Annotated in this window: 57 protein-coding genes, 1 tRNA gene and 1 other RNA gene (1 of these 59 cut by a window edge); 16 read left to right on the forward strand and 43 right to left on the reverse strand. The window is 67.6% G+C overall.

Annotated elements, in window-relative coordinates:
- The 5 genes from L978_RS00450 to L978_RS00470 all read right to left on the reverse strand — a co-directional run.
- The coding region (locus L978_RS00450; RefSeq protein WP_047519220.1) for a M81 family metallopeptidase at positions 1–1,305 on the reverse strand (1,305 nt) is incomplete at its 3' end.
- Between the two features lie 34 nt (positions 1,306–1,339).
- A complete protein-coding gene (locus L978_RS00455) occupies positions 1,340–2,287 on the reverse strand; it encodes an ROK family protein (RefSeq protein WP_052193235.1) in 948 nt (315 codons plus the stop codon).
- Positions 2,288–2,316: 29 nt separating this feature from the next.
- The gene (locus tag L978_RS00460; RefSeq protein WP_047519222.1) at positions 2,317–3,225 is read right to left on the reverse strand and encodes a carbohydrate ABC transporter permease; all 909 of its coding nucleotides are present in this window, start codon (positions 3,223–3,225) and stop codon (positions 2,317–2,319) included.
- Complete coding sequence (locus L978_RS00465; RefSeq protein WP_047519224.1) at positions 3,215–4,120, reverse strand: carbohydrate ABC transporter permease; 906 nt, start codon at positions 4,118–4,120, stop codon at positions 3,215–3,217. The genes L978_RS00460 and L978_RS00465 overlap by 11 nt, the downstream gene beginning before the upstream one ends.
- A 42-nt stretch (positions 4,121–4,162) precedes the next feature.
- Entirely contained in the window at positions 4,163–5,422 is a 1,260-nt protein-coding gene (locus L978_RS00470) for an ABC transporter substrate-binding protein (protein WP_047519229.1), read from the reverse strand.
- Positions 5,423–5,624: 202 nt separating this feature from the next.
- On the opposite strand from L978_RS00470, the gene L978_RS00475 reads away from it, so the two are divergent.
- The gene (locus tag L978_RS00475; protein WP_047519231.1) at positions 5,625–6,776 is read left to right on the forward strand and encodes an ROK family transcriptional regulator; all 1,152 of its coding nucleotides are present in this window, start codon (positions 5,625–5,627) and stop codon (positions 6,774–6,776) included.
- Between the two features lie 19 nt (positions 6,777–6,795).
- Here the strand turns inward: L978_RS00475 and L978_RS00480 are convergent, their stop codons facing one another.
- From L978_RS00480 to L978_RS00515, 8 genes are all read right to left on the reverse strand, one after another.
- Entirely contained in the window at positions 6,796–8,070 is a 1,275-nt protein-coding gene (locus tag L978_RS00480; RefSeq protein WP_442921776.1) for an alpha-L-fucosidase, read from the reverse strand.
- 94 nt (positions 8,071–8,164) lie between these two features.
- The gene (gene ilvC / locus L978_RS00485; RefSeq protein ID WP_047519233.1) at positions 8,165–9,193 is read right to left on the reverse strand and encodes a ketol-acid reductoisomerase; all 1,029 of its coding nucleotides are present in this window, start codon (positions 9,191–9,193) and stop codon (positions 8,165–8,167) included.
- 85 nt (positions 9,194–9,278) lie between these two features.
- On the reverse strand, positions 9,279–9,788 hold the full coding sequence (gene ilvN / locus L978_RS00490) for an acetolactate synthase small subunit (RefSeq protein ID WP_017830816.1): 510 nt from the start codon (positions 9,786–9,788) through the stop codon (positions 9,279–9,281).
- A 3-nt stretch (positions 9,789–9,791) separates the two neighbouring features.
- Positions 9,792–11,594, reverse strand: a complete 1,803-nt coding sequence (locus tag L978_RS18850; protein ID WP_047519234.1) for an acetolactate synthase large subunit — start codon at positions 11,592–11,594, stop codon at positions 9,792–9,794.
- Between the two features lie 51 nt (positions 11,595–11,645).
- Positions 11,646–13,364, reverse strand: a complete 1,719-nt coding sequence (gene ilvD / locus L978_RS18855) for a dihydroxy-acid dehydratase (protein ID WP_047519236.1) — start codon at positions 13,362–13,364, stop codon at positions 11,646–11,648.
- A 9-nt stretch (positions 13,365–13,373) separates the two neighbouring features.
- Positions 13,374–14,171 carry a trehalose-phosphatase gene (gene otsB / locus L978_RS00505; RefSeq protein ID WP_052193229.1) on the reverse strand — a complete coding sequence of 266 codons (798 nt, stop codon included), beginning with the start codon at positions 14,169–14,171 and terminating at the stop codon, positions 13,374–13,376.
- Positions 14,172–14,220: 49 nt separating this feature from the next.
- Positions 14,221–15,627 (reverse strand): alpha,alpha-trehalose-phosphate synthase (UDP-forming), encoded by a 1,407-nt coding sequence (locus L978_RS00510; protein ID WP_047519238.1) that lies wholly within the window; start codon positions 15,625–15,627, stop codon positions 14,221–14,223.
- A gap of 66 nt (positions 15,628–15,693) precedes the next feature.
- Positions 15,694–16,953 (reverse strand): MFS transporter, encoded by a 1,260-nt coding sequence (locus L978_RS00515; protein ID WP_047519240.1) that lies wholly within the window; start codon positions 16,951–16,953, stop codon positions 15,694–15,696.
- 213 nt (positions 16,954–17,166) lie between these two features.
- Between L978_RS00515 and L978_RS00520 the strand changes: the two genes are divergently transcribed.
- Together L978_RS00520 and L978_RS00525 are read left to right on the forward strand one after the other, a co-directional pair.
- The gene (locus tag L978_RS00520) at positions 17,167–18,372 is read left to right on the forward strand and encodes an aminotransferase-like domain-containing protein (RefSeq protein ID WP_231554943.1); all 1,206 of its coding nucleotides are present in this window, start codon (positions 17,167–17,169) and stop codon (positions 18,370–18,372) included.
- Between the two features lie 9 nt (positions 18,373–18,381).
- Entirely contained in the window at positions 18,382–18,681 is a 300-nt protein-coding gene (locus L978_RS00525) for a hypothetical protein (protein ID WP_047519243.1), read from the forward strand.
- Positions 18,682–18,705: 24 nt separating this feature from the next.
- Here L978_RS00525 and L978_RS00530 read toward each other — a convergent pair whose 3' ends face one another.
- Genes L978_RS00530 through L978_RS00540 form a run of 3 tightly spaced genes read right to left on the reverse strand, consistent with a single transcriptional unit; the run spans position 18,706 to position 21,333 of the window.
- On the reverse strand, positions 18,706–19,896 hold the full coding sequence (locus tag L978_RS00530) for an acetyl-CoA C-acetyltransferase (RefSeq protein ID WP_047519245.1): 1,191 nt from the start codon (positions 19,894–19,896) through the stop codon (positions 18,706–18,708).
- Entirely contained in the window at positions 19,893–20,558 is a 666-nt protein-coding gene (locus L978_RS00535; RefSeq protein ID WP_197055598.1) for a CoA transferase subunit B, read from the reverse strand. The genes L978_RS00530 and L978_RS00535 overlap by 4 nt, the downstream gene beginning before the upstream one ends.
- A gap of 1 nt (position 20,559) precedes the next feature.
- Complete coding sequence (locus L978_RS00540; protein ID WP_047519246.1) at positions 20,560–21,333, reverse strand: CoA transferase subunit A; 774 nt, start codon at positions 21,331–21,333, stop codon at positions 20,560–20,562.
- 105 nt (positions 21,334–21,438) lie between these two features.
- Between L978_RS00540 and L978_RS00545 the strand changes: the two genes are divergently transcribed.
- Genes L978_RS00545 through L978_RS00560 form a run of 4 tightly spaced genes read left to right on the forward strand, consistent with a single transcriptional unit; the run spans position 21,439 to position 24,453 of the window.
- Positions 21,439–22,227, forward strand: coding sequence for an IclR family transcriptional regulator (locus tag L978_RS00545; protein ID WP_047519248.1), 789 nt, complete (start codon positions 21,439–21,441; stop codon positions 22,225–22,227).
- A 36-nt stretch (positions 22,228–22,263) separates the two neighbouring features.
- Positions 22,264–22,701: a MarR family winged helix-turn-helix transcriptional regulator gene (locus L978_RS00550; protein ID WP_047519251.1), complete on the forward strand. Its 438-nt coding sequence runs from the start codon at positions 22,264–22,266 to the stop codon at positions 22,699–22,701.
- Complete coding sequence (locus L978_RS00555) at positions 22,692–23,927, forward strand: MFS transporter (RefSeq protein WP_156118197.1); 1,236 nt, start codon at positions 22,692–22,694, stop codon at positions 23,925–23,927. The genes L978_RS00550 and L978_RS00555 overlap by 10 nt, the downstream gene beginning before the upstream one ends.
- A 43-nt stretch (positions 23,928–23,970) precedes the next feature.
- Complete coding sequence (locus L978_RS00560) at positions 23,971–24,453, forward strand: YbaK/EbsC family protein (RefSeq protein WP_047519255.1); 483 nt, start codon at positions 23,971–23,973, stop codon at positions 24,451–24,453.
- On the opposite strand, the gene L978_RS00565 is transcribed toward L978_RS00560, so the two are convergent.
- Positions 24,437–26,008, reverse strand: a complete 1,572-nt coding sequence (locus L978_RS00565; RefSeq protein ID WP_047519257.1) for an Ig-like domain-containing protein — start codon at positions 26,006–26,008, stop codon at positions 24,437–24,439. The genes L978_RS00560 and L978_RS00565 overlap by 17 nt on opposite strands.
- 237 nt (positions 26,009–26,245) lie before the next feature.
- Between L978_RS00565 and L978_RS00570 the strand changes: the two genes are divergently transcribed.
- A complete protein-coding gene (locus L978_RS00570) occupies positions 26,246–26,902 on the forward strand; it encodes a YoaK family protein (RefSeq protein WP_047519259.1) in 657 nt (218 codons plus the stop codon).
- A 110-nt stretch (positions 26,903–27,012) separates the two neighbouring features.
- Here the strand turns inward: L978_RS00570 and L978_RS00575 are convergent.
- A tRNA-Lys gene (locus tag L978_RS00575) sits at positions 27,013–27,085 on the reverse strand.
- A 153-nt stretch (positions 27,086–27,238) separates the two neighbouring features.
- Here L978_RS00575 and L978_RS00580 point away from each other — a divergent pair.
- Positions 27,239–28,036: an inositol monophosphatase family protein gene (locus L978_RS00580; RefSeq protein ID WP_047519261.1), complete on the forward strand. Its 798-nt coding sequence runs from the start codon at positions 27,239–27,241 to the stop codon at positions 28,034–28,036.
- 21 nt (positions 28,037–28,057) lie between these two features.
- Positions 28,058–28,627 carry a hypothetical protein gene (locus tag L978_RS00585; protein WP_047519262.1) on the forward strand — a complete coding sequence of 190 codons (570 nt, stop codon included), beginning with the start codon at positions 28,058–28,060 and terminating at the stop codon, positions 28,625–28,627.
- An 8-nt stretch (positions 28,628–28,635) separates the two neighbouring features.
- On the opposite strand, the gene L978_RS00590 is transcribed toward L978_RS00585, so the two are convergent.
- Positions 28,636–31,506: an HAD-IC family P-type ATPase gene (locus L978_RS00590; protein ID WP_047519264.1), complete on the reverse strand. Its 2,871-nt coding sequence runs from the start codon at positions 31,504–31,506 to the stop codon at positions 28,636–28,638.
- 135 nt (positions 31,507–31,641) lie between these two features.
- On the opposite strand from L978_RS00590, the gene L978_RS00595 reads away from it, so the two are divergent.
- A complete protein-coding gene (locus L978_RS00595) occupies positions 31,642–32,238 on the forward strand; it encodes a hypothetical protein (protein ID WP_047519266.1) in 597 nt (198 codons plus the stop codon).
- Between the two features lie 124 nt (positions 32,239–32,362).
- On the opposite strand, the gene ssrA is transcribed toward L978_RS00595, so the two are convergent.
- Positions 32,363–32,732, reverse strand: a transfer-messenger RNA (tmRNA) gene (gene ssrA / locus L978_RS18490).
- Positions 32,733–32,872: 140 nt separating this feature from the next.
- On the opposite strand from ssrA, the gene L978_RS00600 reads away from it, so the two are divergent.
- Positions 32,873–33,538 (forward strand): SIMPL domain-containing protein, encoded by a 666-nt coding sequence (locus tag L978_RS00600; RefSeq protein ID WP_047519268.1) that lies wholly within the window; start codon positions 32,873–32,875, stop codon positions 33,536–33,538.
- 6 nt (positions 33,539–33,544) lie between these two features.
- On the opposite strand, the gene hflX is transcribed toward L978_RS00600, so the two are convergent.
- Positions 33,545–35,056 (reverse strand): GTPase HflX, encoded by a 1,512-nt coding sequence (hflX, locus tag L978_RS00605; RefSeq protein ID WP_047519270.1) that lies wholly within the window; start codon positions 35,054–35,056, stop codon positions 33,545–33,547.
- A 68-nt stretch (positions 35,057–35,124) separates the two neighbouring features.
- On the opposite strand from hflX, the gene L978_RS00610 reads away from it, so the two are divergent.
- The gene (locus L978_RS00610) at positions 35,125–35,772 is read left to right on the forward strand and encodes a class I SAM-dependent methyltransferase (RefSeq protein ID WP_047519272.1); all 648 of its coding nucleotides are present in this window, start codon (positions 35,125–35,127) and stop codon (positions 35,770–35,772) included.
- A 25-nt stretch (positions 35,773–35,797) separates the two neighbouring features.
- On the opposite strand, the gene dapF is transcribed toward L978_RS00610, so the two are convergent.
- The 18 genes from dapF to L978_RS00700 all read right to left on the reverse strand — a co-directional run bounded on the left by dapF (position 35,798) and on the right by L978_RS00700 (position 52,419).
- Positions 35,798–36,670, reverse strand: a complete 873-nt coding sequence (gene dapF, locus L978_RS00615; protein ID WP_047519274.1) for a diaminopimelate epimerase — start codon at positions 36,668–36,670, stop codon at positions 35,798–35,800.
- Between the two features lie 22 nt (positions 36,671–36,692).
- Entirely contained in the window at positions 36,693–37,157 is a 465-nt protein-coding gene (locus L978_RS00620) for a GNAT family acetyltransferase (protein WP_231554944.1), read from the reverse strand.
- On the reverse strand, positions 37,154–37,681 hold the full coding sequence (locus L978_RS00625; protein ID WP_047519276.1) for a dihydrofolate reductase family protein: 528 nt from the start codon (positions 37,679–37,681) through the stop codon (positions 37,154–37,156). Before L978_RS00625 ends, L978_RS00620 begins: the two co-directional genes overlap by 4 nt.
- A 42-nt stretch (positions 37,682–37,723) precedes the next feature.
- Complete coding sequence (gene miaA / locus L978_RS00630; protein WP_047519278.1) at positions 37,724–38,650, reverse strand: tRNA (adenosine(37)-N6)-dimethylallyltransferase MiaA; 927 nt, start codon at positions 38,648–38,650, stop codon at positions 37,724–37,726.
- Positions 38,647–40,194 carry a tRNA (N6-isopentenyl adenosine(37)-C2)-methylthiotransferase MiaB gene (gene miaB / locus L978_RS00635; RefSeq protein ID WP_047519280.1) on the reverse strand — a complete coding sequence of 516 codons (1,548 nt, stop codon included), beginning with the start codon at positions 40,192–40,194 and terminating at the stop codon, positions 38,647–38,649. The genes miaA and miaB overlap by 4 nt, the downstream gene beginning before the upstream one ends.
- Positions 40,195–40,243: 49 nt before the next feature.
- A complete protein-coding gene (locus L978_RS19080) occupies positions 40,244–40,669 on the reverse strand; it encodes a regulatory protein RecX (protein WP_227991607.1) in 426 nt (141 codons plus the stop codon).
- Positions 40,670–41,106: 437 nt separating this feature from the next.
- Positions 41,107–42,156 (reverse strand): recombinase RecA, encoded by a 1,050-nt coding sequence (gene recA / locus L978_RS00645; protein WP_047519284.1) that lies wholly within the window; start codon positions 42,154–42,156, stop codon positions 41,107–41,109.
- Positions 42,157–42,424: 268 nt separating this feature from the next.
- Positions 42,425–42,649: a DUF3046 domain-containing protein gene (locus L978_RS00650; protein WP_047519286.1), complete on the reverse strand. Its 225-nt coding sequence runs from the start codon at positions 42,647–42,649 to the stop codon at positions 42,425–42,427.
- A gap of 20 nt (positions 42,650–42,669) precedes the next feature.
- Entirely contained in the window at positions 42,670–42,978 is a 309-nt protein-coding gene (locus tag L978_RS00655; RefSeq protein ID WP_026049981.1) for a helix-turn-helix domain-containing protein, read from the reverse strand.
- A gap of 141 nt (positions 42,979–43,119) precedes the next feature.
- Positions 43,120–43,608 carry a CinA family protein gene (locus L978_RS00660; RefSeq protein WP_047519287.1) on the reverse strand — a complete coding sequence of 163 codons (489 nt, stop codon included), beginning with the start codon at positions 43,606–43,608 and terminating at the stop codon, positions 43,120–43,122.
- On the reverse strand, positions 43,605–44,183 hold the full coding sequence (gene pgsA, locus L978_RS00665; protein WP_047519289.1) for a CDP-diacylglycerol--glycerol-3-phosphate 3-phosphatidyltransferase: 579 nt from the start codon (positions 44,181–44,183) through the stop codon (positions 43,605–43,607). Before pgsA ends, L978_RS00660 begins: the two co-directional genes overlap by 4 nt.
- Positions 44,183–46,897: a DNA translocase FtsK gene (locus L978_RS00670; RefSeq protein ID WP_047519290.1), complete on the reverse strand. Its 2,715-nt coding sequence runs from the start codon at positions 46,895–46,897 to the stop codon at positions 44,183–44,185. Before L978_RS00670 ends, pgsA begins: the two co-directional genes overlap by 1 nt.
- Before the next feature lie 74 nt (positions 46,898–46,971).
- Entirely contained in the window at positions 46,972–47,466 is a 495-nt protein-coding gene (locus L978_RS00675) for a GNAT family N-acetyltransferase (protein ID WP_047519291.1), read from the reverse strand.
- Between the two features lie 73 nt (positions 47,467–47,539).
- Positions 47,540–49,216, reverse strand: a complete 1,677-nt coding sequence (locus tag L978_RS00680) for a ribonuclease J (RefSeq protein ID WP_047519292.1) — start codon at positions 49,214–49,216, stop codon at positions 47,540–47,542.
- Positions 49,217–49,269: 53 nt separating this feature from the next.
- On the reverse strand, positions 49,270–50,247 hold the full coding sequence (dapA, locus tag L978_RS00685; protein WP_047519295.1) for a 4-hydroxy-tetrahydrodipicolinate synthase: 978 nt from the start codon (positions 50,245–50,247) through the stop codon (positions 49,270–49,272).
- Between the two features lie 128 nt (positions 50,248–50,375).
- Complete coding sequence (locus tag L978_RS00690) at positions 50,376–51,137, reverse strand: SDR family NAD(P)-dependent oxidoreductase (protein ID WP_047519297.1); 762 nt, start codon at positions 51,135–51,137, stop codon at positions 50,376–50,378.
- Positions 51,137–51,613, reverse strand: coding sequence for a dihydrofolate reductase (locus L978_RS00695; RefSeq protein WP_047519299.1), 477 nt, complete (start codon positions 51,611–51,613; stop codon positions 51,137–51,139). Before L978_RS00695 ends, L978_RS00690 begins: the two co-directional genes overlap by 1 nt.
- Positions 51,610–52,419 carry a thymidylate synthase gene (locus L978_RS00700; protein ID WP_047519381.1) on the reverse strand — a complete coding sequence of 270 codons (810 nt, stop codon included), beginning with the start codon at positions 52,417–52,419 and terminating at the stop codon, positions 51,610–51,612. Before L978_RS00700 ends, L978_RS00695 begins: the two co-directional genes overlap by 4 nt.
- A 119-nt stretch (positions 52,420–52,538) precedes the next feature.
- Between L978_RS00700 and L978_RS00705 the strand changes: the two genes are divergently transcribed.
- The 3 genes from L978_RS00705 (at position 52,539) to L978_RS00715 (ending at position 54,062) form a co-directional block, all read left to right on the forward strand.
- Positions 52,539–52,952 (forward strand): thioredoxin family protein, encoded by a 414-nt coding sequence (locus L978_RS00705; RefSeq protein WP_047519301.1) that lies wholly within the window; start codon positions 52,539–52,541, stop codon positions 52,950–52,952.
- A 21-nt stretch (positions 52,953–52,973) separates the two neighbouring features.
- Positions 52,974–53,552, forward strand: coding sequence for a DUF4395 domain-containing protein (locus tag L978_RS00710; protein WP_047519303.1), 579 nt, complete (start codon positions 52,974–52,976; stop codon positions 53,550–53,552).
- Positions 53,553–53,636: 84 nt separating this feature from the next.
- Entirely contained in the window at positions 53,637–54,062 is a 426-nt protein-coding gene (locus L978_RS00715; protein WP_047519305.1) for an OsmC family peroxiredoxin, read from the forward strand.
- 15 nt (positions 54,063–54,077) lie between these two features.
- Here L978_RS00715 and L978_RS00720 read toward each other — a convergent pair whose 3' ends face one another.
- The 4 genes from L978_RS00720 to L978_RS00735 form a co-directional block, all read right to left on the reverse strand.
- On the reverse strand, positions 54,078–54,515 hold the full coding sequence (locus L978_RS00720; RefSeq protein ID WP_052193232.1) for a hypothetical protein: 438 nt from the start codon (positions 54,513–54,515) through the stop codon (positions 54,078–54,080).
- Positions 54,515–55,255, reverse strand: coding sequence for a 4-hydroxy-tetrahydrodipicolinate reductase (dapB, locus tag L978_RS00725; RefSeq protein ID WP_047519309.1), 741 nt, complete (start codon positions 55,253–55,255; stop codon positions 54,515–54,517). Before dapB ends, L978_RS00720 begins: the two co-directional genes overlap by 1 nt.
- An 82-nt stretch (positions 55,256–55,337) precedes the next feature.
- The gene (locus L978_RS00730; RefSeq protein ID WP_047519311.1) at positions 55,338–55,940 is read right to left on the reverse strand and encodes a histidine phosphatase family protein; all 603 of its coding nucleotides are present in this window, start codon (positions 55,938–55,940) and stop codon (positions 55,338–55,340) included.
- A 68-nt stretch (positions 55,941–56,008) separates the two neighbouring features.
- A protein-coding gene (locus L978_RS00735; protein ID WP_047519313.1) for an aldo/keto reductase crosses the window boundary here: on the reverse strand, positions 56,009–56,605 show its 3' portion. The gene runs 432 nt beyond the window's last position; only the last 597 of its 1,029 coding nucleotides appear in the window; its start codon lies beyond the right edge, outside the window; it ends in the stop codon at positions 56,009–56,011.

Here is a 56,605-nt window from a genome sequence, read left to right on the forward strand (position 1 = left end):
CTTGCGACGCTCCGTGATGATGGCGTGGAGTCCACCCGCCGCGATCACGACCTGCGTGCCTGCGTCCGGATCTCCGTCGGTGATCGAGAAGACGGTCCCGGTGATCGTCACGGGGCCGTGCGGGCCATCGTCGACCCGGGCACCCGCCACGATCGTGATCGTCGCCCCGACGCCCGCTTCGACCGCCTGCGCGACCGCCTCGGGATCGAAGATCGACGCCACCAGGGTCGTGCGGTCGGATCCGGTGAGTTCGGAATGCGCGAGCAGGTGTGCAAGGGTCCACGTCACATCGCCCGCCCCGCCCGCCGTCGGATTGTCACCCGAGTCCGAGATCAGGTAAGGGTGGGGCGCTCCCGGCGCGAGCGCCTTCTCGAGCGCCTCATCGAGCGTGCCCGTCTCAGCGACGAACACGAAGTCCTCGCGAGCCTCCCAGAACATGCGGGCCACCCGCTCAGCCTCACGCGCGATCAGCTCCCGATCGTCGCCGGTGACCACGACGTACGCCTGGCAACGGGGTTCGTCGGCCCAGGCGTAGCCGATCCAGACCGAGGCATCGACGACGCCCGGAAGCGCCTCGATCTCGGGCAGCTCGGCGTAGATGCTGCGTGCGGGCTCGAGTCGGGTGCTGGTCTTCTCGCCGGGGAGCAGGACCGGGACCGGCACCCACGCCACGAACGGCCGACGGCCCAGCGGGTCGGCGCCGTGCGGCCCCCGCAGCCGGGCGAGGAGGTTCCACACCGCCCGTTCCTTGGTGTTCATCCAGTCCTCGTGCGGCGCCATCCGGTAGCACGTGAGCAGGTCGACCGCGTCGCGCAGCACCTCGGAGACGTTGCCGTGCAGATCCATCGATGTCGAGACCAGCGTGTCCGGACCCAGTGCCGCCCGCACCGCGAGCGCGAGGTCGCCTTCGGCGTCGTCGAGCCCGACGACGCTCATCGCTCCGTGGATGTCGAAGAAGAAGCCATCGAAGGGGCCCTGCTCGCGGATGCCCTCGACGATGGCGTCCTTCATCCGACGGTAGGTCTCGGGCGCGACGGCACCACCGGGCAGCGAGCGACCATGAGTGAGGGGCACCCACTCGGCGGCCGCAGCGAGCTCGCGCCCGTCTTCGAGGAACGGGTAGTAGCTGCGCAGAGCGTCACCGGTGCGAACCGTGAAGGCTTCGTCGCCGGAGATGTGCGGGGAGAATGTGCTCGACTCGATGGAGATCCCGGCGATACCGATCCGGGGCTGCGCGAGCCCCCCGTCGGCGACGGTCGGAAGTGGCCCCATCCAGATCTCGTGGGCTTCGGGACGTACGGTCACGTGATGTGCTCCTTGTCGGTGCGGGAGGTCGGGCTCAGTGTGCTCCCGCCGGGACCAGAGCCCGGCGGGCGGTCTCGATGGCGCCGAGAGCGACGGCATCGGAACCGAGGACGGCGGGGACGATGCGCAGTGGGATCCCGGACACCGGGGAATCCGTGTGCAGAGTACGCGTGATCGCGGGCTCCAGAAGATCCCAGGCCGACGTCACGCCTCCTCCGACGATGGCGCACGGCAGGTCGAGGATCGTCGCTGCGCTGGCGCAGGCGAGGGCGAGTGCGCGGCCGGCGGCGTCGAACACCGCGATCGCCTGCACATCACCCGCTCGTGCACGATCCGCGACGACTCTCGCGTCGCGGACGATGTCGCCGGTGCGCTCCTGGTACCGCATCGCGATCGACGTACCGGACGCCAATGTCTCGAGGTGCCCGACCTGCCCGCAGGTGCAGACCAGCTCGCTGTAGCCGGGTGTGTGCCCGATCTCTCCCGCGGCACCGTGCGGTCCGTGGTGGAGCTCACCGTCGATGAGGAGCGCGCCTCCGACCCCGGTGCCGAGCATCACGCCCAGCACGTCGCGGTCCTCGCGGCCGGCGGCGGCGGCTTCGCCCAGGAGGAACGCGTTGACGTCGTTCTCCACACGCACCGGCACCCCCAGTCGCGCTTCCAGCTCCTCGGCGAGCGGGAAGCCCGCCCACCCGACGAAGGTCGCCGAGGCTGCGCGGATCGTGCCGGTCTCGTGGTCGATGACACCGGCAGCGCCGACACCGGCCGCCGCGAGCGGGACACCGGCCTCGGCAGCGAGAGAGGCGGCGAGACCCGCGGCTGCATCGGCCATCGCCGCACCGCCCTGCGCTGCGGGGGCGCCGACGCTCCCCCGTGCCAGCACCGTCCCCTCGCTGCTCACGAGGAGCGCAGCGATCTTGGTGCCTCCGATGTCGATACCGACGACTCCCGATCCGGATGGGCTCGAACGCGTGACGGGCATGGTGGTCCCCTGTTCCTGGCCGATCATGCTCAGCGGCCGCCCAGTCCTGCCATCGCGATGCCCTTGACCAGGTGCTTCTGCAGCACGATCACGAGAATCGTCGTCGGCACCATCGAGATGATCGCCGCAGCCATCTGCAGGTCCCAGCGCGTCCCGGTGAGTCCGGCGAAGCTCGCGAGACCCACGGGGAGGGTGCCGTGCGCGTTGTAGTCGACCGTCACGATGAGCGGCCACAGGTAGCTGTTCCAGAAGGACAGGAAGGTGAACACGGCGAGCACCGCAACCGCCGACTTCGACAGCGGCAGGATGATCTGCAGGAACGAGCGCACGGGCCCGGCGCCGTCGACGCGCGCGGCCTCCTCCAGCTCATACGGGATACCGCGGAAGAACTGCCGCATCAGGAACGTGCCGAACGCACCGAACGCGAACGGGAGGACGAGCGCCTGATAGGTGTCGACCCAGTTGAACCACTGCATCACCTGGAACATCGGGATCACGAGCACCTCGGCGGGCACCATGAGCGTCGCGAGGAACAGTACGAAGACAGCGTCCCGTCCCTTCCAGCGCAATCTCCCGAAGGCGTACCCGGCCGTGGTCGACACGATCAGCACGACGAGGGTGCCGAGGATCGCCACGATGAACGAGTTCATGATGTAGGTGAGGAACGGGCCGTACGCGAAGACGTCGACGAAGTTGCTCCACCGAAGCTCCGACCCGACCAGGGTCGGCGGCATGGAGAACATCTCCGAGTTCGGCTTGAGCGCCGAGAAGAACGCGTAGATGAGCGGGGAGATGAAGATCAGCGCGGCGACGTAGATCGCGACGTGCGCGAGGATCAGCCGCACACGCGACGCAGGCGTGGTGGCGGCACCACGTGCACGCTCGCGGTCCGAGCGGCCGGCACGGCCTGTGGGGCGGACGAGGGTCTCAGTGCTCATAGTGCACCCACTTCTTCTGCGCGGCGAACTGGAGACCTGTGATCGCGATGATGATCGCGAAGAGGATCCAGGCTGCCGCGGCGGCGAGGCCGAGGTCGCCGAAGGTGAATCCCTGCTCCCAGATGTACATGACGAGCGGCTTGGTGGCGTTGCCCGGGCCGCCGCCGGTGAGCATCTGCGGCTGTACGAACACCTGCAGGGACGTGATCATCGTCATGATGGTGGCGAAGAAGATCGAGGGCGAGATCATCGGGATGATGATGCTCCACACCCGTCGGAGTCCTCGGGCGCCGTCGATGCTCGCCGCCTCCAGCACGCTCTCGGGGAGCTGCTCGAGTGCGGCCGAGAAGATCAGCATGTTGTAGCCGAGCCCCTGCCAGACGCTCATCACGACGACCATGATCATCGCCCACGACGGGTCGGCCAGGAAGTTCGGCAGCTCGATGCCGAACCACGTCTGCGAGAGGCCGTTGAAGAGCCCCTGTGGCTGCAGCATCATCTTCCACACCAGCACGTTCGCGACCATCGGGGTCACGACCGGGATGAAGAAGAGGACGCGCAGGGCACCTCGCCCGCGGATCCGCGACCCGAGGCCGAGAGCGAGCACGAGCGAGAGAGCGACACTCAACGGCACGTACAGCAGCGTGTACACCGCCGAGTTGCGCAGCGCAGGCCAGAAGTCCGGGCTGCTGGTGAACAGCTTGACGTAGTTGTCCACCCCGTTGAAGTTCCGCTCGCCGAAGGTCGGCCAGTCGAAGACGCTCATCACGATCGAAAGGCCCACGGGCACGATCGTGAACAGGGCGAGCCCGATCAGGGCGGGGCTTGCGAACCCCAGCGCCTGACCGGCCTCGACCTTGGCGAGCGATCGTCGACGTCTCGTCGTGATCGTCATCTCATATTTCTTTCTTTGTCACCACTGACGGCCGAAGCCGGATCACTCGCCGAACTGGGCCTGGGCGTTCGACAGCAGCTCGTCCATCGTCATCTGGCCGTTGTAGACGCTGACGAGGTTGGGCTGGATGTAGCTGTCGAGCTTCTGCCAGTTCTTGGTCATGTACAGCGGGACGGTGTCACCGAAGGCCGCCTCGAAGACCGACTGCACCTGCTCGCGGTACTCCTCATCGATGGACTCGAAGTACAGCGGCTGCGACGACGTGCGTGCCGGGTACGAGCGGCCGGACGATGCGATGTAGTCCTGAGCGTCCTCGCCGAGCAGCGAGCCCATGACCTTGAGCGCCGCCTCCGGGTTCTCGCAGTTCGCCGAGATGCCGTAGCCGGAGCCGAGGATCGGGCCGGGGTTGCCGTCGACACCAGCGGGCAGCGGGACCATACCGGCCGCGAAGCCGGACTCGTTGTTCAGGTAGCTGACGGCGTTCCACGTGCCGTCGACCGCCATGGCGGCGTTGCCACCCGTGTACTGGTTCTCGCCCCAGCCTGTGTCGGAGGCAGATGCCACGGGGGCGGCGACCTTCTTCTCCGTCACGAGCTCGGCGTACCACGTGGACGCGTCGACGAACGCCTTGTCGTCGATGTGCAGGGTGCCGTCTTCGGAGGCCGGCTGCGTCGCGGAGTACGCGATCGGCATCGACATCCACTGGTATCCGCCCATGCCCATGCCGAAGCCGTACTTGCCGTCCTTCGTCGCGTCGGCGGCGATGGCGTCGAAGTCGTCGAACGTCCACCCGATCTCCGGCGTCGCTGCGCCGGCAGCGGTGAGCATGTCCTGGTTGTAGTAGACGAGCATCGTGGCAACGTCGAACGGCACGCCGTAGACCTTGCCTTCGAAGCTGAGGATGCCGTCGGCGCTCGGGTTGAAGTCCGCCCAATCGATGCCGGCCGTCTTGAGGTCCGCGTCGCTCAGCTCACGGAAAGCACCGGTGTAGCCACCGAGCTGCGCGCCGCTCATACCGGTGACGCAGGCCATGTTGCCGCTGGCCATGTTCGTGGTCAGCTTCGTGAAGAAGTCGCTCCACGGCGAGGTCTGCAGCTTGATCTTGATGTCGGGGTTCTGCTCCTGGGCGAATGCGACCTGCGCCTCGAGGGCATCCACGTCGGACTCGCTGCCTGCCCACATGTCGACGACGATCGTGTCGCCGTCGGCGGAACCACCGTTGCCGCTGCTGCTCGCGCAGCCGGTCATCGCGACTGCGACGCCGGTGACGGCGACGACAGCCCCTACACGCAACTTCTTCATTGAATGCCTCCTGGAAGGGAACTAGTTGCTTCGCGGGTCGAAACAACCTAGTAGGATTTCGTATGAAGTTACCGTTTCACACTTCGCAAGAGGCCGCAAGCTGAACATCCGATGTTTATCGGAGCTTGATAATTCGTAACTCCCGGGAAACATGACCATCCCCTACTACGCTGACGAATGCTCCGACCAGGAAAGTGCTCCCATGCCAAACCCCGCTGACACCGCCGTCGACGACCCGCACACCCGCCGCATCCTCGACCTCGTCGCCCGCGGCGAGGCCCGCTCCCGCACCGAGCTCGCCGCCGCACTCGGCGTGGCCGCCTCGACCGTGGGCCTCCGCGTGCAGTCCCTGCTCGACGCCGGCGTGCTGCGCGAGGCCGGCGACGGCACGTCACGAGGTGGACGCCGCCCGCGGGTGCTGCAGATCTCCGCGGACGGTGTCGTGCTCACCGCCGACCTCGGCGGCGGCCACGCGCGTATCGGCAGGCACTCCCTCAGCGGTGCTCTCCTGGACAGTCGCTCGATCACAGTCGATGTGACCGAGGGGCCGGAAGCCACGCTCGACCGCATCGGCGAGGTCTTCGACCGACTCGCCTCCGAGTCGCGGGTCCACGCGATGGGCATCAGCCTGCCCGGTCCCGTCGACATCGCCACCGGCACGGTCGACCAGCCGTCGCGCATGCCGGGATGGCCGGGCTTCCGTGTCGGCACCCATCTCGCGACGCGCTACGGCGTGCCGGTCGCGGTCGACAACGACGCCAACCTCGCGGCGCTCGGCGAGCATCGCGAGCGCTTCGGGCACACCGGGCACAGCATCACGGTGAAGGCCGGCACGGCCATCGGAAGCGGCATCATCGTCGATGGACACGTCCACCGTGGGGCGACGGCCGCGGCAGGAGACATCACCCACACGCGGATCGACGGCAGCGGCGACATCCCATGCTCCTGCGGCAACACCGGCTGCCTCGAGACGGTGGCCAGTGGGGCGAGCCTCGTGCGCCAGATGCGCGAGCGCGGCAACGAGGTGGTCCGCACCACGACCGACGTGCTGAGCCTGGCGCGCGACGCCGATCCCCTCGCGACCACCCTGGTCCGCACGGCGGGAACCCATCTCGGCCAGGCGCTGTCAGGCGTGGTGAACTTCTTCAACCCGCACGCGGTGTTCCTGACCGGCAGCATGAGCGCCTCGGAACCGTTCATCGCCGCCGTCCGCAGCCGCGTCTACGAGGCATGCCACCCCCTCGCGACCCAGCGACTGCGCATCGAGGCGGCGACGACCGGCGCCGACGCGATCCTCCACGGCGCCGCACGCCTTGCGCTCGAAGGCATGGAGATACCGGTGACGACGGCCTGAGCCGTCGCCACCGTGTGGATCATTCGTCGATGAGCGTCAGCTCGACCACCGGCACCAACACCTCGGGACGCCGCACCGGCAGATGCACGGTGAGCGTCCCCTCCGCCTCCCCCGCGGGCGTCATCAGATCAGCCTGACGGTCCGGGTCGGACACACTGGTCTGCAGCCAGGATCCGTCGTTCAGCAGCCGCGCGTAGGAGACCTTTCCGGCGAGCTCCGGAAGGTGCACGAAGCCCATCGGCCAGCTGAACAGGCTCAGGTAGAGCTTGTTCCCGCGCCGGGTGTAGACGCCCTCGCGCGGCGGGGTGAGCGGCGCATGCCCGGCCCCGATCACGGCATCATGGTGCAGACGCATCCACTCGCCGATCTCCGCCAGGGTGCGGGCATCCCGGGGCGCGATCGCACCACGACCGTCAGGGCCGATGTTGAGCAGCATGTTCCCGCCCATCGACACCGAGTCGACGAGCATCTGCACGAGCAGCGTGGCGGACTTCTGGTCCATGTTGTCCCGGTGATAACCCCAGGAGCCGTTGAGCGTCTGGCATGCCTCCCAGGTCAGCGGTACGCCGTCGCGCACGATCGGTGCGGTGGGCTGATACTGCTCCGGCGTGACGAAGTCGGCGGGGATCCCGAGCCGATCGTTGACCAGCATGTCGGGCTGGAGCTCCCGGCACAGCGCGAGCAGGGTGGTCGCATCCCAGTCCTCGGGCCCCTTGCCCGCCCACCCCTCCTTGCTCTCGGGATAGGTGAAGTCGAAGAAGAGGTAGTCGATTTCCCCGTACTCCGTCAGGAGCTCCCGCACCTGACCGTGGAGATAGGCGCGGTATCGGGCCATGTCGCGTCCGACGTTGAGCTCGTGGGCGTTCTCGTCATCGCGGCGCGGGTGGTTCCAGTCGACGGTGAAGTCGGGGTGATGCCAGTCGATGACCGAGTGGTACAGGCCGACCTTGATCCCTTCCGCGCGCAATGCCTCGACGTACTCACGCACGAGGTCGCGTCCGACGTTCGCCACGGAAGTGAAGTCGGTGAGCTTCGAATCCCACAGGCAGAAGCCGTCATGGTGTTTCGTCGTGAGGACGACATAGCCCATGCCCGTCTCCTTCGCGGTGCGTGCGAGGGCTGCGGCGTCGAAGAGATCCGGATCGAAGTGCTCGAAGTACGGACGGTAGTCCTCATCCGTCAGACGCTCGTAGTTCTGCACCCATTCATGACGGGCAGCCCCGCTGTAGAGGCCGAAGTGGACGAACATCCCGAACCGGGCCCGGTCAAACCATTCCTGTCGCATGGCTCCCATCCTGACACAGACATCCGATGTCTGGCGTGATTTGGCGCAGACCACACGAAGAACGGGCGCCCCCGGAGGGACGCCCGTTCTTTCGTGAATCGAATCAGCGTGCCGCGCTGCCGTCGACGTAGTCCTCGTCCTGCTGCTTCCAGGCGAAGAGCGAACGCAGTTCCTTGCCGGTGACCTCGATCGGGTGCTGCTCCTCCTTGGCACGCAGTGCCAGGAACTCCTCCGCCCCGTTGTCCTGGTCATCGATGAAGCGCTTCGCGAAGGCGCCGGACTGGATGTCCGCGAGGACGCCCTTCATGCTCTCCTTGACGCGCTCGTCGATCACACGCGGGCCCGAGACGTAGTCGCCGAACTCAGCGGTGTCGGAGATCGACCAGCGCTGCTTGGCGATGCCGCCCTCCCACATCAGGTCCACGATGAGCTTGAGCTCGTGCAGCACCTCGAAGTACGCGATCTGCGGCTGGTAGCCCGCCTCGGTGAGCGTTTCGAAGCCCGCCTGCACGAGGTGGCTCACGCCACCGCAGAGCACGGCCTGCTCGCCGAACAGGTCGGTCTCGGTCTCTTCGGTGAAGGTCGTCTTGATGACGCCGGCGCGGGTGCCGCCGATGGCCTTCGCGTAGGAGAGGGCGAGGTCCCAGGCGTGACCCGATGCGTCGCGCTCGACCGCGATGATGTCCGGGATGCCCCGGCCGGCGACGAACTCGCGACGAACCGTGTGGCCCGGAGCCTTCGGCGCCACGAGGATCACGTCGACGCCCTCGGGCGCGTCGATGTAGCCGAAGCGGATGTTGAAGCCGTGGGCGAAGGCGAGCGTCTTGCCGGCGGTGAGGTTCGGCGCGATCGACTCGCTGTAGATGATGCGCTGGTGCTGGTCCGGCGCGAGGATCATGATGACGTCGGCCCACTCGGTGGCCTCCGCGACGGTCTTGACGGGGAAGCCCGCCTCTTCGGCCTTCGCAGCGGACTTGGAGCCCTCCTTGAGAGCGATGGCGACCTCGACGCCCGAGTCGCGCAGGTTCTGCGCATGCGCGTGGCCCTGCGAGCCATAGCCGACGATGGCGACCTTCTTGCCCTGGATCAGGGACAGGTCGGCGTCGGCGTCGTAGAAGATCTCGGTGCTCACTTTGTGTTTCTCCTTGTTCGTGACAGTGGTGCACGCCCTGCACGTCCGAGGACGGCGGGGCAGGTAGGTGTGATGGTCTGGAAGGTCAGCCGCGCAGGACGCGTTCGGTGATGCTCTTGCCGCCTCGTCCGATGGCGAGAAGACCGGACTGGGCGATCTCCTTGATCCCGAAGGGCTCGAGCGCGCGAAGCATCGCGTCGACCTTGCCCTTGTCGCCGGTGACCTCGATCACGAGGGCATCGGAAGCGTAGTCGACGACGGACGCACGGAAGAGGTTCACGACCTCGATCACGTTCGACCGGGTGGCGTTGTCGGTGCGCACCTTCACGAGCATGTGCTCGCGCTGCACGGACGTGGCGAAGTCGAGCTCGACGATCTTGATCACGTTGATCAGCTTGTTGAGCTGCTTCGTGACCTGTTCGAGCGGGAGCTCATCGACGTCGACGACCACCGTGATGCGCGAGATCCCGGGGACCTCGGTCACGCCGACGGCGAGGGAGTCGATGTTGAAGCCGCGGCGGGCGAAGAGCCCCGCGACACGGGTGAGAAGACCGGGGGTGTTCTCCACCAGCAGGCTCAGCACGTGGGTCGACATGGCTCAGTCCTCCTCGTCGAATGCGGGCGCGTGCTCGCGGGCGTACTGGACATAGCTGTTGCTGACTCCCTGGGGGACCATCGGCCACACCATCGAGTCGGCGCTCACGACGAAGTCGATCACCACGGGGCGGTCGTTCGTCTCGAGTGCGAGCTGGATGGCGGCGTCCACCTCTTCTTCCTTCTCCACGCGGATCGCGAGGCAGCCGTAGGCCTCGGCGAGCTTCACGAAGTCGGGGATGCGGATCGTGCCGTGCCCGGTGTTGAGGTCGGTGTTGGAGTGGCGACCGTCGTAGAACAGCGTCTGCCACTGGCGGACCATGCCCAGCGAGGAGTTGTTGATGATCGCGACCTTGATCGGGATGTTGTTGATCGCGCAGGTCGCGAGTTCCTGGTTGGTCATCTGGAAGCAGCCGTCACCGTCGATCGCCCAGACGGCGCGGTCGGGTTCGGCGACCTTCGCGCCCATCGCCGCGGGGACCGAGTAGCCCATCGTCCCGGCACCGCCGGAATTCAGCCAGGCGTTCGGGCGCTCGTACTTGATGAACTGCGCGGCCCACATCTGGTGCTGTCCGACGCCAGACGCGTAGATGCCCTCGGGTCCCGTGAGCTCACCGATCCGCTGGATGATGTGCTGCGGGGCCAGGAGCCCGTCGGTCGTCGGAGCGTAGCCGAGCGGGAACTCGGTGCGCAGGCCGTCGAGGTATGACCACCACTCCGCGATGTCGGGCTTCACGCCCGCGGTCGCTCCGCGGAAAGCCGTGTCGAGATCGGTGAGCACATCGCGCACATCACCGACGATCGGCACGTCGGCGGTTCGGATCTTGGAGATCTCCGCGGGATCGATGTCGACGTGCACGACCTTGGCGTTGGGGGCGAAGAGCGCAGCCTTGCCCGTCACGCGATCGTCGAACCGTGCACCGAGGGACACCAGGAGATCGGCCTCCTGCAGCGCCAGCACAGCGGGAACCGTGCCGTGCATGCCCGGCATCCCGAGGTGCTGCGGGTGCGAGTCGGGGAATGCACCGCGCGCCATCAGCGTGGTGACGACCGGAGCGCCCGTGGACTCCGCGAGTTCGAGCAGCTCGGCTGCCGCCCGGCCGCGGATCACGCCGCCGCCGACGTACAGGACGGGCTTCTTGGCCTCGGCGAGGAGGCTCGCAGCCGCTTGGATCTGCTTGCCGTGCGCCTTGGTGACCGGGCGGTAGCCGGGGAGGTCGATCTTGGGCGGCCACACGAACGGTGCCGTGGCCTGCTGCGCATCCTTCGTGATGTCGACGAGGACGGGTCCGGGACGACCGGTGCCCGCGATCTCGTAGGCCGCGGCGATCGCACCCGGGATGTCGGCGGCGTCCTTCACCAGGAAGGAGTGCTTCGTGATCGGCATCGTGATGCCCACGATGTCGGCCTCCTGGAACGCGTCGGTTCCCATCAACGTCGAGAACACCTGACCGGTGATGGCCAGCAGCGGCACCGAGTCCATGTAGGCGTCGGCGATCGCCGTGACCAGGTTCGTCGCTCCGGGACCGGACGTCGCGATGCACACGCCCACCTTCCCGGAGGCCGAGGCATAGCCCTCGGCGGCGTGACCGGCGCCCTGCTCGTGCCGCACCAGGATGTGGCGGAGCTCGGAGGCGTCCATGAGCGGGTCGTACACCGGCAGGATCGCTCCTCCCGGAAGCCCGAACACGTCGGTGACACCGAGCAGCTCGAGCGAGCGCACCACGGCCTCGGCGCCGGTGATCTCCGGCGCAGACGTTGGACGAGCGGGCGGCCTCGGCACGGCCGGGGCGGAATCAGCAGTCATGAGTTTCCTTCTGATGATCTCTGGAGGACGCCGGATGCCGGAGCGTCCGGGTCAGCCGGTGGTCGCTCCCTCGGCGGCGGACCGCACGAGGCGCGAGTACTTGGCAAGAACGCCTCGGGTGTAGCGCGGGGGAAGCGGCTCCCAGCCGGAACGGCGGGAGGCGAGCTCTGCGTCATCGACGAGTAGATCGAGAGTGCGAGCTGCGATATCGACCCGTATCAGATCACCATCGCGCACGAAGGCGATAGGACCTGCGTCCACCGCTTCGGGTGCTATGTGGCCGATGCACAGGCCGGTTGTGCCGCCTGAGAATCGTCCGTCCGTCAAGAGTAGTACATCTTTTCCGAGCCCCGCGCCCTTGATGGCCGCGGTGATGGCGAGCATCTCCCGCATACCCGGTCCACCCTTGGGGCCTTCGTAGCGGATGACGATGACGGTGCCGGGCTCGATCTCCCCGTCGGCGACCGCATCCATGGCGGCGCGCTCGCGCTCGAACACGCGGGCGGGCCCCTCGAACACCGCGGCGTCGAAGCCCGCGGTCTTCACGACAGCGCCCTCCGGTGCGAGTGAGCCGTGCAGGATCGTCAGGCCGCCGGTCGCGTGGATCGGGTTGTCGAACGTGTGGATGACCTCGCCGTCGATCGGCATGGGGTCGAGGTCCGCGAGGTTCTCGGCCAGCGTCTTGCCGGTGACGGTGAGAGCGTCGCCGTGCAGCAGCCCCTCATCGAGCATCGCCTTCATGATCACCGGAATGCCGCCGTGACGGTCGACGTCGTTCATGACGTACTTGCCGAACGGCTTCATGTCGGCGACGTGCGGGACCTTGTCCCCGATGCGGTTGAAGTCGTGCAGGCTCAGCTCGACGTCGGCCTCGCGGGCGATCGCGAGCAGGTGCAGCACGACGTTGGTGGAGCCGCCGAGAGCCATCGCCAGCGCGATCGCGTTCTCGAACGACTCCTTGGTCAGGATGTCGCGGGTCGTGATGCCCTGGCGGAGCAGGTTGACGACGGCCTCGCCCGAGCGGTGCGCGAAGTAGTCGCGACGACGGTCCGCGGCGGGCGGCGCGGCGGATCCGGGAAGGCTGAGACCGAGGGCTTCGGCGACCGAGGCCATCGTGTTCGCGGTGTACATGCCACCGCAGGCTCCTTCACCGGGAGCGATCGCGCACTCGATGCGCTTGAGGTCCTCTTCGCTCATGAGACCGGCACGGCACGCCCCGACCGCTTCGAACGAGTCGATGATCGTGACGTCCTTCTCGGTGCCGTCCGAGAGCTTGACCCACCCCGGGGCGATCGAACCGGCATAGAGGAAGACACTGGAGAGGTCGAGGCGTGCACTGGCCATGAGCATGCCCGGGATCGACTTGTCGCAGCCGGCGAGCAGGACGGAGCCGTCCAGACGCTCGGCCATCATGACCGTCTCGACCGAGTCGGCGATGACCTCGCGGGACACGAGCGAGAAGTGCATGCCCTCGTGGCCCATCGAGATGCCGTCCGAGACGGAGATCGTGCCGAACTGCAGCGGGTACCCGCCGCCGGAGTGCACGCCTTCCTTCGCTCCCTGAGCGAGCCTGTCGAGGCTCAGGTTGCAGGGCGTGATCTCGTTCCAGCTCGAGGCGATGCCGATCTGCGGCTTGTCCCAGTCCGCGTCCCCCATGCCGACGGCACGGAGCATACCGCGGGAGGTCGTGGCCTCGATGCCGTCGGTGACGACGCGGCTGCGGGGCTTGATGTCGATGGGCGCGCTGCTGGCAGGATCATGCGAGGACATGACGGAAGTCTATTGCCGCGCGGCGGTGCGTTCGTCCGCCAACGCCTCCAGAAGCTCGGCGATCTGTTGTGGAGTGTCCACACGCAGGGTCGCAGCGCTCTCCCCCGGGCCCACCCGCACACCGAGATCGTCCGGTCCCAGCACGCGCATCGCGTCCTCATCGGTCACGTCGTCGCCCGCGAACAGGATGCCGGTGGCGTCGAAGCGCTCCCGCAAAGCGGTCATCGCGGCGTCCTTGCCCTCCGTGCGCGAGGAGAACTCCAGCACACGGTGCCCTGCCCGACGACGCCAGTGCGGGAAGCGCTCGGCGACCAGCGCATCGATCTCGGCGAAGACGCGCTCCTCCGTCTCGCGATTGGCGCGCCGGGTGTGCACACCCATACCGAACGTCTTCGGCTCGAACTCGGCACCCTCGTAGCGCGCGATGATCGGCTTCGCGGCGGCCCAGAGCTCTTCCCGGGTGCCGTCCTCGTCGAAGCCGTCATGGACGGCGTCGGGGTCATCGCCGGGGAACCAGTACTGGGCACCGTGCGAGCCCGCCAGTGCGATCGCGGAGTCATCCGTGTGCTCGGTGATCACGCGCAGATCGTGCATGCTGCGTCCGGAGACGTAGGCGACGACCGTGTCGGGCAGCGCCGCGAGTCGCTCGACCTGGACGGCGACTTCGGGGAGCGCACGCGCGGCCATCGGGTCGGGCACCAGGGGTGATGCGGTGCCGTCGAAGTCGAGGGCGACGACCAGCCGAGGCGTCGCCGCCAGCGCGCTCAGGTCTTCGTCCGCGGTTCCGGGGGTCCAGGGGCGCGTCACAGCTTCTCCAATCCGCGGGGCGTACCCCGTGTCTCCATTGCGAGGTCGATCAGCGCGCACGCACTTCGGCGAGCGCGGCCAGGAACGAGGAGGACCAGGCGTTGACGTCGTTGTCCAGCACACGCCTGCGAAGTGATCTCATGCGTCGTCCCTGGTCGGCAGGAGACATCTCCACCGCGGTCATGATCGCGTCCTTGAGGCCCTCGATGTCGTGCGGATTGACCCGCACGGCCTGTCGGAGCTCGTCCGCGGCACCGGTGAACTCGCTCAGCACCAGCACACCGCGGTCGTCCACACGGGTCGCGACGTACTCCTTCGCGACGAGGTTCATGCCGTCACGGAGAGCGGTGACCAGCATCACGTCCGCGGCGAGGTAAAGCGCGACCATCTCTTCGCGCGGGTACCCCTGGTGCAGATAGCGGATGGCGGAATGCCCGACCGTGTCGGTGTCGCCGTTGATGCGGCTGACCGCGAGCTCGATCTCGTCTCGCAGGTGCACGTATGCGTCCACGCGCTCCCTGCTGGGGCTCGCGACCTGGACCAGCGTCACGTCCTCGATCTTGAGACGCCCTTCCGCGAGCAGCTCCCCGTAGGCCTTGATGCGATGGCGGATGCCCTTGGTGTAATCGAGGCGGTCGACGCCGAGCAGGATGCGCTTCGGGTTGCCGAGGCTGGCGCGGATCTCCGCTGCACGGGCACGGATGTCCGCGCGTCCCGCGAGTTCGAGGTAGGGCGCGGTGTCGATCGAGATCGGGAAGGCCTTGGCCAGAGCCGGCCTCACGCCGTCGCCTTCGGGGACGGAGACGTTGGGCCCCTTCACCTCGTAGCGGAGCCGGCGGCGGACGGCCGTCAGGAAGTAGGTGGCGTCCTGAGCGCGTTGGAACCCGATCACGTCGGCACCGAGCAGCCCACGGAGCACCTGGTCACGCCACGGCAGCTGCGCGTACAGCCCGTGAGCGGGGAAGGGAATGTGGTGGAAGTACCCGATCGTCACGTCGGGCCGGATCTCGCGCACCATCTGCGGGACGAGCTGCAGCTGGTAGTCGTGCACCCAGACCGTGCCGCCCTCGGCCACCGCGGACGCCGCCGCCTGCGCGAATCGACGGTTGACGGTGACGTAGGCCTCCCACCATTCACGGTGATACTGCGGGGGCGCGATCACGTCATGGTAGAGCGGCCAGATCGTGTCGTTCGCGAAGCCCTCGTAGTACTCCGCGACCTCCTGCGCGCTCAGCGGGACCGGGACCAGTTCGATGCCACCGGCTTCGAACGGGGCCAACTCGACATCGGCCTGACCGGCCCAGCCGACCCAGGCACCGTGCACGTTGCGCATCATCGGCTCGAGAGCGGCAACGAGTCCTCCCGGCGACGTCCGCCAGACCTCCTCGCCGTCAGGCCCCTCCACCCGATCGACGGGCAGCCGGTTGGCGACGACGACGAAATCTGCAGCTGCCAAGGGGGCTCCTCACACCAGGGGGTTGAGTCCAACTTACCCAGGTTGGCGTGACTCTGCCGCGCGGTGTCAGACCGTCACGGACAGACGACGCCGCTCACCGCTGAGAACCCAGTTGGCGGCCCCGGCCGCGAACGTGATGAAAGCGGCGACCATCGGCAGGAGGAGAGCGGCGGAGGTGCCGATGCTCTCGGCGATCTCTCCGGTGACGGCTGCGCCGATGGACTGCCCCACGACGACGCCGGAGCCCAGCATCGTCATGACGGTCGCGGAGCGACCGAGCGGGCTGCGGGCGGCACCGAAGCTGTACTGGGTCACGAGAGTCGGGCCGATGCCGATGCCCATGATCGCGAGAGCCAGGACCATCGCGCCCGGCGAATCGACGACGCTCAGCAGGAGCGTGCCGACGAACAGGATTCCGGAGAAGACCAGCCAGCGCGCGCGCAGCGAGAACGCGGGCGGCAGCCAGGCCACGCCCAGGGCGAGCAGGGCGGAGCCGACCCCCATCACGCCGTAGAGAAGGCCGGCCTGCTCCGGAGCACCCCGATCCGCCATGAACGAGGTGAGCGAGGTGAGCATGGCTCCGAAGAACATCCCGACGCCGAGGATACCGACGACGACGATCAGCAGCCGCGGGCGGAACAGCTCCGAAACGGCCGAGGGCGCTCTCCCGTCGGCGTCACGGTCCTGCGAGACATGGCGGCCGCTTGGGTGGAGGGCGAACGCCCCGACGAACACGACGGTGAGAACGGCGGCACCGACCAGCGGCGCCCACGGCGAGATCGCCGACGCCAGGATGCCGACCAGGAACGGGCCGAACACGAAGACGGTCTCGTCGGCGGCGGACTCGTACGCCATCGTGCCGGACACCGTGCGATCACGTCGGGCCTCCGGCATCCGGTCCCGGATGATCGTGACCAGTCGTGAGCGCGAGAGCGGAGCGACCTGCGGCGCCGTCGCACCGATGCCGACCGCGGCGAGCAGTACGAAGCCGTCCGCGGCCGTGCCGTAGACCACGAACGTGAAGAGCAGGAGCATCGCGCCGTTCGCCAGCGCGAGGATGACGAGCACCGCACGCTGGCCGAATCGGTCGGCGGCAGCGCCGAGCAGAGGCCCGAAGCACGCTGTGCCCAATCCGACGGCAGCCGACGTCAGGCCTCCGAGCGAGAGGGATCCGCGCGCGGAGACGACGACCGTCAGCACGCCGACGACCATCATCGCGAAGGGCAGACGTGCGATGAAGGCGATGAGGAAGTACGGGAGGCCCGCGATGCGGAGGAGGCTCGGGCTCTGCGGGGCGGAGTTCGGTGATGCGGGTGCGTGTGTCATGGCTCTCGCGCGTCGATGACGCGATGTCGGGTGCCGCCGCTGTCCGCCGGATTGCCGGCGGCCGGTAGATACACGGTGTGTGCGGCCGCGGGCGAGCCGCGACGCACCCAGGATAGCGGATGTGGACGAGGAAAGCCCGGGAATCCGCCAGTGCAGGGAGGGTCTATCCTGGGCGGCACCCGTCTCACGCTGCCGCTCCCGAGGAGGATGCCGTTGCCCACCACCGCCCCTGTCGCCGCGGCGACCGTCCCGCTTCCCTCACGCTCGCAGCGGGCCGGAACGGCCAAGACTTCCCCGGTGCGTGACCTGCTCGCACTCACCGAGCGGCCGGAGGTCATCTCGTTCGCCGGGGGTCTCCCCGCCCCCGAGCTCTTCGACATGGACGGCATCCGTGCTGCGTTCGACGCCGTCCTGGCCTCTCCCGGTGTGCTGCAGTACTCCACGTCGGAAGGCGACCCGCGGTTGCGGGAAGAGGTCGCGCGGCGCTATTCGATCGACGGACTGCCCACCGCCGCATCCGATCTGATCATCACAACGGGTTCGCAGCAGGGACTCGGACTGCTCGCGACGACACTGCTCGACCCCGGAGACACGATCCTCGTGGAGGAGCCCTGCTATCTCGCCGCCCTGCAGACGTTCGCGCTGGCGGGGGCGCACGTGGTGGGCGTTCCCGCGAACGGTGATGACCTGGATCTCGAGGCGCTGGACCGACTGGCGTCGACGCACGGCCCGAAGTTCTTCTACACCGTGCCCACGTTCCAGAATCCGACGGGCCGAACACACGGGGTCGAGGCCCGCAGACGCATCGCGGAGATCGCGAGGAACCGAGGATTCCGCATCATCGAAGACGAGCCGTACCGCCAACTGAGGTATTCGGGTGAGCCCCTCCCCTCGCTGGCCGAGCTCGCACCCGAGCACGTCGTCAGCCTCGGCAGCTTCTCGAAGGTGATCGCTCCCGGCCTGCGAATCGGGTGGATCCGCACGACGGCCGACATCCGCTCGACCGTGACGATCGCCAAGCAGGCAGCCGATCTGCACACCTCGACCATCGATCAAGCGGCGGCCGCCCACTACCTCGTCTCCGGTCGCAGTGAGCCCGCGCTCGACCGGATCCGCGACGCGTACGCCGCCCGCCGCGACGCGATGCTCGAGGCGCTGCCGACCGCGCTGCCCGAGGGCAGCACGTGGACTCGACCGGACGGCGGCATGTTCGTCTGGGTCCGCCTTCCGGAGGGCTCCGACGCCACGGCAGCGCTCAGGAGAGCGCTGGCTCGGGACGTCGCGTTCGTCCCCGGCATGTCGTTCTCCTCCGGCACCCCGGATCCACGGACGTTGCGCCTGTCCTTCACGACCTACTCCCCTGCCAGGATCCGGGAGGGCTTGTCAAGGCTCGGTGCGACATGGGGTGCGGACGGGTAGCGTAAAGGGATGCGCTACCTCTTCAGCACCGGACTCGTCGCTGCGATCTCCGCGGGTGTCTCCCTGCTGCGCGGCACCCGCGAACAGCCCATCACCTGGCGCGCCCTTCTGTCGTGGCTGAGCTGGGGCATCACGATGGCTCTGGCGATCGGAGCCGTCGTCGACATGAACCGTGAACGTCGCGGTGTGCTCGTCGATGCCGACTCGCCGCAGTCGGTCAAGAAGGCGAAGAAGGCCCAGCGGCTCCAGTTCCGTTCGCAGAAGGCTCTCGCCGACACGCAGGACCACGCCCAGGACGCACGGCGCTGAGTCCGAGCGCCCTGGACGGACACATCAGCGTGTGAGGATCAGCGCTTCGCCCTGACCGCCTCCCCCGCAGAGTCCGACGGCAGCAGTTCCTCCGCCTCGACGTACGAGTTCGTGCACCGCATGGACCACGAGACGGTTACCGGAGGCCCCGATCGGGTGGCCGATCGCGATGCCCCCTCCGTGGATGTTCACGATGCCCTCATCCAGTCCGAGCTCGGTCTGCGAGCGTGCCACGACAGCGCCGAAGGCCTCATTGATCTCCACGACATCGAGATCCGCGGGCGTGATGCCCTGCTTCTGACAGGCGCGCTCGATCGCGCGCGCCGGCTGCGCCTGCAGCGAGTTGTCCGGTCCGGCGGTCTGACCGCTCGCCCCCACCCGGGCCAGGACGGGCCAGCCCTTCGCCTCCGCCGTGCGCCGCGTGGTGACGATCACGGCCGATGCGCCGTCGGAGATCTGGGACGAGTTCCCCGCGGTGATCGAACCGCCCTCGGCGAAGGCGGCACGCAGTCCGGCCAGGGTGTCGACCGTGGTGTCGGGACGGACCCCCTCGTCTTTCGTGACCCGCAGCGGCTCTCCCCGGCGCTGCGGCACCTCCACCGTCACGATCTCCGCATCGAAGACTTCCGCTTCCTGCGCGGCGGCCGCGCGCTGGTGCGACAGCGCGGCGACGCGATCCTGCGCCTCCCGGGTGAGCTCGAAACGGGCGTTGTGGCGTTCCGTGGACGCGCCCATGCTCTCGCGGTCGTACGCATCGGTGAGACCGTCGTAGGCCATGTGGTCGAGGACCTCGACGCTCCCGTACGTCCAGCCGTCGCGCGAGCCCATGAGCATGTGCGGCGCCCGCGTCATCGATTCCATCCCCGCTGCCACGACCACGTCCGCGTCGCCCGTGGCGATCATCCGCGCCGCGTCGATGATGGCCGTCAATCCGGACAGACACACCTTGTTGACCGAGTGGGCCGGCACATCCCAGCCGATGCCCGCGCCGATCGCCGCCTGGCGCGCCGCGTTCTGCCCCGAGCCCGCAGCCAGCACCTGCCCCACGATCACCGCGTCGATGTCGGCCGGATCGACCGAAGCCTGCGCGAGCGCGCCACGGATCGCGAAGGATCCGAGCTGCGGCGCCGTGAAGGCGGCCAGTTGTCCCTTCAGCCGCCCCTGCGGCGTACGGGCCGCGGAGACGATGACGATGTCGTTCTCGGTGTCGTTCATGGTGCAGGGGTCCTTCCCTCGAGGAGATCCGGGTGGATGGTGAGCGGGGGCTGTGTCGCGTCGACGACCTCGTCGACGGTGACGCCGGGCGCCGTCTCGACGAGGACGAGCCCCTCCTCCGTGACGTCGATCACGGCCAGGTCGGTGATGATCCGATCGACCACCGCACGACCGGTCAACGGGAGCGTGCATTCGTCGACGATCTTGGCCGAGCCGTCCTTCGCGACGTGCTCCATGAGCACGATGACGCGCGCTGCGCCGTGAACGAGATCCATGGCGCCACCCGGCCCCTTGACCATCTTGCCCGGGATCATCCAGTTCGCGAGATCACCGGCGGCAGACACCTGCATGGCGCCGAGGACGGCGGCGTCGATCTTCCCGCCGCGGATCATGCCGAAGCTCGTGGCCGAGTCGAAGAAGGCGGCGCCCGGGAGGGTCGTGACGGTCTCCTTGCCGGCGTTGATCAGGTCGGGGTCGACGGCCTCTTCCCGGGGGTAGGGCCCGACGCCGAGGATGCCGTTCTCCGACTGCAGCACGACCGTGGTCCCGGCAGGCACATGGTTGGGCACGAGCGTGGGCAGACCGATCCCGAGGTTCACGTAGGCACCGTCCGGGAGTTCGGCTGCGGCTCGGGCAGCCATCTGGTCTCGCGACAGTGCCATCTCAGGCTCCTTCCACGGCGACGGTCCGCCGTTCGATGCGCTTGGGGATATCGGTGCCGACCTCGACGATGCGATGCACGAAGACTCCGGGGAGGTGGATGCTGTCGGGGTCGAGCTCGCCCGGCTCCACGAGTCGTTCGACCTGCGCGATGCAGATCCGGCCCGCCATCGCGGCGAGGGGATTGAAGTTGCGTGCCGCCTTGTTGAAAACGAGGTTGCCGTGGCGATCGCCTTGCGCCGCGTGCACGAGCGCGAAGTCGGTGACGATGGCCTCTTCCAGGACGAACTCCTGGGGCACGCCGTCCACGTCGAACGCGCGGACGTCCTTGGCGGGAGAGGCGACGGCGATCGAGCCATCCGAGTTGTATCGACGAGGCAGACCACCCTCCGCGACCTGGGTGCCCACACCGGTCTGCGTGTAGAAGGCCGCGATGCCCGAGCCGCCTGCCCGCAGCTTCTCGGCCAGGGTCCCTTGAGGCGTGAGCTCGAGTTCGAGCTCGCCGCTCAAGAACTGGCGCTCGAACTCCTTGTTCTCCCCCACATAGGACGACGTCATCTTCCGGATGCGCTGCGCGGCCAGCAGGACCCCGAGCCCCCAGTCGTCGACGCCGCAGTTGTTGCTCACGACGCTGAGGTCCTTCGTCCCCTGTGCCAGCAGTGCCTCGATCAAGGCGATCGGATTGCCGGACAGGCCGAAGCCGCCGACGGCCAGCGAGGCGCCGTCCGGGATGTCGGCGACGGCTTCGGCCGGTGACGCCCATTGTTTGTCGATCACGTCTGCTCCTTCGAAAGCGTGCGTGTCTCCAGCTTCCCCCTCTCCCGGCGCCCGGGGGCAGTCCGTTCTTGTGATGTGGTCACATCCGGAGGTAGCGTCCACAATATGGAATCCCCCGACCGTTCCGTCCCCGGCGCACAGGCGATCGCCCGAGCGGCACGCCTCCTCCGCCTCGTGACGTCTTCCGGCGTGGACGGCGCGAGCCTGCACGACCTCGCCCGCGCCGCCGACCTGTCCCGCTCGACCGCGCACCGCCTCCTGAGCGCACTGAGGGCCGAGGGGCTCGTCGATCGAGACGAGGACAGCACGCTCTGGATGCCCGGCCCTGAGCTGTTCCTCATGGGGTCCGTGGCGGCGGCGCGCTACGACGTGACCGCGCTCGCACGGGACATCGTGCGCTCACTGGCCGTCAAGACCGAGGAGAGCGCGTTCTTCTCGGTGCGCCGTGCGGACGAGACGGTGTGCCTGCTGCGCGAGGAAGGCTCGTTCCCGATCCGCTCCTTCGTCCTGAGCGAAGGAGTCCGGTTCCCCCTCGGTGTGGCGAGTGCAGGGCTCGCGATCCTGGCTTTCCTTCCTGACCACGATGTGGACGCGTACCTCGGCCGGCACCCCGAGCTCGAGAGCGGGTGGGGGCGGGCACACGGCCCCTCCGCTCTGCGCACCCGCCTGACCGAGACGAAGGAGCGCGGATACTCGGTGAACCCCGGCCTGATCGTCGAGGGCAGCTGGGGCATCGGCGCGGCCGTCTTCGATCGCAGCGGGCGACCGGAGTGGGCATTGAGCCTGACGGGCGTGGAGTTCCGATTCGGCCCCGATCGTCTGGCCGAGCTCGGGCGAACCCTTCTCGCGCACGCCCACCAGCTCTCCGCCCGGATCGCCGGCGCCCGACGCTAGATCCAGTTACATACCATCGGGTATATACTCGCTGGTATGAATCGCTCGGATGTCATCCCCTCACTGGTGCTCTCGGGATATGCCCTCGGACGCATCGCCGCTCAGGATGCCGGCAACGAGGCACCCGCTGCACAGTGGCGAGTGCTGAGCCTTCTGGAGCAGTCAGGATCGCGACGTGTGGGAGAGCTCGCCGCTGCCGCCCGCACGACCCAGCCCGGGATGACCCGGCTCATCGGGGGCCTGGAACGCGAGGGACTCGTCCTCCGCTCCCCCGACGCCGACGATTCCCGCGCGACCGTCGTCGACATCACGCCGCAGGGCGCCGCCGCCATCGATGCGTGGCGTGCGGAGTTCCGGGAGACGCTGGCGCCCCGATTCGCTGCGTTGAGCGAGGAGGACTGGTCGGCTCTCACTCGTGCGGCGGAGATCCTCGCCGCACACACCGCCACAGAACGAACAGGAGAATCTCGGTGAACACCCCCACCACCTCATCGGTGTGGAAGCAGCCCGCGCAGGTCTGGGCGGTCGCGTTCGCGTGCGTGGTCGCTTTCATGGGCATCGGCCTCGTCGATCCCATCCTTCCCGCGATCGCCGATTCGCTCCAGGCGTCTCCGGTCGAGACGGAACTGCTGTTCACCAGCTACCTCCTCGTCACCGGGCTCGCGATGCTCGTCACCAGCTGGATCTCCAGCCGGATCGGCGCCAAAGCGACCCTGCTGATCGGCCTCGCACTGATCGTGGTCTTCGCGCTCCTCTGCGCCGTGAGCGGCAGCGTCGACGCGGTCATCGGCTTCCGTGCCGGATGGGGGCTCGGAAACGCGCTGTTCATCTCGACGGCGCTCGCGACCATCGTGGGCGCGGCGTCCGGCGGGAGCAGCGCGGCGATCATCCTGTACGAAGCGGCGCTCGGCCTCGGCATCGCCGTGGGCCCTCTGCTCGGCGGCATCCTCGGCGAGCAGAGCTGGAGGGGACCGTTCTTCGGCGTCGTCGTGCTGATGGCGATCGCCTTCGTGGCCGTGCTCGTGTTGCTCCGCGGTCCGGGTGAGAAGAGGGTGCCGGTGCCGTTCTCCGCTCCGTTCACCGCACTGCGTCGCCCGGCACTCGCGACCCTCGCGATCGCTGCGCTGTTCTACAACATCGGCTTCTTCGTGCTGCTGGCCTTCTCGCCGTTCCCCCTCGGCTTCGGCGCGCTCGGCATCGGTCTCACTTTCTTCGGATGGGGAGTCGCCCTCGCCGTCACGAGTGTTTGGGTGGCCCCCGTGCTGATGCGTCGGATACCGCGCACCCGCATCATCCTTCTCGTCCTCCCCTTGCTCGCGGCCGATCTGGTCGTCGCCGGGCTCGTGGTCGGGAGCGCACCGGCCCTGGTGGCGTGCATCGTCATCGGCGGCCTGCTGCTCGGTGTGATGAACACCGTGCTCACCGAGGCTGTGATGGAGGCCACCGATCTCCCGCGCTCGGTCGCGTCCTCTGCGTACTCGGCCGTGCGCTTCCTCGGAGGTGCGATGGCGCCTCCGATCGCCGCCCTGCTGTGGCACGCGTTCAACGCGACGGTGCCGTACCTCTTCGCGGCGGTGTCCGTGTTGCTCGCCGCGCTGACCGTGTTCCTCGGTCGACGCGTTCTCGCACACATCGACGACGAGCCGCAGGACACCGCCACCGAGGATGCGGCCGCGATCCTCGTCGGCGACGCCGGCTGACCAGGAGGACAGGCGGCGGAGCAGCATTGGATATCGTGGGGCGATGAGCGAAGGCACCCTCCTCCCGGAACGCAGCAGGCTCGTGCAGCAGCACCTGGCGGATGCGGGCGTCGACACCACGATCCGCGTCCTTCCCGACTCGGCGCGCACGGCGGCCGAAGCGGCGGCCGCGATCGGATGTGACGTCGCGGCGATCGCGAACAGCCTGGTGTTCCTCGCCGACGGCGAACCCGTCCTCGTCATGACCAGCGGCGGACACCGCGCGGACTTCGCCGTCCTGACCGAGAGCATCGGGGCGGTAGAGGTCTCGATGGCACCGGCGTCCATGGTCCGCGCCGCTACCGGCCAGGCGATCGGCGGCGTGGCGCCCGTCGGACACCCCGCGCCGCTGCGCACCTTCCTCGACGAGGCGCTCCAGGATCACGATGAGCTCTGGGCTGCGGCCGGCCACCCGCACACCGTGATGCCCCTCACCTTCGAGCAGCTTCAGGTGATCACGAACGGGGCTGTCATCCCCGTCGCGTAGCACGGGTCGACCGAGCTGCGTCTCGCTCCTGGCGTCGGCGGGCCCGTGCCCCAGCGAACACCGTCAGAGCGATGCCGAGCAGGAGCGCTGCTCCACCGCCCCAGAGGTATCCCGCCGGCACGTCTCCACCGGTTGTGGCCAGTGATCCCTGCCCCGTCAGCGGAAGCTCGTTCGGCGGGGTGACCGCGTCGGGCGGGGTGCCCGTGTCGGGCGTGGTCGGCGGAACCACCGGCGGCGTCACTGTGGCGGTGTTCGTGAGCGTGATCGCGATGGCCGCACCCCCGCCGATCGTGAACTGGGCTGACCCATCAGCCCGCCCGCTGACGCCGCTGCCGGAGAACACAGGCGTACCCCACTCGACCCCCTCGACGGCCGGAGGCGTGAGCTCCACGAGGGTGACGACGGTACCCGCAGGCAACGGAATTCGAGACGTCGCCTCTCCTGCAGCCACCGTGAGCGTCCGCTCCACCGCCGGTTCGCCGTAGCTGTAGCGGACCGTGTAGACCGCGTCGGCCGGAACCTCCGACGAGCCCGATCCTTCGAGAACCTTGGTCAGCGTGAAGTCACCCGACGCGCTGCCGTCGCCTGTGCCCCCGCCCGTGACGCGCCAGGCCAGGTCATTCCGCAGCGTGAGACCGTTCACGTCGGCCACGTTCCCGTAGGTAGCGCCGGCGGCCTGCGAACTCGGCACGGTGAAGTACTTGACGAAGTAGGTGCGCGTCGGGTCGATCGGCCCGGGGATCACGAGATCGAACCCCGTTCCCTCCGCGTTCCAGCCGCCGGTCCAGTTCGACACGTCCTTGGCGTCCTGGTCGAGTCCGTCCGTGCTCCAGACGACGAGCGCCCCATCTTCGTTGTGATGCTCCGCGAACTGGTCGTCAGCCGTGGTCAGCATGTCGTGGATGACGAGGGAATCGACGTTCTGGAACTGTGCGCCGGGAAGGACCAGCTGCCACGCGATCCTGCCGTCGGCCGTCTGCCATGACCACTTCTGCGGTTCCGTGGGCAAGGGCGACGCCGGACCGATCCCGCCACCGGGGACCTCGACGGGCGTGATCTTGCCGTCGACGACGAACTCCACCGTGCTCTCGGTCGTCTGTTCGTCAGCGCTGGCTGCGAACCACAGCGATCCGTTGACCCCCGTGCGTCCGTTCACGAAGTCTGTGAGCGTGCAGGTGACGACGGGAGCGGCGTCGGCGCTCACTGTGCATTCGGCGACGGTCTGACTCGGATCCTCGACGGACGGCACCGAGAATGTCATTCCGGCGCGTCCGAGCTGGCTCGGGAGCGTGAATCCGAACGTCTGCCCGCCGACGGCGCCGTCCGGCACCGCCCACTCGGCATCGACACGGATCTGCTGGTACTGCGTGACCGATGATCCACCGTTCGTCGTCGTGACGGTGATCGATGCCGCGTCGATGGCCGCGAGATAGTCGTACTCCGCGGCTGTCGCCGCTCCTGCGCCCACGAAAGTCATGACAGCGGTGAGCGCTGTCGCGGCGATGGCCGTGATGGTCGTTCGGCGTGCGCGCGTACGTCCAGGATGTGTGTTCACGTTGCTCCCCAGTTCTCTTGATGTGCCACACCCCGGATCCTGCTGTCACACAGCAGCGCATCCCTACGAGGTGCGGCTTATCCCCCACGGGGAGAGACGACGTCCTGTCGATTCCGTTACGCGAGTTCCCGGAAATCCGTCTCGACGTCTTCGCGAGCGACGAAAGCTCCGGAACCGCTCGCGGGCCTAGGATCGAAACGACCACCACGGGAAGGGCACGCCCATGAGGCATCGACCATGAGAGATGTGACGCGGCGTGGATTGGCTCTGTCACTTCTCCTCAGCGGCGTCGCAGGGTACGTCGACGCCATCGGATTCATTGAAACCGGCGGGCTGTTCGTCTCGTTCATGAGCGGCAACTCGACTCAGGCCGGTGTCGATGTCGTCGAGCGGGGTCTGGCCGCTTCGTTCCTTCCGCTCACGCTGGTCGCCGCGTTCGTCATAGGCGTCGCCGCAGGGGCGCTGATCGGCGGGCAAGGGCGCCGGCGCGCATGGGCCATCACTGCGTCCGGGACCGCGGTCGCACTGAGCTCCTGCCTCGCAGCCCTTGCGCCGACGGGACCGGCCCGCTTCTGGCTGCTCTCCTTCGCTATGGGCGCGCTCAACACCCTGTACCTGTCCGAGGGGCGTGCTCGCGTCCCGATCACCTATGCAACCGGGACCTTGGTCAGCTTGGGACTGTCGGTCGCGGCGCTGCTCACCGGACGGTCGCGCACCGCTTGGCAGCGACCTCTCCTATTATGGGGTTCGCTGGCAGGAGGAGCCGTTGTCGGTGCCACGGCGCACAGGCTCGGAAGCGGGCTCGCTCTCCTCTTTGCTGCGATCGTGCTGGGCATCGCTGCGGCCGGACTCGCCATGCATCGCGGCGGTAGACGGCAACACGCGAGCGACTGATCTGGCGTGGCCTCCGCCCGCTCGATCACGGCAGGAGCGTCGCGCATCGGCCGCATGCTCAAGGAGCAGAAAAGCCCCGGTAGATGGCGAGATCTACAGGGGCTGATCCGTGCACCCCCTGGGACTTGAACCCAGAACCCACTGATTAAGAGTCAGTTGCTCTGCCGATTGAGCTAGAGGTGCGTGGCCCGGGAGAACCCCGACCGAGGAATTACATTACCAGCCGACGGACCCCATGTGAAATCGGGGTCGCCTCGGGCGCGCCGCCGCCGACTCACGCGGAAACCTGGCCGTTCGACACTCTGGCCACGCCGTCGTGACGACTATTCTGAGACCGTGACCGACTCCCCCCTCACTGACTCCCTTCGCAGCGATCTCGAACTCGCACTCCGCCTCGCCGATGCCGCCGACGCCCAGTCGCTCCCCCGCTTCGACGCCGCCGATCTGGAGATCTCGACCAAGGCTGACAACTCCCACGTGACGGATGCCGACCTCGCCACCGAGCGCGCCATCCGCCGCGTCCTGGAAGCCGAGCGCCCCGAAGACGGCATCTTCGGTGAGGAGTTCGGCGCACAGGGAAGCACCCACCGCCAGTGGATCATCGATCCGATCGACGGCACAGCGAATTTCCTCCGTGGCGTCCCGCTGTGGGGCACGATGATCGCGCTCGCGATCGACGGAGTGCCGCAGGTCGGCGTCGTGAGTATGCCCGCTCTCGGTCGCCGCTGGTGGGCGGCCACGGGTGGCGGAGCCTGGACTGCCACCGAAGGCGAGCCCCGACGGCTGCAGACCTCGGCGGTGGACTCCCTCGACGACGCCAGCGTCAGTTTCCAGAGCATCGCGCAGTGGGCGGATGCCGGTCGTCTCGACACCCTGCTGAGCATCGGCGCACGGGTCTGGCGTGACCGCGCCTACGGTGACGTCTACGCGTACATGCTCCTCGCCGAGGGCCGCATCGACATGGTCGCGGAGTTCGGCGTCAAGGAGTACGACATCGCCGCCGCCGTGCCGATCGTCCGAGAAGCGGGTGGCCGGATGACCGCCGTCGACGGAGACGAGACGATCTCGGCGCGCTCGACACTCGCAACCAACGGCCGTCTCCACGAAGACTTCCTGACACTCATCAACGACTGATCCGGACGAAAGGGGCCCGCGATGAAGACGCGCATCATGTCCGCCACCGCGGGCGTCGTGCTGCTCATCGCTGCCCTGACCGCGTGCGCGGCACCGGAGGCGTCGCCGGCCACGCCTCCTCCGGATGAAGTGACCCCGAGTCCCGTGGCGACTCCCGAGCCGGCAGCATCGACGGCGCCCGAGCCTCCTGCCGAGGAGCTCACGTGCGAGTCCATGATCTCGGCGGGGACGGTCACCGCTCTCACGGACGCCGGATGGACCGCACAGTCCAAGGAGTTCGTCGTGGGCGGCGTCGAACTCACCGAAGGCCTGCTGTGCTTCTGGGCCGACTACAGCGTCGGTTCCGATCACGGTCAGCTCTACGGCTGGTCGCCGACGACATCGGAAGAAGCCGCCGACGCGCAGGCCGGTCTCCTCGCCGAAGGGTGGAAGCGTCAGGACGACGCCGCGGGCGTCTACTTCACCGAGGACCCTCAGTACTCGATGGGAACCGATGCGGACGGGTACGGGATGACCTACCTGTTCGGCGACGGATGGGTGAAGTTCGCCGACACCAGGCAGGGCCTGATCCTCGTCGAGTGGACGGGCTGAAGACGTCGCTACGGCCGCGCGGCGCCCATCGAGCTCTCTCTGATGCGTCCGAATCCCCGCGCGACCGGGGGTGACCACATCAGCGTGATGAGGGTCGCCGCCACCAGCACCGTCACCGCCGCACCCCAGTCCCACCGGTCGCCGAAGACGATGACGACGGCGTTGAGCGCGACGGCGACCCCGAGGAAGATCGTGAGCATGAGCCGCGAGAGTCCACTGCCACGACGTATTCCGGCAGCGACCGCGAGCACCAGGAGGCCGAACAAGGCGATCGCCGCACCGGCGAGGGAGAACGCCGACGTGCTCACATCCGGGTCGTAGCGACCGAGGAAGACGAGGATGCCGAAGCCCGTCGCGAGGACACCGAACGCATACGCGAGCACCACGACCACCGTCGTGATGATGCCCGCAACGACGCCAGCCGGAGGGGTCGTCGCCGTCGACGCCCGGGCGATGACCCGCGTGGTCGCGGCCGTCTTCGGGCTCAGGACGAGGCGGCGATGAAGCAGACGCACCACCTCTATCGCGGCGACCATCACGATCGCGATCCCCGTGAGCGCGATGGCGAGGTCTTCACCCGGGTCGACCAGTACGAAGAACTCTCGGGCGAGCGGGATGGTGAAGACCGCGATCAGCAGGACGAACATCGCCCCCACGACGATCACCTTGAACCGGTTGAGCGGACGTGCGAGCACCGCCAAGATCCAGATCCCGACCACAGCGAGGATCACGGTGGCCCCCGTCCGCAGCTGTTCCTCCTGGACTCCGAGGCCTCGCGCGACGAACGTGTACCAGGTCAGGCCCAGGGCGACCACGACTCCCGAAGGGATCGCGAAGCTCAGCGAACGTCGCAGGAACCCCGGCACGTACCGGGCCGCGTTGGGCATGAGCGCGAGGAAGAAGGCGGGAATGCCGATCGTCAGGCCATCGGTGATCGACAGTTGGCGCGGCAGGAAGGGGAACTCGAGCACGAGCACCCCGAACATGATCGCGAGCAGTGTCGCGTACACGGTCTTGTTCAGGAAGAGCATCGACACGCGTTCGATGTTCGCGATCACCTGACGCCCTTCCGCGACGACATCGGGCAGGTGCGAGAACTGTCCGTCGAGGAGGACGAGCCTGGCGACCGCCTTGGTGGCGGGCGATCCGGAGTTCATGGCGATGCCGATGTCCGCAGCTTTGATCGCCAGGGCGTCGTTGACGCCGTCGCCCGTCATCGCGACCGTGTGCCCGTGGCTCTGCAACGCCGTGACCATGCGCTTCTTCTGCTCGGGGGTGACGCGCCCGAAGACCGAGTGCCGATCGAGGACGTCGGCGAGTTCGGCGTCGCCTTCCGGCAGCCGCCGTGCGTCGTAGCCCTCCGCGACGTCGAGGCCGACTTCCCGGGCGATCGCAGCCACCGTGCGCGGGTTGTCACCGGAGATGATCCGGATGCCGACCTCCTGCCGTGTGAAGTACTCGAGGGTCTGCGCCGCGTCGGGCCTGACCTGCTCGCGGAAAGTGAGGACGAGGACGGCCGTCAGCTCACTCGGAAGCTGCTCGGACTCGATGTCCGCCTCGGACAGCGGCGTCTCAGAACGACCGAGGACCAGAGTGCGCCGACCGGTCTCAGCGAGGGTGGTGACCATGCGTCCGAGCTCGGTCGCGTCCGACGTCGCCGCGTCTCCGAAGACCATCTCGGGTGCCCCCATCACCCAGGCCCCGGGGATCTCCGAGAACGTCACCGCGCTCCACTTGCGCGCCGAGGAGAACGGAACGTATCCGCGCACGACGAGGGGGTGCGTGACCGGATACGCCGTGCCCATCGATCGCGCCGTCGCGTTCGCATCCGGCGAGGCGGCGAACCAGGACAGCACCGCCGCGGCGGTGCCGGAGAGCTCCGTCGTGCTTCCGGCGAGGGGATGCGCCGCATCGAAGCCGATCTCCCCGACCGTCAGGGTGCCGGTCTTGTCGAGGCACACGACATCGACGCGCGCGAGGCCCTCGACGGCGGGGAGCTCATTGACCAGCACCTGTCGACGCGCGAGTCTCGATGCCCCGACGGCGAAGGCGATGCTCGTCATCAGCACCAGGCCGAGCGGGATCATCGCGGTCAGCGCCGCGATCGTGTTCACGACCGCCTGCACCCATGCGCCGCTCGAGAACACCGTGGCGTATCCGCCACCCACGATGATCTGAGCGTTCAGCACCAGCAGCCCGACCGGGCCGATCACCCAGCTCACCCATTTCAGAACGCGGTCGACCGAAGCGCGGAGCTCGCTCGAGACGAGGGAGAAGCGCTTGGCCTCGCCGGCGAAGCGGTTCGCGTACGAGTCCGCCCCCACTCGGGTCGCCTGAGCAGTCCCTTCGCCGCCGACGACGACAGCACCCGAGAGAGCATCGTCGCTCGGTTGCTTCTCCACCGGATCCGACTCGCCCGTGAGCATCGACTCGTCGATCTGGAGTCCATGCGACGTGAGGATGCGGGCATCAGCCGGCACCTGTTCGCCGGCGCGCAGGATGAGCACATCGTCCAGGACCACTTCGCCGGGTGCGACCTCGGCTTGCACGCCCTCTCGGAGCACCAACGCTCGTGGCGCATTCATCAGCGCGAGGCGGTCGAGCGCGGACTTCGCGCGGAACTCCTGCACGCATCCGATGATCGCGTTCGCGAAGGCAGCGAGTCCGAACAGCGCATCCTGCCAGCGCCCCACGAGGAACAGCACGAGGAAACAGGCGAAGACGATGCCGTTGAAGAGCGTGAACACATTCGCCCGCACGATGCTCCACGCGCTTCGGCTCGTGTCCGCCGAGAACGCGTTCGTCTTCCCGGACGCGACACGCTCTGCGACCTCCGTGCGCGTCAGACCGTTCGTGTCAGTTTCGGTCGTCGACTCCACAGAACTCAATATAGGTCCCTGCCCCGCCATCCACAGCGGCCGGGTCTCGCTGACCGGCTACTCGTCTCTGCTATCGTCTTCCAGGCGCCGAGGCCTCAGCTGTCGGGCCGCTCCACCCGTACCGAAGGATGCCCCGTGCCCGAACAGAGCCCCGTCCCCGCGCGCTCAGCGCTTTCTCGCCGCACCGTGATCGGCGCCGCGGCCTGGGCTGTGCCCGTCGTCGCGGTGGCTGTCGCCGCCCCCGCGCACGCGGCGAGCGGAGGAGCCCTCGACGCGAGCGGCGTCGTCCTCACGTTCACCGGGCCGCAGTGGAGCTCGGAGTTCACGCTCACCGGGCAGCTCGCTCTCTCCCCGGCCGCACCGGCTCCGACCGACGTGACCATGACGATCACGTGGCAGGGCACGGGCGCCAACGCCGGCGCGCAGGGCCTCTACATCTACGGCGGCGGCACGCCGCCCATCGAGGCCGGAGTCACGGGTTGGACCTACTTGCAGGGGGCACCGGACAACCAGCTTCACACGACCGTCATCCTCAGCGCCTCCGCCCCAGCTGGTACGACTTCGATCCCGACCGTCTCCATCTACGACGGCGACACGTCGCTGCCGATCATGTACGGCGCGGAGACGCCCAACGGCGGGAGTTCCTTCTGGGACGGCATCATCACAATCCGCTTCGCCGCACCCGGCTACATCGACGCGGTCATGACAGTGCCCTACACCCAAGTGGTGTGAGGCAATCGTCTCGGGTCTGCACGACAACCGGACCACGCTGGCTGATGAGAAGCCGGACACACAGCGAAGCCCGCCTCCCTCGCGGCTACGAGGGAGGCGGGCCTCAATTCCTGTGACAACGACGTGGTGGAGCTGGGGGGAATCGAACCCCCGTCCAACGCTGAGTCTCCACGCCTTCTCCGGGCGCAGTCTGTGAAGACGTTCTGCTCGGCTCCGACCTTTGTCACAGACACCTAAGTCGACGAGCCCAGCCTGGGAAGAGTCCCACGTGACGTCCAGACGCCATCACGCAGCAAGATTCCTAGATGACGCCAGGATCCGTATCGGAATCACATACGGCCTGACGGACTATCGGGCTCGCTTATGCAGCGAGGGCGAAGTCGTTGCGCTTGGTTTCGGCAACTATTTTTTTGCAGAGAGCGTTTACGAGATAACTCTGCATCCTCGGCCCGCTTCTCGTGGATTCACAGGCGCTGTCGAAACCGATCAGCCCCGTGGTCCTTCTCTCGAAGGAGCCGTTGTCACACTATGGAATTGCCAACCCGGATGACGAACACCCGAGCATCTCAGACTACAACGTTCGACGGCTCTCCGCCATTCCGCAGGGCGTGATGAGCTGGCGTAGAGTCGGCGCATGAGTGAAGTCACCGTCACCGTCCGCGGCGAGCACGAGAGGCGCGTCGCACCGGAGCGAGCAACCATCCGCGTGAGTGTCCGCAGCGAGGGCCCGGAGCGGACGGTCGTCGTCGAACACGTGATGCGGCTGGCCGACCCTGTGCGACGCAGCATCACCGAGCGAGCCGACACGGGCAGCATCGTGGACTGGACCAGCACTCGTCTCTCGGTGCGTGCGGAGCGGCCGTGGAGCAACGACGGCAAGCGCCTCGCACCCGTGTTCTACGCCAGCGTCGACTTCACCGCGACCTTCGCGGAAGCATCCGAGCTTTCGATCTGGGCCTCCGACATCTCGCCGTGGGACGGCGTCGAGGTGGGCGGGGTCGAGTGGCATCTGACCCCCGAAACCCGGACGCAGGTCGAACAAGAGGTCGCTGCGGAGGCTGTCGGCGTCGCCGTCACACGGGCTCAGGCGTATGCCGGGGCGCTCGGACTGGAGCAGGTCACCCCTCTCGAGATCGCCGACGCGGGCTTGATCTCGAAGGGTCAGGGCTCCGCAGAGGCGCCGCTGATGAAGGCGCGCGGAGGTATCGCTTTCGCTGCCGACGCCGGCCCCGCGATGGAGTACGAACCGGACGAGATCGTCATCTCGGCGACCGTCGAGGCCCGCTTCCTCGCCCGCTGACCCGGATCACTCCGGCGTCGCGAAGGGAGCGAGTTCCGCCGCGAGACGCTCGGACACCCGAGCATGAACGGCGGTACCCTCCTCCCGATGATCCACGGCGAGCAACATCCCGGACTCGTGGATCGCGGCGACCAGGTCGCCGCGATCGTAGGGGATCACCGCGTGGACCTCGACTGCCGGCTTGGGGAGTGCGTCCTCGATGGCGGCACGCAGCTCCGCGATTCCCTCGCCGGACCGTGAAGACACGAAGTGCGCGTGCGGCTGGAGGCCGCGGAGCACCAGACGCTCGTCCTCGTCGATCAGATCCGCCTTGTTGAAGACCACGATCTCGGGCAGATCCCGTACGCCGACATCACCGAGCACGTCGCGCACGGTCTGAAGCTGACCCGCCGGGTCGGGGTGCGAGCCGTCGACGACGTGGAGCACGACGTCGGCTTCGCCTACCTCTTCCAGCGTCGAACGGAAGGCCTCGACGAGCTGATGCGGCAGATCACGGACGAATCCGACGGTGTCGGTCAACGTGTACACGCGTCCGTCCTCCGTCTCGGATCGCCGTACCGTGGCATCGAGCGTCGCGAACAGCGCGTTCTCGACCAGCACCCCCGCGCTCGTGAGCGCATTGAGGAGACTCGACTTGCCGGCGTTCGTGTACCCCGCGATCGCGACCGACGGAATCGTGTTGCGCTTGCGCTCGGCGCGCTTCGCCTCACGAGCCGGACCGAAGTCTCGGATCTGGCGCCGCAGCAGAGCCATCTTGGTCCGGATCCGCCGACGGTCGAGTTCGATCTTGGTCTCACCGGGACCGCGCGAGCCCATGCCCGCGCCGCCGGCGCCCACTTGCCCACCGGCCTGACGACTCATCGAGTCACCCCATCCGCGCAGACGCGGAAGCAGGTATTCCAGCTGCGCGAGCTCGACCTGGGCCTTGCCCTCACGGCTCTTCGCGTGCTGGCTGAAGATGTCGAGGATCACCGTGGTGCGGTCGATGACCTTGACCTTGACGACGTCTTCGAGTGCACGACGCTGGCTCGGCGCAAGCTCCGTGTCGGCGATCACGGTGTCAGCGCCCACGGCGGCGACGATGTCCTTGAGTTCCTGCGCCTTGCCGCGACCGAGATACGTGGCGGCATCGGGATGCGGCCGGCGCTGAAGCACACCATCGAGCACCACGGCACCGGCGGTCTCCGCCAACGCCGCGAGTTCACGGAGAGAGTTCTCGGCATCCTCCTGCGCGCCCTGCGGGTACACACCGACGAGGACGACGTTCTCCAGACGCAGCTGCCGGTACTCGACCTCGGTGACGTCCTCGAGCTCTGTCGAAAGCCCGCCGACGCGACGAAGCGCGTGACGATCTTCGAGGTCCCACTGCGCGCCATCGGTGCTGCCGTGGGAGGCCGTCGATTCATCCTGCAGCGCCTGTGCTGCGCCGAACACGTGCACGTCGGAACGCTTCTCTGCGCTCGCGAGTACGCGATCGACGGTGTGGTCGTCGGTGGAGGGGGTGGTGGTCTCCGTCATCCGTTCCTTGTCTCTGGGTTTCGTAGCGAGCCTTAACCTTAGCCCGCGCTGTCCGGTACGCTCGCCCTATGGGGTCCGATCACTACTTCACTGCGGCCCCGGCAAGCCCCGAGAACCTTCGTAAGATCCGCGTATCGCTCGCAGGTCGAGAGCTCGAACTCACCACCGCCGGTGGTGTCTTCAGCCCGGATCGTCTCGACGCCGGCACTGCAGTGCTCCTCGCCAACACGCCTCCGGTTCCTCCGGGCGGCGACCTTCTCGACCTCGGGAGCGGTTGGGGTCCTGTCACGATCTCGATGGCCCTCGCCTCTCCCCATGCGACGGTGTGGGCCGTCGACGTGAACGAGCGTGCCCTGGATCTCGTCCGCCGCAACGCGGCTGCTCTCGGGCTCACCAATGTCAACGCATCTCTGCCCGACGATGTTCCCGCGCACGTGTCGTTCCGCACGATCCGCTCCAATCCGCCCATCCGCGTCGGCAAGAACGAGCTCCACGGGCTGTTGGAACGGTGGATCCCGCGACTCGACGAGCGCAGCGACGCATGGCTCGTGGTGCAGCGCAACCTCGGGGCCGACTCGCTGCAACGCTGGATCGGCGCGACGTTCCATCCGGGCTACAGCGTCTTCCGGACCGCCACCGGCAAGGGGTACCGGATCCTGAAGGTCCGTAAGCACGGCACGCCCCCGACGGAGCCGATCGCACTCTCCGAGTTGTGACCGTCGCATTCGTCTTGGACGACGGTCAGACGAGGTCGACCTCGCCCTGGAACACCAGCTGGGCCGGGCCTGAGAGCGCGACGTGCTCCCCGTCCTCGGCCGGGAACATGCGTACGCCGAGGGTGCCGCCCGGCACTTCCACCTGCCAGTTGTTCGGTGCCTTCTCCCCTGCCCAGTAGCGCACGGCCAGCGCTGTCGCGGCGACGCCGGTACCGCAGCTGAGGGTCTCGCCCACACCCCGCTCATGGACGCGCATGCTCACGTGCCCGACGCCATCGCGCACGAGCGGCTCCCCTGGCACGACGAACTCGACGTTCGCCCCCTCGGGAAGCGAAGGATCGAGATCAGGTGCGCGGTGCAGCTCGAGGCCGGCGAGCTCGGCTTCCGAGGCGAGCGCCACGACGACGTGCGGATTGCCGACATCGATCCCGAGGCCGGGACGCGTGACGGGGAGCCCGTCGACACGCACGAGCGGGTCGTCGCCCGAGAGCTTCCAGCGGCCGAGGTCGACCTGGTATCCGGTCGCGCTTCGCGTCACGTCGCGCACACCGGCCCGCGTGCCGATGGGCAGGGTGGATCCGGGCTCGATGGTCGCGAGACCGGAGCGAACCAGGTAGTGCGCGAACACCCGGATGCCGTTGCCGCACATCTCGGCGAGCGAACCGTCGGCGTTCCGGTAGTCCATGAACCACTCGGCAGCAGGTTCCTCCGCCAGCGCGGCCTCGCCATCGGCGATCGCCTCGGATCGGACGACGCGGAGGATGCCGTCCGCACCGATTCCGAAGTGGCGGTCGCAGAGGACGGTGACCTGTTCCACCGTCAGATCGAGTGCCCCGTCGGGGTCAGCGATGATGATGAAGTCGTTGCCCGTGCCGTGCCCTTTGGTGAATGCGACCATGCCCCCAGTCTAGAGAGCGGGGCTAGGCGTCGGAGACGAGACGCTTTCCCGTGTTGGCCACGGTGAACCGCTCGTACCCGAGGGCATCGTAGAAGCCGAGGACGTGTTCATTGCCCTCTCGGACCATCAGTTGCACCTTCGGGCATCCCATCGCTTCGAGCACGTGCTCGGCCTCCGCTACCAGTGCTCGCGCGATTCCGAGGCCACGGTGAGACGCTGCCGTCGCGAGGTAGTAGAGCCACCCTCGATGACCGTCATACCCGGCCATCACCGATCCGATCACCTCGTCGTCCTTCGTCACCGCGACGAGGAACCCTTCGGGCTGCACGGCGAGCTTGCGCTCGATGTCGATACGCGGATCATTCCACGGCCGCGTGAGCCCGGCTTCCTCCCAGAGAGCGACGACGGCGTCCGTATGAACGCGTTCGAACCGACGGACGGCCCAGTCCGCCGCACCGTCGGTCGGCGACTCGTTCGACACGCTCACGTCGACACCACGGAATAGCGTCCACACAGGAAGTTCCGATTGCGCGCGACCTCCAGGAGCTCGAGGTCGAGCCTGCGCGGGAGCAAAGGTGCGCCGGAGCCCAGCGTCACGGGCGCATACTGCACCCAGACCTCGTCCAGCAGCCCCGCATCGGCGAACTGACCCGCGAGGTCTCCCCCGCCGACGATCCAGATGTCCTGATCGCCCGCCGCCGCCGACATCTCGGCATGAACGCTCTGCACGTCCTGCTGGGTCAGCCGCACATCGGCGTTCTTCGGGAGTTCGAGTTCACGGTGGGAGAACACCCAGGTCGGCTGGCTGTAGCCCCATCGACCCTCCTCGTGTCGCATGACCCACTCGTATGTCGATGACCCCATGGCCAGGGCGCCGATGTTCTTCTCGAACGCGTTGTACCCCATCGGACCATCGGGATCGACATCCTGTGTCAGCAGCCAATCGAGCGAATGCTCGTCTGTCGCGATGAACCCGTCGAGGCTGGAGGCGGTGAAGAAATGGGTGACCATGCCCTCAGCCTCCCACCACTCACCGACATCGAAGGCGGTCGGTCACGACGACGCGGTCTCGGCTCCGAGGAGCGCCTCCGCGTCCGCGGGTGCGGTCCACCACTCGAGCTCCGGGTACCGCTTGAACCACGAGACCTGCCGACGTGCGTAACGGCGGGTCAAGGCTTGCGTCTGAGCGATGGCGGCGGCTTCGTTCAGAGCCCCGTCGAGCTGGGCCAAGGCCTGCGCATAGCCGATGGCTCGCGGAGCAGTGACACCACGCTCGAGGCCGTGCTCCCGCAGGCCTGCGACCTCTGCGACGAGACCGGCCTCCCACATCCGCTCGACGCGGGCATCGAGGCGAGGCACCAGGTCGGCGCGATCGACGTGCAGGCCGATCACCCGGGTTCGCGGATGCCACAGCACGGGCCTTTCCGGCAAGGCGGCACCGTGTGTACTGCTCCCCTGCTCGAGGACTTCGAGGGCTCGGATGACGCGGCGGCTGTTTCGCGGGTCGACCTTCGCCGCCGCCGCAGGATCCTGGGAACGCAGACGCTCGAGCAGTCCGGCGAGGCCTGCGGACTCCAACTCGCGCTCGAGGCGCTCACGGATCGCAGGGTCTCGTGGCGGGAAGTGGAACTCGTAGACGACGCTCGACACGTACAAGCCGGATCCACCCACGAGGATCGCGTCCCCGCCGCGCCGGTGGATCGCACCGATCGCCTCTCGCGCCACCGGCTGATACCAGGCCACCGCCGCTTCGTCGGCGACCTCACGCACGTCGAACAGGTGGTGCGGGATGCCGCGCCGCTCTGCCACGGGCAGCTTCGCGGTTCCGATGTCCATGCCACGGTAGAGCTGCATGGCGTCGGCGTTCACGATCTCGGCCGGGTTGCCCCGAGCACGCAACGCCTCCGCGAGATCGAGCGCAAGCTCGCTCTTCCCGGTGCCGGTCGCCCCGACGATCGCCCAGAGGCGCGGGTCGCTCACACTCCGACGCGCAGCGTGGGAAGGCCGAGCGAGACCGGTCGCGGGCCGCCCTCTGCCGCGGGCGTCGGGACCGCGCAGGACTCGGCCTGCCCGCGATCCCACGCGTCGCCGCCGCGGGTCCGACGGATGCGCAGCGGAGCGCCGGTCGGGTCATCCGCGAGCAGGTGGAACGGTGCGGCATGGGTCACCGTGACCGTCACGACGTCGCCCGGCCGCGGGAGAGCCGAGCCGTCGGTCACCTCGAAATGCACCAGCCGGTTGTCTTCGGCGCGGCCAGTGAGCCGGTGGGTCTCCGCGTCCTTCTTGCCTTCGCCGGTCGACACCAGCACCTCGACCTCGCGACCGACCTGCTTCTGGTTCTCTTCCAGGGAAATGCGCTCCTGCAGGGCGATCAGTCGGTTGTACCGCTCCTGCACGATCTCCTTGGGCACCTGGTCCTCCATCGTGGCGGCAGGAGTGCCCTCGCGGATCGAATACTGGAAGGTGAACGCGGCAGAGAATCGTGCCTGTTCGACGACGCGCAGTGTGTCTTCGAAGTCCTCGTCCGTCTCGCCCGGGAATCCGACGATGATGTCGGTGGTGATCGCCGCGTTCGGGATTCGTTCGCGGACCCGATCGAGGATTCCGAGGAACCGCTCGCTGCGGTACGAACGACGCATGGCTTTGAGGATGCGATCGCTTCCGGACTGGAGCGGCATGTGCAGCTGCGGCATCACGTTCGGCGTCTCGGCCATCGCATCGATCACGTCGTCGGTGAATGCCGCGGGGTGCGGACTGGTGAACCGGATCCGCTCGAGTCCGTCGATCTCGCCCGCCGCGCGGAGAAGCTTGCCGAACGCCTGACGATCGCCGAACTCGACCCCGTAGGAGTTCACGTTCTGCCCGAGCAGAGTGACCTCGATCGCGCCGTCATCCACGAGGAGACGGATCTCGTTCAAGATGTCGCCAGGACGACGATCTTTCTCCTTCCCGCGCAGGCTGGGGACGATGCAGAAGGTGCAGGTGTTGTTGCAGCCCACGGAGATGGATACCCAGCCGCTGTGCGCGGAGTCGCGCTTCGTCGGCAGCGTGGACGGGAAGACCTCGAGCGACTCGAGGATCTCGAGCTCGGCATCACCGTTGTGGCGTGCGCGCTCGAGGAGGCCGGGCAATGAGCCCATGTTGTGGGTTCCGAACACGACGTCGACCCACGGAGCCTTGTCGAGGACGGCCTGCTTGTCCATCTGCGCCAGACACCCGCCCACCGCGATCTGCATGCCGTGCTTGCGTCGCTTCACCGAGGCGAGGTGCCCCAGCGTGCCGTACAGCTTGCCGGCGGCGTTGTCTCGCACGGCACAGGTGTTGATGATCACCACATCGGCTTCGGCGCCGTCGAGCGCACGCACATAGCCGGCGCTCTCCAACGAGCCGGAGAGCCGTTCGGAGTCATGCACGTTCATCTGACACCCGAAGGTGCGGACTTCGTAGGATCGCTGTCGCCCGTCGTCGTCGACGGCCGCCGACGACGCACTGATGATCGTCGGTTCACTGCGGGGAATAGTCATGATCAACCCATTGTACGAGCCGATTCCACGCGTGTGCCGCGTCGGGATCTCAGTCCGAGTCGACGAATCGGACGCCCGAGGTCGCCCTGCCGAACGTCGCCTCCTGCAATGCCGTCTTCGCCGCCTTCATCGCTGTCGATCCGTTGTAGCCGCGACGCGAGAGCTGCCCCATCAGACGCCGAAGCGCCGTGTCGTGGTCCAACCGGGCGAGCGAACGAGCCTTGCTCCGAGCGAACTCGAGAGCGCGTTCGTCGTCATCGTCGGGTAGCTCATCGAGCGCGACGTCGATAACCTCGCGCGGGATGCCCCGCTGGGCCAGCGCCCGGGAGAGTGCGACGCGCCCCTGCCCCTTCCGCTCTACTCCCGACGTCACCAGAACCTCGGCGAGAGCGGCATCGTCGAGGTAGCCTCTGCGTCCGAAGTCTTCGATCACCTCGTCGATCGTGGCGCTGTCGAGCTCGTGTCCCCGCAACATCTGACGCGCTTCGGAAACCGACAGCGAGCGGGATCGCAGCTTCCGTACGAGCGACTCCTCGGCCGCGGTACGGGCCTCGTCCGGATCAACCTCGTCGCCACCCGACACCTCGTTAGATGTGTCGAGCGCATGGAGACGGGGGCCGGAGCTCGCCTCGCCTGCTCGCCCGGCTCCCGGTCTCGCAGATGTTCCTCGGGCGGGATGACGGTCACTGGGCGTGCCCGCATCGGACGTCGTCCCGAGCGCGGATCCGCGAGACGGAGTGTCCCACGTCGATCGCCACGCTCCGGCGTCGTTCGTGTGGCCGGGCTCGGCTTCCGAGACCACGTCGCTTCCTGCCGCAGCGCTCCGGCCGGGGTCAGCCTGAGGGCGAGCACCGCCGAAGAGAGGAATGATGGGGGCGATCCGCTCGGAATCGCCCCCACGTGTGTCATTCATCAGGCCGGACGACGCTCGGCGAGCTCGTCAGCGGCGTCAGGAGCGACGAGCTGCGCACCGATACCGAGCTTCTGCTTGATCTGCGTCTCGATCGCGAGAGCGATATCGGGGTTGTTCAGCAGGAACGTACGGGCGTTCTCCTTGCCCTGCCCGAGCTGGTCGCCGTCGTAGGTGTACCACGAGCCCGACTTCTTGACGATGGCATGCTCGACGCCGAAATCGATCAGGCTGCCTTCGCGTGAGATGCCGACGCCGTAGAGGATGTCGAACTCCGCCTGCTTGAAAGGCGGAGCCATCTTGTTCTTCACGACCTTGACCCTGGTGCGGTTACCGACAGCGTCGGTCCCGTCCTTCAACGTCTCGATACGACGGATGTCCATCCGGACGGACGCGTAGAACTTCAATGCCTTACCACCGGCCGTGGTCTCGGGCGAGCCGAAGAAGACACCGATCTTCTCGCGGAGCTGGTTGATGAAGATCATCGTGGTGTTCGTCTGGTTCAGGCCACCGGTCAGCTTGCGAAGCGCCTGCGACATGAGTCGAGCCTGCAGACCCACATGCGAATCACCCATCTCTCCCTCGATCTCGGCGCGCGGCACGAGCGCGGCGACGGAGTCGATGACGATCAGGTCGATCGCCCCGGATCGAACGAGCATGTCGGCGATCTCGAGCGCCTGCTCACCGGTGTCGGGCTGCGACACCAGGAGCGCGTCGATGTCGACACCGAGCTTCGCTGCGTAGTCGGGGTCGAGAGCGTGCTCCGCGTCGATGAAGGCCGCGATACCGCCGGCGCGCTGTGCGTTCGCGATCGCATGCAGCGTCAGCGTGGTCTTACCCGAGGACTCCGGTCCGTAGATCTCGACGATTCGACCACGCGGGAGTCCGCCGACGCCGAGGGCGACGTCGAGCGCGATGGAGCCGGTCGGGATGACCGCAACGGGGGCGCGCTCATCACTGCCCAGCCGCATGACCGAGCCCTTTCCGAACTGACGGTCGATCTGGGCGAGGGCGGTCTCGAGGGACTTCTCGCGGTCTGCGGGTGATGGCATGATGTGCTCCTTCTGCGCGCGTGGTGCCGCCTGTAGGCTGTCGCGGCCCTCCCGGTTGGGAGTGACTCTCCGACAAGGCGTATGGCTCTTCGGCTTGTTCTCCACCGTACGAGGGGCCACCGACATCGTCTCGGCAAACTCACGTTCGGTGGACAATCACAGCTCTGAACCACCTGTGCAGAAGACTACGCTCTCTTCGAACGAATATTCGACGACACGCCGCCGATCGCACACCGTGTGCCGTAACCCGCGGACATCGCCGACGGAGTCAGTGCCCGCGCGGCTCCAGACGGCCGACACCGTGACGCCGGTTCTCCGGGACGTCCATCTCCACGCACAGCGCGAGCCAGATCTCACGGGGCGGTGTCCCGTCGGCCAACGCCTCGAGCGCCGTGCGACCACGAAGAGCCGAGAGTCCGAGATCGTTCACCAATGACGATGCTCGTGCCTGGAACTCGGTGTCGACCGCGCGCAGAAACTCGCTACGACGCATCGTTCACTCCGGCACCCTGCTCAGTGCAACGAGAGCTGAGGCTCGACCGACGCCACGAGGTCGTCCGGAACGACGTCCGGGAAGACCTGGATGCCCTCGAGAACCGAGATGCGGTCCCCGACCTCGCGCATGATCGTCGAGATGGGCACATCGAGAGCATCGGCGACGGATGCGAGGATCTCGCTCGACGCTTCCTTCTGCCCACGCTCGACCTCACTGAGGTAGCCGAGCGCAACCGAAGCCTTGCTTGCAACCTGCCGGAGCGTGCGCCCCTTCTGCAGGCGGAAGTCCCTCAGCACATCGCCGATTTCCTGTCGTACAAGAATCATCGGAACCTCCTCCCCGTGTGATCGTTCGGAGTCTCCCCCGATAGGACAGCCAGTCTAGTACGCCTGGCCTGCACGAAATCTACCCCTGCACTCTGTGGTTTGAATGTGAGCACATCATTGATAACCCGACCGGGGCGGACACTATTCCGCGACCAGGTCGAGCAGTGCTTCGAGCGCCGCAGCCACCGTCTGCGCCCGGATCGAATCCCGGTCGCCGCGGAAGCGGAATTCTCTCGCCTGCGCCCCGTTCGGCGTCACGATACCGATGTGCACGGTACCGACGGGCTGCCCGTCCGGCGAATCCGGTCCCGCGATCCCAGTGGTGGACACGCCGACGTCCGCAGGCCGATCGTCTACGCTCACCACTCGCCGCACACCCCCGGCCATCTCCAGCGCGACCTGGGGGTGCACCGGACCGCGCCCGGCGAGAAGCTCGGCGTCGACGCCGAGCACCGTCGCCTTGACGGAGGTCGCATAGGCCACGACACCGCCGAGGAGAACGGCGGAGGCTCCTGGGATGGAGACGATTTCTGCGCACAGCGCCCCGCCGGTGAGGGACTCCGCCACTCCCAGTGTCCACCCGCGTTCGTCGAGCGCCGACAGAACGGCGGCGGCGCTCGTCTCGCTCATGCCCTCTTCTGCCGCGATCCGCGCACCTGCGCCACGATGTAGTCGATCCCACTCGCCACGGTCAGCAGCAAGACGATGATCATGAGGATGAACGTCACCAGTGTCCATGCTTCGAGACCGATGAGGACGTGCAGGGGAAGCAACGCCCATCCCAGGGCCACGCCCTGGAACGCCGTCTTGATCTTGCCCATCCACGCGGCCGCGACCACATGCTCGCTCGCGACCATCAGACGATGGATGGTGATCCCCCACTCGCGCACGAGAATGATCGCGACGATCCACCAGCTGACCTCGTCGAGGATCGCGAGACCGATGAACCCCGCCCCGGTGAGGAGCTTGTCGGCGATCGGGTCCCAGAGCTTCCCGAAATCGCTGACGATGTCGTACTTGCGAGCGAGGTAGCCGTCGACCCAGTCGGTGGAGATGCCGACGATGAAGATGATCGCAGCGGCCCAGCGCAGTCCGGGCTCAGCCAGGCCGTAGGTTCCTCCGAGCAGCAGCAGGACGAAGAACACGACGGCGAGCGGAATCCGCGCGACCGTGATGGCATTGGGCAGTTGCCGTGGGATGGCCATCAGTCGCGCCCCGTCAGGCCCCAGGCGTCTTCGTCGCCCTCGGCCTCCACCTCGGGAAGACCCTCGTACTGGGCCGCGATCGGATCATGGGCCGGAGGCATCGGTGGGACCGGCGGGGCGGCAGGTGCCGTCGGCGCAGCGGAGGCGGCAGGAACGTCCTCGCCGCGCAGCTTCGCCATCACCTGCGGCAGCTGCTCAGCCGTGGCCAGCACGTCCCGCGCCTTCGAACCCTCCGAAGGCCCGACGATCTCGCGGGATTCCAGCAGGTCCATCAGGCGACCGGCCTTCGCGAAACCGACACGCAACTTGCGCTGGAGCATCGACGTCGACCCGAACTGCGACGAAACGATGAGCTCGGCCGCGGCGAGCAACAGCTCCAGATCGTCGCCGATGTCCTCGTCGACCTCTTTCTTCTTGGTCGGCTCCATCGCCTCCTGCACGTCGGCACGATAGTCCGGGCGCGCTTGGCGCGTGACGTGCTTGACGACGGCGTCGATCTCCTTCTCGTCGACCCACGCGCCCTGCAGTCGGAACGGCTTGGAAGAACCCATCGGCGAGAACAGCGCGTCACCCTGACCGATGAGTTTGTCGGCTCCCGGGCTGTCGAGGATGACCCGGCTGTCGGTGACGCTGGTGACCGCGAACGCGAGACGCGACGGCACGTTGGCCTTGATCAGACCGGTGACGACGTCGACGCTCGGACGCTGGGTCGCGAGGACGAGGTGGATACCGGAAGCGCGCGCGAGCTGAGTGATGCGGACGATCGAGTCCTCCACGTCGCGCGGGGCGACCATCATGAGGTCTGCGAGCTCATCCACCACGACCAGGAGGTACGGGTACGGCTTGAGGACGCGTTCACTGCCCACCGGCAGCTCGACCTCACCGGCCCTGACGGCACGGTTGAAGTCATCGATGTGACGGAAGCCGAACGACGCGAGGTCGTCGTACCGCATGTCCATCTCCTTCACGACCCACTGCAGCGCTTCGGCCGCCTTCTTCGGGTTCGTGATGATGGGCGTGATCAGATGCGGAACGCCGGCATAGCTGGTGAGCTCCACGCGCTTCGGGTCGATCAGGACCATGCGCACGTCGGCGGGACGCGCCCGCATGAGCAGACTGGTGATCATGGAGTTCACGAAGCTGGACTTACCGGAGCCGGTCGAGCCGGCGACCAAGAGGTGCGGCATCTTGGCGAGGTTCGCGATCACGATGTTGCCGCCGACGTCCTTGCCGACGCCGATCGTCATCGGGTGCGTGCTCTTCTGCGCGGCGGGCGAGCGCAGAACGTCGCCGAGCGCGACCATCTCCTTGTCGGCGTTCGGGATCTCGATCCCGATCGCGCTCTTGCCCGGGATCGGCGAGAGGATGCGGACGTCGTTCGAGGCGACCGCATAGGCGAAGTTGTTGCTCAGCTGCAGGATCTTCTCGACCTTGACGCCGTGCCCGACCTCGACCTCGTACTGCGTGACCGTCGGGCCGCGCGAGAATCCGGTGACCTTCGCGTCGACCTTGAACTGCGACAGCACGCTCGTGATCTGCTCGATCACCTTGTCGGTCGCCTCGGAGCGCATCACGGGAGGCGGCCCTTCGACCAGCAGACCCGGAGACGGCAGGACGTACGGGGTGACGGGAGCCTGGGGACCACGATCCCCCGGGCCCGCGGTCCCGAATCCGTCCAGGCCGGGGAGCTCGGGGACCTCGCCGGTGTCGGACGCATCATCCAGCAGCGCTGTGTTCTGCTGCTCGGCGAGCGAATCCGCAACGGAACGCACGTCCGAGAGAACCTCGGTGGCCGCGTCATAAGGATTCTCGACGACGACCGCCTGGTCGTACGCCGGGGTCGGCTCGGACGTCGTCAGCAGCGCGGTGATGTCGTCGGAACCAAGGGTCCCCTCGTCGGGGTCTTCTTCGCGCCCGGACTTGTTCCGCCGCCACCAGGGCAGCACGTCGGGATCGTCGACCTTGTCGGCGTCGTCGATCGCCGCATCCTTCGCCGGCTTCTCCGGGCGCTCGGCGTCGAACATCCACGCGTAGAGGTCGCCGAGTCGGGAGCCGATGCGGGTGGGAGGGGTCTTGGTGAGGATCAGGATGCTGAGCGCGGCGAGCAGCGACAGGACGATGTAGGCGGGAATGTCGGTGAGGTAGCTGAGCGGCTGACCGAGCATCCAGCCGAAGAGGCCGCCGGATTCGCTCAGGGCGAGCATTCCCTCCCTGGGCTGAGGACCGTCGCCGGCCACGTGGCAGAAGCCCGCTAGCGTCAGGATGAAGAGCCCGAACCCGATACCGATGCGACCGTTGTCATGCACGGACGACGGGTGGCGGAACAGCCATCCGGCCAGCAGAAGCAGAAGCACGGGCATCACGAAGGCGACGCGTCCGATCAGCCCGCCGACGGAGTACGCGCTGATGTTCGCGGCGACCTCGTTGCCGATGAAGAACCACTCGTTCACCGCTCCGAGGACGGCGAGCACGACCAGGAAGAACGGGAACCCGTCGCGGCGATCGTCTTTCTCGAGCGTCTCCGGCCCGAACGCGCGGAAGAGTCCGCCGACACCGTGTGCCAATCCGACCCAGGCACGGACGACGATCGGAGGCTTCTCGGCCTCGTCGATGTACTTCTTCGGAGCGGGCTGGGCCTTGGGAGCCGTCTGCCGCTTGGGGCGCGACGGTGCGCTGGTCGACGCGCGCTCTGTCTTCGTGGAACTCCTGGCCATGCTCTCACGTTACGTCCAACAGCCGACATCACCGCGTAATGACGCGGCTTTCCGCGGATCCGAGAGGGCATCGACTAGGTGGTGGCACGGACCATCGTGTCGCGCGCTGAGCCCTGCCCCACCACGACGAACCCCTCCGCGCGATAGAGGTTGCGTGCGAAGTTGTCCCGTTCCACGCTCAAGCTGATCCGCGAGTGACCTTGGGACCCCGCGAGCTCCACGACACCGCGCAACAAGGTGCGCCCGACACCGCGTGCCCGCCACAGCGGATGCACCCCGATGATCAGCTCCGGGACGGCGACACCCACGAAACCGAATCCGGGCGCATTCTGCGGAAGCACGCGATACCAGGCTGCGCCCACGGGCACGTCGTCCTCACCGGTGGCCACCAGTCCGTCGTCGGCCGACCTCTTCCACCCTGCGAGATAGCGCCGGTGCTCAGCCGACGTCAAGACCTCGTGCCGCGGACGCACTCCCCCGGCACGCCAGTTGGCGGCCTCGACGAGCATGTCGCCGAGGAACATCGCATCCGTCTGCGCCGCCCCGCGGAGGGAGAAACCCCTGTACATGACGTGAGCCTAGGGCGCCGGTGTTACATCGGGATGACGGTCAGCCGTGAGTGGGGAGACGACTCCCCTCCACTCACGCTTCGATGACGAGCGGCACGATCATCGGACGACGACGCAGCCGCTGGTTCACCCAACGACCGATCGTGCGTCGCACGACCTGCGACAACGCGTGGGTGTCACGGACGCCGTTGCCCGACGCTTCCTTGAGCGCCGCGACGATCTTCGGCGTGACGTCATCGAACACCGAGTCATCCTCGGCGACACCGCGCGCGTGGATCTCCGGACCGGAGATGATGCGCCCCGTGCCGGCGTCCACGACGACGATGACGGAGATGAAGCCCTCCTCGCCGAGGATCCGACGATCCTTGAGGTCGGCATCGGTGATCTCGCCGACGGTGGAGCCGTCGACGTACACGAATCCGAGGTCGAGCTGACCGGCGACCTTCGCGACGCCGTCCTTCAGGTCGATCACGGTGCCGTTCGAGGCGATGATCGTGTTCTCCTCTGCGATGCCGGTGTCCTGCGCGAGCTTGGCGTTCGCGATCAGGTGCCGGTACTCCCCGTGCACGGGGAGGACGTTCTTCGGCTTGAGGATGTTGTAGCAATAGATCAGTTCGCCGGCGGCGGCGTGTCCGGAGACATGCACCTTCGCATTCGCCTTGTGGACGACGTTCGCACCGAGCTTGGTGAGTCCGTCGATCACGCGGTAGACCGCGTTCTCGTTGCCCGGGATGAGGCTGGAGGCGAGGATGACGGTGTCGCCCTCGCTGATCTCGATCGCGTGGTCCAGATTCGCCATGCGGCTCAGCACCGCCATGGGCTCACCCTGGGAGCCCGTGGACATGTAGACGATCTGCTCGTCGGGCAGGTCGCGCGCCTTCTTGAAATCGATGAGCACCCCGTCCGGCACCTTCAGATAGCCGAGCTGCTCGGCGATCGTCATGTTGCGAACCATGCTGCGCCCGAGGAAAGCGACACGGCGGCCGTTGGCGTACGCCGCGTCGATCACCTGCTGCACGCGATGGACGTGGCTGGAGAAGCTCGCGACGATGACGCGACGAGGTGCCTTCGCGATCACCTGGTCGAGCACGGGGCCGATCGAGCGCTCCGTCGGCGTGAACCCCGGGACGTCGGCGTTGGTCGAGTCGACGAGGAACAGGTCGACACCCTCTTCGCCGAGGCGCGCGAAAGCCCGGAGGTCGGTGATGCGACCATCCAGCGGCAGCTGATCCATCTTGAAGTCACCGGTGGCGAGCACCATTCCCGCCGGGGTGCGGATCGCCACGGCCAGCGCGTCCGGAATCGAGTGATTCACGGCGACGAACTCGAGGTCGAACGGGCCGACCCGCTCCTGCTGACCTTCCTTCACCGTGAGCGTGAAGGCCTTGATGCGGTGCTCCTTGAGCTTCGCCTCGACCAGTGCAAGGGTGAGGCCCGAACCGATCAGGGGGATGTCGCTCTTGAGCCGGAGCAGATAGGGAACGGCGCCGATGTGGTCTTCGTGGCCGTGCGTGAGCACCACGCCCACGATGTCGTCCAGGCGGTCACGGATGGGCTCGAAGTCCGGAAGGATCAGGTCGACGCCGGGCTGGTGCTCCTCGGGGAAGAGCACACCGCAGTCGACGATCAGGATCTTGCCGTCGTACTCGAACATGGTCATGTTGCGACCGATCTCGCCGAGTCCGCCGATCGGGATGACCCGAAGCGTTCCTTCATCGAGAGCGGTCGGTTCTACCAGGGGAATGGACATGCTGTCTCCTCAGTCGGACACTCCGCGCGTCCGTTCGTTCGTGGCGACGCGACTCAGCGCGTCGTGCCGTGCACCTTCGGCAGGGCACCACCCGCAGCCGCATTGCGGTCGGGTCGGAAGTTCGAGAAGTCCGCACCGGGAACGTTCTGCACGAGGTCGAGCTCATCCTCGATGAGCGCGGCCTCCCATTCCTCGGGGCCGACCAGGGGAAGGCGGACGCGCGGGCTCGAGATGCGACCGAGTCCGTGCAGGATGTACTTCGCCGCGACCGTTCCCGGCACGTGGGTCATCACGGCACGCACGAGCGGCTCCAGGCGCTTGTGCTCCGCGGTCGCCGTGGCGAGGTCACCCGCGTTCACCGCATCGATGATCGTGCGGTACGGGGCCGCCGCGACGTTGGCCGTCACGCCGATGAGGCCCGTGGCACCGATCGCGAGGTGCGGCAGCACGTTCGCGTCGTCGCCGGAGAAGTACATCAGGTCGGTCTGGTTGAGCACGCGGCTCACCTCGGAGAAGTCGCCCTTGGCGTCCTTCACAGCGAGGATGTTCGGGTGCTTCGCGAGACGCAGAATCGTCTCGTACTTGATCGGCACACCCGTGCGCCCCGGGATGTCGTAGAGGATCACCGGCAGATCGGTCGCGTCGGCGACCAGCCGGAAGTGCGTGAGGATTCCGGCCTGCGTCGGCTTGTTGTAGTAGGGCGTGACGATCATGATGCCGTCGGCGCCGGCCTTCTCGCTGGCCTTGTAGAGCTCGATCGCGTGGGCCGTCTCGTTGGAACCACCGCCGGTGATGATCTTCGCGCGCCCGCCCGAAACGGACTTGCCGACCTCGACGAGCTTGAGCTTCTCCGGGTCTGTCAGGGTCGAGGTCTCGCCGGTCGTTCCCGTCACGACGATGCCGTCCGCGCCTGCGGTGATCACGTCATCGATGTGCTTCTCGACAGCGGGCCAATCGACTTCACCGTCGGCCGTCATCGGAGTGACGAGCGCGACGAGAACCTGTCCGAAAGGGTTGCCCGAGTGCGTCATAAGCCCAGCGTATAGGTTCGACCGGTGGTCCCGCGGACGCGGTGACGCAGATGCACCTCTCCTCGGGGCGCACGGGTCCGAGCGCGTCCCCCGGGCCTGCGCACGTCTCTCGTCGACTCCTGTCGGCCTTAGACGCGACCGCGCCGAGCGACGCCGGACGTGAACGAGCGGGGCAGGACACGCGTCAGCGCCACGATCGCCTTGTATCGAAGTGACGGAACGGATACTGCTCTGCCGCGCGCCGCATCACGCAGACCGGTACGGACGACATCGCGCGCGTTCAGCCACATGATCGCGGGCACACCCTCCTCCCCCACGGCCAGACCCATCCGCTCATGGAAGGACGTGTGCGTGAATCCGGGGCAGAGCGCGGTGACACTCACTCCGTCTCGTGCGTACTCCGCATTCGCCCAGCCGCTGAAGCCGATCAGCCAGGACTTGCATGCCGAATAGGTCGACCGGGAGATGAACCCGGCGACGGAGGCGACGTTGATGATGCGACCACCGCGCCCGCGCATCGTCTGCAGCGCCGCGTGCATCAGGCGCATCGACGCCTCGACGTGCACGCGGAGGTGTCGCACCTCGTCGTCGATGTCGTTGTCCGCGAACTGCAGCGGCAGACCGAACCCGGCGTTGTTGATCAGGAGGTCGACCGGGTCGGAGGTGTCGCGCAATCGGGCGGCGACGCGCTCGACCTCGCTCTCCACCGCGAGGTCGGCGACGAGGATCTCGACCGCGACACCGTACTCCGTGCGCAGCTCCGTGCCCAGCGCCTCCAGCGTCTCGGGTGTCCGCGCCACCAGGATGAGGTCAGCTCGACGCCGTGCCAGCTGGCGCGCGAACTCGGCTCCCAGCCCCGCGCTGGCTCCGGTGATCAATGCGGTGGGCATCAGCGCTCGTACCCGAGGAAGCGGAAGCGGATGCCGGTGCGCGATGTCTGCCACTCGCCCTCATCGACGAGTCGCCAGCCCGTCGTGGCGGGCGCATAGGCGTCTCCGGCGACGTCGATGTCGAGCTCGGTGACCTCGAGGCGATCGGCGTCGCCGATGACCTGACGGAAGATCTCCGCGCCTCCGATGATCCACGCCTTGTCCAGCCCGCGGACTGCTTCGGCGACGGTCGCCGCCCGTCGCGCGCCCTCATGGCTCCAGTCCTGTTGGCGCGTGATCACGATGTTGTCGCGACCGGAGAGCGGGCGGAACCGTTCCGGAAGGGAGTCCCACGTCTTCCGGCCCATCACCACCGGTGCCCCGAGCGTGACGTCCTTGAAGTGAGCGAGATCCTCCGGAACGTGCCAGGGCATCCCGCCCTCCGCTCCGATCACGCCGCCGCGCGCCTCAGCCCAGATCAGCCCGACCCACGTCATACGGCCACCGCCGCCCGGATCGGCGCGTGATGCTGGTAGTCCTCGACGATGAAGTCCTCGTACCGGTAGTCGAAGATCGACTCCGGCTTCCTCGCCAGTCGCAGGGTCGGGTACGCGTAAGGCTCGCGGCTGAGCTGCTCGCGCACCTGCTCCACGTGATTGTCGTAGACGTGGCAGTCACCGCCGGTCCACACGAAGTCCCCGGGCTCCAGGCCGACCTGCTGCGCGATCATCAGGGTGAGCAGCGCATAGGAGGCGATGTTGAACGGCACACCGAGGAACATGTCGGCGCTGCGCTGATACAGCTGACAGGAGAGCTTTCCATCCGCGACGTAGAACTGGAAGAGCGCATGACACGGCGCGAGTGCCATGTCGGGGATATCCGCAGGGTTCCACGCCGAGACGATCAGACGACGGGAATCGGGCGAGCGACGGATCTGCTCGACGACCTCGGAGAGCTGGTCGATGCTGCCGCCGTCGGGAGTCGGCCAGGAGCGCCACTGCACCCCGTACACCGGGCCGAGATCGCCCGACTCGTCGGCCCACTCGTCCCAGATCGTCACGCCGTTGTCGCGCAGCCATCCGACGTTGGAATCCCCTCGGAGGAACCAGAGCAGCTCGTACGCGATCGACTTGAAGTGCACGCGCTTCGTCGTGATGAGCGGGAAGCCCTTCGCGAGGTCGAAGCGGATCTGCCGCCCGAAGACGCTCGTCGTGCCGGTACCCGTCCGATCCGACTTGTGCGTGCCGGTCTCCACGACATCGCGGAGCAGATCTTCATAGGGGGTCGGAAGGGCGGCGCTCATGACAGCCACGATACCTTCCCGCCCCCGTCGCGGGGTGGATCCTCCGCCTTGGAAAGCCCCGTTCGTCATCATCGGAAACATCGACTCCCGATCCCACGAGGGCGGCGTACTCTCGACGCATGTCGCCCGCGCTCGCCCTCGTGATCGTCCTCGGTCTCCTCGTGCTCGCCACGGCGGTCGGGGTCGCGCTTCGGCGGCGCGACGGGCGGCGGCGCGACGGCGGCAGGCTCCGGTTCGATGCCACGGACATCCCCTCGGCAGCACTCGGCTCCCGCGCGACACTGGTGCAGTTCAGCACCGAGACCTGTGCGCGTTGCCCGCAGGTGCGACGGTTGCTGCACTCCTACGCCTCGGGCGACGACGGGCTCGCGCACATCGAGGTCGATCTGACGCACCGCCCCGACCTTTCGGCACGGTACAAGGTGCTGCAGACGCCGACGACCTTCCTCATCGACGGCTCGGGCACCGTCCACGCACGATTCCACGGTGTCCCCCACCGTCATGCACTCACCGAAGCGGTCGCGGCCGTCTGAGGCGCGAAGACTGGAGCACACATGACCACGCCCGCGCATATAGACCCCCGCGGTCCGCGATTCGCGGCCACGATCACCGCGGCACTGCTGCTCGCGGCCACGTTCCTGGCGTTGACGGGGATATCCACCGCCCAGGCGGGGGCGGCGACGTTCGGCTGGTACGCCTATCAGCCGTCGACCGGCGCGACCTTCGTCCCCGGCGGATGGGCCGTGTCCGGAACGCCCCTCGTTCAGCGTGCCCTGGACCCGGGATTCCTGCTCACGGTGATCATCGCCCTGCTGTTCCTGTGGGCCCTGGTCTCACCGAGGACGGCCCCCTGGGGTGTCCTGTTCCGCGCGCTGGTGCGCCCTCGGCTCGCGCCACCTGCGGAGCTTGAAGATCCGCGACCGCCTCGGTTCTCTCAGGGGGTCGGTCTCTTCGTGGTCGGCGTCGGTCTCGTTCTGCACCTCGTCGGGGTCCCCTGGGCGTTGCCGATCGCCACCGCTGCCGCCTTCATCGCCGCCTTCCTCAACGCGGCGTTCGGCTTCTGCCTCGGATGCCAGATGTACCTGCTGCTCCAGCGGGTCGGCGTGATCGGCCGGACAGCCCCCGCAGCGTGATTCCGGTTCCCTCCGAACCGAACCGTCGATAGGCTGGCCGCGACGTGACCCCTCATCCCTCGGGGCACGAGAACCGGAGGAACCATGCCCGTCACCAGCGAAGCCGCCAGCACCTGGACAGGATCGCTCATGGAGGGGTCGGGCACCGTGGCGTTCTCTTCGTCGAAGCTCGGCACCTTCCCGATCAACTGGAAGGCTCGCAGCGAAGGCAGCGACACCACGACCACGCCGGAAGAGCTCATCGCTGCCGCTCACGCCTCGTGCTTCAGCATGGCGCTCTCCCACGCCCTGGCCGAGAACGGCACGCCTCCCGAGCGAGTCGACGCGAGCGCGTCCGTCACCTTCAAGCCCGGTGTCGGCATCACCGGCAGCCACCTCAACGTCAACGCGACCGTCCCGAACCTCACTCCGGAGGCGTTCCAGGAGATCGCGAACGGAGCGAAGACCGGGTGCCCGGTGTCTCAGGCGCTCGCGGGCATCGAGATCACGCTCGAGGCGACGCTCGCCTGATCGTCGAACCCGACGTCAGGGCCGACGGAAGAGGCGGATCGCCTCGCGGATGCTGGCTCTGGCGTCTTTCCGGCGTCCGGCGGCGTCTTGCACGACGCCCAGGCGGTACCGTGCACGCCAGTCATCATGCGCGGCGTCCGCTTCCGCTGCGTACCGTGCGATGAGGGGGTCTGCGTCGGCGCGCGCGATACGCCCGCTCGGCGTCAGCTCGGTCTCCACCGGAGGCATTCCTCCCTCCGCGTCGAGCAGCCGCCCCAGGCGGTCCGCGCCGAAGCCGAACATCATCTCCCGGACGAGCGCCCAGGCACCGATCGGAGCCAGCACGAGGAGCGTGATGCCCATGCCGATCGAAATCGGAGTGCCGACCGAGATGAACATCACGGCGAGCCAGATCGCGACCGCAAGGTAGACGAGCAGCGCCGCCGCCATCAGCGCGACGCCGATCCGCGACATCACGAGCGGATGCCGATGTCGATCATGTGCTCGAGGCCGACGACCACACCGGCGGCGCTTCGCGCGAAGGGGACCGCGATGCGGATCCCGGGTGCGTAGGCGAGCGCCGAGTCCGTGGTGTCGTGGGTGAACGTCAGCGATTCCCCCGGTCCGGACAGGATGACCTCCTGCTTGGCGACGACACCGGGGCGACGCAAGGAGTGAATGGGCACGCTTCCGACCTGCTGCCCCCGGGCGCGCTGATCGGCGTGCGGCGCACTCACCGGCCCCTGCTCCGCGCGCGCGGCCGCGATGAGTTCCGCGGTACGCACGGCCGTGCCGCTGGGCGAATCGATCTTGGTCTCGCGATGCGCCTCGATGATCTCCGCGGAGCCGAAGAACGGGGCCGCCGCCGCCGCGAGGGCTGACCCGAGCACCGATCCGAGCGAGAAGTTGGGGATGAAGACCGCGCCGGTCCCGGCCGCCTCGACGAGGGGGCGCACCAGCGCGATCCGCTCGGACGACCAGCCCGAGGTCGCGACGAGCACATTGATCCCTCGCTCGACGGCGGCGCGGACGACGTCGACGCTCACCTGCGGCGTCGATGCATCGATGACGAGGCCGGCGCCGTCCAGCTCGGAGAGCTCACTCGACGAGGTCAGCACACGGCTCACCTCGAACCCCTCGAGCTCGTCGACCACCGCATGGATGATCTGTCCGAGCTTCCCGGTGCCGCCGACGAGTGCTACCTGCGTGGTCATGCGTCCAGTCTATTTCGCGGACATCGCCCGCCTCGCGGGGCGCGCGGGACCGCATCGCACCCGATTCGGGGAGCGCTCGACCTCACACGAGCAGTGCGTCGGGAATTCCGGTGCGCAGCTCCACCGGCAGGTGACCGGTGTCGTTGTGCGTGAGCAGCGTCCACGGCCGTCCCTGTTTCTGCGCGATCACCGTCAGGCCGCAGTGTGACTGGTTCAAGGTCATCCAGCGCCACTCCGGCGCCGCGAGCACCTCGCGGACGAACCAGGAGATCACGAAGTTGTGGGTGATGAGCACCTCGTGGACATCGCCGGTCTTGCGAACGAGGAACTCGTTAACGGCATCCGACATCTGTGCGCGCCCCGCCTCGATCTCCGCCTCGGTCACCGACCCGAAGAACGGTTCGAACGCAGACGGAGTGTCCTCGGTCATCCCGGTCGGCACGCAGTCGAAGAGCAGTGCCGTCGGTGCGGGGTCGACCGAGGGCAGTCGCGCGGCGATCGCCCGCGCCGTCTCGTTGGCCCGCAAGAGCGGGGAATGCCACACAGCATCGAGCGGAAGGCCGGACAACCGGTCGGCGATCAGCTCCGCCTGACGCTGCCCCCGCGGGGAGAGGGGTCCGTCGGCGAGACCATGTTCTGCGTCCTGATGTTCACCGTGTCTAACCAGATATATGTAGTGCGTCACAACTCGCTCGCTTCATTGCCAGCATCCGCCGGGCGTTCATTCCACCCTATGTCAACGGCGGACGATACTCAGTTGCCGGCCCGCGTGAGCTCGGCGAGGTGGCTCCGTGACAGCGAGACGCCGGCGCCCTGCATGAGCTCATCGACATGATCCGTCGCGAAAGCGTTCACGATCGGCGCAGCGACGGTGCGCTGCGCGAGAAGCCAGGCGATCGACACCGCCGCCACGGGCACGCCGAGCTCTTCGGCGACCTGATCGAGCGCGCGCAACACCTTGATGCCTCGTCGATTCAGGTGCCCACGCAACTGCTCGCCGCGCACGCCGCGCGAGGTGAGCGCCTTGTTGCGGTGCCGACCGGACAAGAACCCGTGCTCGAGCGCATGGGACGGCGTGACCGCCAGGTTCTGCGCGCCGGCCACGAGGCGCAGATCGCCTTCGAACGGCAGACGCCGGACCAGGTTGTACGGTGCGTCGATGACCTGCACCCGCGGGTAGCCGGCTGAGGCGAGGATGCGCGCCTCGACCAGCCGCTCCGGCGCGAGCCCGTAGGCGCCGAGCGCGCCGACCTTGCCCGCGTCCGACAGCCATTCGACGGTCGCCAGGGTGTCTTCGAGGTTGGTCGTCGCGTCGAGCGTGGCGTCGAGGTACAGCACGTCGATCCGCTC

It is taken from the genome of Microbacterium sp. ZOR0019 (genome assembly GCF_000800925.1).
GTDB lineage: Bacteria > Actinomycetota > Actinomycetes > Actinomycetales > Microbacteriaceae > Microbacterium > Microbacterium aurugineum.

Coding starts and splice junctions, on each gene's coding strand:
- L978_RS00455 (WP_052193235.1), bottom strand. CDS start 2,287: ATGCCCGTCACGCGTTCGAGCCCATCCGGATCGGGAGTCGTCGGTATC.
- L978_RS00460 (WP_047519222.1), bottom strand. CDS start 3,225: ATGAGCACTGAGACCCTCGTCCGCCCCACAGGCCGTGCCGGCCGCTCG.
- L978_RS00465 (WP_047519224.1), bottom strand. CDS start 4,120: ATGACGATCACGACGAGACGTCGACGATCGCTCGCCAAGGTCGAGGCC.
- L978_RS00470 (WP_047519229.1), bottom strand. CDS start 5,422: ATGAAGAAGTTGCGTGTAGGGGCTGTCGTCGCCGTCACCGGCGTCGCA.
- L978_RS00475 (WP_047519231.1), top strand. CDS start 5,625: ATGCCAAACCCCGCTGACACCGCCGTCGACGACCCGCACACCCGCCGC.
- L978_RS00480 (WP_442921776.1), bottom strand. CDS start 8,070: ATGGGAGCCATGCGACAGGAATGGTTTGACCGGGCCCGGTTCGGGATG.
- ilvN (WP_017830816.1), bottom strand. CDS start 9,788: ATGTCGACCCACGTGCTGAGCCTGCTGGTGGAGAACACCCCCGGTCTT.
- L978_RS18850 (WP_047519234.1), bottom strand. CDS start 11,594: ATGACTGCTGATTCCGCCCCGGCCGTGCCGAGGCCGCCCGCTCGTCCA.
- ilvD (WP_047519236.1), bottom strand. CDS start 13,364: ATGTCCTCGCATGATCCTGCCAGCAGCGCGCCCATCGACATCAAGCCC.
- L978_RS00515 (WP_047519240.1), bottom strand. CDS start 16,953: ATGACACACGCACCCGCATCACCGAACTCCGCCCCGCAGAGCCCGAGC.
- L978_RS00525 (WP_047519243.1), top strand. CDS start 18,382: ATGCGCTACCTCTTCAGCACCGGACTCGTCGCTGCGATCTCCGCGGGT.
- L978_RS00530 (WP_047519245.1), bottom strand. CDS start 19,896: ATGAACGACACCGAGAACGACATCGTCATCGTCTCCGCGGCCCGTACG.
- L978_RS00535 (WP_197055598.1), bottom strand. CDS start 20,558: ATGGCACTGTCGCGAGACCAGATGGCTGCCCGAGCCGCAGCCGAACTC.
- L978_RS00545 (WP_047519248.1), top strand. CDS start 21,439: ATGGAATCCCCCGACCGTTCCGTCCCCGGCGCACAGGCGATCGCCCGA.
- L978_RS00550 (WP_047519251.1), top strand. CDS start 22,264: ATGAATCGCTCGGATGTCATCCCCTCACTGGTGCTCTCGGGATATGCC.
- L978_RS00560 (WP_047519255.1), top strand. CDS start 23,971: ATGAGCGAAGGCACCCTCCTCCCGGAACGCAGCAGGCTCGTGCAGCAG.
- L978_RS00570 (WP_047519259.1), top strand. CDS start 26,246: ATGAGAGATGTGACGCGGCGTGGATTGGCTCTGTCACTTCTCCTCAGC.
- L978_RS00585 (WP_047519262.1), top strand. CDS start 28,058: ATGAAGACGCGCATCATGTCCGCCACCGCGGGCGTCGTGCTGCTCATC.
- L978_RS00600 (WP_047519268.1), top strand. CDS start 32,873: ATGAGTGAAGTCACCGTCACCGTCCGCGGCGAGCACGAGAGGCGCGTC.
- hflX (WP_047519270.1), bottom strand. CDS start 35,056: ATGACGGAGACCACCACCCCCTCCACCGACGACCACACCGTCGATCGC.
- L978_RS00610 (WP_047519272.1), top strand. CDS start 35,125: ATGGGGTCCGATCACTACTTCACTGCGGCCCCGGCAAGCCCCGAGAAC.
- dapF (WP_047519274.1), bottom strand. CDS start 36,670: ATGGTCGCATTCACCAAAGGGCACGGCACGGGCAACGACTTCATCATC.
- L978_RS00625 (WP_047519276.1), bottom strand. CDS start 37,681: ATGGTCACCCATTTCTTCACCGCCTCCAGCCTCGACGGGTTCATCGCG.
- miaB (WP_047519280.1), bottom strand. CDS start 40,194: ATGACTATTCCCCGCAGTGAACCGACGATCATCAGTGCGTCGTCGGCG.
- L978_RS19080 (WP_227991607.1), bottom strand. CDS start 40,669: ATGTTGCGGGGACACGAGCTCGACAGCGCCACGATCGACGAGGTGATC.
- recA (WP_047519284.1), bottom strand. CDS start 42,156: ATGCCATCACCCGCAGACCGCGAGAAGTCCCTCGAGACCGCCCTCGCC.
- L978_RS00650 (WP_047519286.1), bottom strand. CDS start 42,649: ATGCGTCGTAGCGAGTTTCTGCGCGCGGTCGACACCGAGTTCCAGGCA.
- L978_RS00655 (WP_026049981.1), bottom strand. CDS start 42,978: ATGATTCTTGTACGACAGGAAATCGGCGATGTGCTGAGGGACTTCCGC.
- L978_RS00660 (WP_047519287.1), bottom strand. CDS start 43,608: ATGAGCGAGACGAGCGCCGCCGCCGTTCTGTCGGCGCTCGACGAACGC.
- pgsA (WP_047519289.1), bottom strand. CDS start 44,183: ATGGCCATCCCACGGCAACTGCCCAATGCCATCACGGTCGCGCGGATT.
- L978_RS00670 (WP_047519290.1), bottom strand. CDS start 46,897: ATGGCCAGGAGTTCCACGAAGACAGAGCGCGCGTCGACCAGCGCACCG.
- L978_RS00675 (WP_047519291.1), bottom strand. CDS start 47,466: ATGTACAGGGGTTTCTCCCTCCGCGGGGCGGCGCAGACGGATGCGATG.
- L978_RS00680 (WP_047519292.1), bottom strand. CDS start 49,216: ATGTCCATTCCCCTGGTAGAACCGACCGCTCTCGATGAAGGAACGCTT.
- dapA (WP_047519295.1), bottom strand. CDS start 50,247: ATGACGCACTCGGGCAACCCTTTCGGACAGGTTCTCGTCGCGCTCGTC.
- L978_RS00690 (WP_047519297.1), bottom strand. CDS start 51,137: ATGCCCACCGCATTGATCACCGGAGCCAGCGCGGGGCTGGGAGCCGAG.
- L978_RS00695 (WP_047519299.1), bottom strand. CDS start 51,613: ATGACGTGGGTCGGGCTGATCTGGGCTGAGGCGCGCGGCGGCGTGATC.
- L978_RS00700 (WP_047519381.1), bottom strand. CDS start 52,419: ATGAGCGCCGCCCTTCCGACCCCCTATGAAGATCTGCTCCGCGATGTC.
- L978_RS00705 (WP_047519301.1), top strand. CDS start 52,539: ATGTCGCCCGCGCTCGCCCTCGTGATCGTCCTCGGTCTCCTCGTGCTC.
- L978_RS00710 (WP_047519303.1), top strand. CDS start 52,974: ATGACCACGCCCGCGCATATAGACCCCCGCGGTCCGCGATTCGCGGCC.
- L978_RS00715 (WP_047519305.1), top strand. CDS start 53,637: ATGCCCGTCACCAGCGAAGCCGCCAGCACCTGGACAGGATCGCTCATG.
- L978_RS00720 (WP_052193232.1), bottom strand. CDS start 54,515: ATGTCGCGGATCGGCGTCGCGCTGATGGCGGCGGCGCTGCTCGTCTAC.
- dapB (WP_047519309.1), bottom strand. CDS start 55,255: ATGACCACGCAGGTAGCACTCGTCGGCGGCACCGGGAAGCTCGGACAG.